Origin of the sequence: Microbacterium memoriense (assembly GCF_025398275.1) — a bacterium.
GTDB classification, from domain to species: domain Bacteria; phylum Actinomycetota; class Actinomycetes; order Actinomycetales; family Microbacteriaceae; genus Microbacterium; species Microbacterium memoriense.
Genome location: NZ_JAODOR010000017.1, coordinates 1 through 54773, shown reverse-complemented (window position 1 = coordinate 54773; position 54773 = coordinate 1). Strand labels below are relative to the sequence as shown.

The following is a 54773-nucleotide window of genomic DNA, read 5'->3' as shown; positions in this document are numbered from 1 at the left end:
CACAGACGGCGACCGGCGCGGCCGAGCTCCCGGCCGGTGCCACCGCGCTCTCCGACGGCGCCGCCCAGATCGGTTCCGGTGCCGGTGACCTTTCGAACGGACTCGCCCAGCTCGCCGACGGCACACGCCAATCGGCGGCCGGCGCGGGATCGCTCACCGACGGCCTCGGTCAGGTGTCCGCTCAGCTCACCTCGACCGCAGACGGCACTCTCGGCGGCACTGCCGCGACCAACGTCCGCTACGCGAACGAGGCCGCGGCGGCGACCGTCGCGCTCGCGACCACCTATCAGACCCTCCTGGCGCAGAACAGCTGCACGGCGCCGACGACTCCGGACCAGATCGCAGTCTGCACGGCGCTCGGCGGGCTCGCGGGCGACGTGCAGAGTGCGGTGACCGCCGCCGGGTACGCAACCGGCTACGCGGGCGGCGTGCAGCAGGGGCTGGGAGCCACGGCGCAGGGAGTCGACCAGCTCGCCTCCGGTGCGTCCGCTCTGGAATCCGGGCTCGGCACGATCGCGGGCGGTATCGATCAGTCGGCCGACGGCGCATCGGCACTCGGGACCGGAGCGAACCAGCTCGCCGATGGCGCCGACCAGTTGGCGACCGGCGCATCGCAACTCGCCGACGGCGTCAGCCAGGTCGCGACGGGCACGTCCACGCTGGCCGACGGCCTGACCGAGGCTGCGACTGCCCTGCCGTCGTACACGGACCAGCAGGCGACCGACCTCGCTTCGGTCGTCGCGGATCCCGTGACCGCCGCCGGTATCGGATCGAACCTCTTCGGAGCTTCTGCGATCCCCCTGCTGGCCATGCTGGCGTTGTGGTTCGGCGGTCTCGCGTCGTTCGTGGCACTGCAGGCCGTGCCGCGGCACGCGCTCAGCTCGCGCCGCCCATCGGTCGTGCTGGCGCTCCGAAGCCTGGTCCCCGCTGCCGCGATCGGCGCGGGCCAGGGCCTTCTCCTCGCCGGCATCGTGCAGGTCGCCGCGTCCTACGACTGGTCGACGTGGTTCCCGTTCGCGGGCCTCGCCATGGTCGCCGGTGTCGCGTTCGCCGCGGTCAACCAGGCGCTCGTGGGCGTGTTCGGCGGTGCCGGTCGCTGGATCTCGGCGCTCATCGGGGTGCTCGCCCTCGCGACCGGGATCGTCTCGACGGTACCGGGTGTGCTGACCTCGGTCGCGGGACTCATGCCGACGACGCCGGCCTATCAGGCGATGCTCGGCGCCCTGACCGATGCCGGCGGTATCGGAGCGGGCCTCGCGGGAATGATCATCTGGGCGGGCCTCGCGTTCGTCGTCACGGTCCTCGCCGTCGTCCGCCGGCGGACGATCAGCACGCGCGTGTTGCTGACGGCATCCCCCGCCCTCGCCTGACGCCCGCCCCTCGGACCTGCGCCAGAGGAGGAGGTGGCGAAGCGCTCAGCTCAGGCCGCTGTAGACGTGCAAGCCCTTGAAGAACATGTTCACGATCGTGAAGTTGAACATGACGGCCGAGAACCCGATGATCGACAGCCATGCCGAGCGGGTGCCGCGCCACCCGCGGGTCGCCCGCGCGTGGATGTATCCCGCGTAGAGCACCCAGATCACGAAGGTCCAGACTTCCTTCGTGTCGAAACCCCAGTAGCGACCCCACGCGTCGTTCGCCCAAATGGCACCCGCGATCAGCGTGAAGGTCCAGAAGATGAAGCCGATGATCGCGAAGCGGTAGGCGAGCGACTCCAGCACGTCCGCCGAGGGCAGGGTGCGCAGGAAGCGCGGGCCGCTGCGCGCCGGGCGGGATGCCGCGGCCTCGGCCTCGACGAGTGCGGCAGCGGCACTTTCACGCCGGGCCTGCATCAGCTGCAGGACCGACAGGGCGAAGGCGAGGGCGAACAGCGCCGTCGCCAACGACGCGACGAAGACGTGGATGACGAGCCAGACGCTCTTCAGCGGATCGGCCAACGGAACGACAACCGTGTAGAACCAGATCGCCGTCGCGCCCAGAAGCACGACCACGAGACCGGTGATGAACGTTCCGAGGAAGCGGAGGTCGTAGCGCAGGAGCACGACGAGGTACACCGCGACGATCAGCATCGTGCCGGTCAGAGCGAACTCGTACATGTTCGACCACGGCACACGGCCCGCGGCGAAACCACGCGTGACGTCGGCCGCGACGTGGAAGAGGAAGCCGAGAACGGTCATCGAGGTGCCGATGCGCGCCCACAGGTAGCGGCGGCGATCGCTCAGCGGCGCTTCGAGGTCGGACTGGGCCTGGACTTCCTGCGCACGCACGTCGTCGATGCTCTGGGCGCCACCGGCGGTGACCAGCACGCGAGCGGGTGCGGCATCCTTCGCCCTCACCGCGAGGTCGGAGCGACGCGCCAGGTCGATCGCGTACGCGATGAAGGCCAGGGTGTAGATGCCGACCGCGGTCCACACCAGGAGCACGGAGATATCGTCGAGCTGCAATCCGGTCTCAGGCATGGCGTCCATTCTACGGGCGGGGCTCCGGGCTGTCGGCGGGGAGCGAGGCGGTGTGCGTGCGCACGAGGTCGGCGACGGCAGCAGCGATCACGGGGTCTTCACCACGGGCGAGCCCCGCGTACTCGAGCGTCAGCGTGCTGTCACCGGGTGTCGCCTTCACCCACATCCGGCGCCGCGGGATGAAGAGCGCCGCGAGGAGTCCGAGGAGGGCCAGGACGGCGAAGGCCAGCACGAACGGGGCGCCGACATCACGGTGCACCGACAGCGAGACGTAGCGCTTGACCTGTTCGGCGGCTCCGTTCGCCGTCGCATCCTCGAACGTGATCGTGCCCATGCCCTCAGGCAGGTCGACGGTCTCGCCGGGCTCCAGCTGGAGCGCTTCGCTTCCGCTGTCACCACCGGCGAGTTGGGTCATGCCGGTCGGGTCGAGCGCGTAGACGTTGCGCGCCGTGCCGTCATCGATGCCGAGATCACCCGAGTACACCCAGAGCGTCAGGAGCGGATTGGCCAGCGACGGATACGCGGACGTGAACGCACCCGAATGCAGAGTGGCGGCTGTCGGGTAGAAGAAGCCGATGAGTCCCAGCTGCTCAGCCATCCCATCCGGGATCTTGATGACACCCTGCGACGTCATGTTGGAGTCCTGCGGGAGGAATTCGACGTCTTCGCGGAAGACGACCTCGCCCTCCTCGTTGCGGACGGTGATCGTCGGCGCGTAGCCGTTGCCCATCAGGTAGACGCGGTCGCCGGTGACATCGAGCGGGTGGTTGACCCGCACGACACCCTCCTGGGGGCTCTGTCCGGGCTCCGTGACCGTCACATTTGCGGCGAAATCACCGGCCTGTCCCTGCCCGGGTTCGCCGACGGGCACGTAGCTGACCTCGAAGCTGTCGAGCGTGATCGCGTACGGCGAGAGGGAATTCGTGTCGACGAAGCGGCCCGGATTGAACGAGGTGTAGCCAAGGCCCAGAGAGTTGACGAAGTTGTCGCCCTCGACGATGACGGTCTGGCCGGTGTAGGTGAGCCCGCCGCCGATCCCGACGGCCAGCAGGACTCCGACGAGCGCGCCGTGGAAGACGAGGTTGCCGGTCTCGCGGGCATAGCCCCGTTCCGCCGATACCGATGCGCCACCGCGGCCGTCGTAGCGCTCCACGCGATACCCCGCCGCACGCAGCTGCGTCTGAGCGAGATCGATGGCCTGCGTCGCGGAGGCTCCGGCATCCGCCGTGGCGGGAAGGTTTCGGACGACCTCGACATGATCGTCGAGCCGTGACAGCCGCGCCGGTGTGCGCGGCGGGCGGGCGCGGAGCGCCTTCCAGTGGTGCTTCGTCCGCGGGACGACGCAGCCGATGAGCGAAATGAACAACAGGATGTAGATCGCCGAGAACCAGGCCGACGAGTACACGTCGAACAACTGCAGCGTGTCGAGGATCGGGTACAGGTCGGGATTGGCGGTCTTGTACTGGGCCACACCGTTCGGGTCTGCCGTGCGCTGCGGAACGATCGAGCCGGGAATCGCGGCGATCGCCAACAACAGCAAGAGGACGAGCGCCGTGCGCATGCTCGTCAGCTGCCGCCAGCCCCACCGCATCCAGCCGACGAAACCGAGCTTCGGCTGGGCGATGCCGTCACCGGATGCCGGCTGGGAATCTGCGTGGTCGGACGGCCGGAGCGGTTCGGAGCCGTCAGAGGGGGAGGTCGACACTGCCGATCACCCCCGTCAGTTGCGACATGACCGAAGTCCAGACTCCGGTCACCATCAGCACGCCGAGCGCGATCAGGAGAAGCCCGCCGATGATGTTCACGATGCGAATATGCCGGCGCAGGAATGCCACGGATCGGGTGGCCCAGCCGAAGCCGATCGCGAGCAGGACGAAGGGGATGCCGAGGCCCAGCGAGTAGGCGATCGCCAGCAAGACGGCCCGCCAGGGGTCGCCCTGCGCGAAGGAGACGGAGAGGATCGCGGTGTAGGTGGGACCGATGCACGGCGCCCAGCCGATGCCCATCGCGATGCCGAGGAGCGGGGCTCCGACGAGACCGAGATTGCTCCGCACCTGGGGCTTGAACGTGCGCTGCGCGAATCCGAAGACACCGAGGAAGACGAGGCCCATGATGATCACCACAACGCCGAGCACCCGCGTGAGCACGTCGCCGTACTGCAGGAAGAAGCGGCCGGCGGTTCCCGCCAGCACCCCCATCGCCACGAAGACGACGGTGAACCCGGCGATGAACAGGGCCACCCCGCCGACGAGGCGCCCGCGACCGGTCACGATCGCCGCAGATTGTCGCGAACTCCGCACCGCATCGCCGGAATCGTGCGGAGTTGGCGACATTCTGCGGGGATCGGCGCCGACGGCACCGCCCAGGAAGCCCAGATATCCGGGGACGAGGGGGAGCACACAGGGCGAGGCGAAGGAGATGAGGCCCGCCAGCATCGCGATCGGGATGGCGATCCAGAGAGCTCCGTCCACGACGATCTGGTTCACGACTGTTCCGCACGCACGTCGTCGACGATCGTCGTGAGGATCGACTCGCTCGCGACCTGGCCGATGAAGCGGGCAGCGACGCGGCCCTGCGCATCCAGCACGAGAGTGATCGGCACGGCTTGCAATGGCGTCCACGAGGCGAATGCCAACTTCAGAGCGGCATCCTCCTTCGCGAGGAGCGAGGGATACGAGATGCCGTACGTCTCCTCGAAGGCGGTCGCCTGCTCGGGTCCGTCGTAGATGTTGACGCCGAGGAATTCCGCTCCGGTCTTCTGGGCGGTCGCTTCGAGTGTCGGCGCTTCAGCGCGGCACGGGCCGCATCCCGCGTACCAGAAGTTGAGGACGAGCACGTCGCCGGCGAAGTCGGCGCTCGTGACGGTCGATCCGTCGACGGCCGTCCCGGTGAACTCCACGGCGTCACCGCGCTGGTCGGCCGCGATCTCCTGCACGCTGCCGTCACCGGAGATGAAGCCCGTGTCGCCACCCTGTTCGTACGAGTCGATCAGCCCGTCGTTCGCGCTCGTGCAGGCGGAAAGCCCGAGCGCGAGGACGAGCAGGAGCGCGGCCGTTGTGCGTCGTCTCATACCGCCCCCACATCGATCGCGCCCGCGACGGCGGCCGGTTCGGCATAGTCGACTTCGCGCCAGCGATCCCCGTCGAGCTCGAAGCTCGTCACCGAGGAGAGCGCGCAGCGGCGATTGCGCGGGTCGTGCCGCAGCGACTCCCCGGCCACAGAAAGGTGGGTGATCCAGATCGGCAACTGGTGCGACACGATGACGACGTCTCCGGATGCCGTGGACGACCACGCGTCGCGCATCGCGGCATCCATCCGATCGACGACCTGCAGGTACGGTTCCCCCCAGCTCGGCACGGACGGGCGCACCAGGTGACGCCAGTTGAGCGGATTGAGGACGGCGCGCTTCATCTGCTTGCCCTCGAAGACGTTCGTCGGCTCGATGACTCGCTCGTCGAGCACGGGAGTGAGCCCGAAAACGTCGTGGAACGCCTCGGCCGATTCTTGCGTGCGCTGCAGCGGCGAGGCGAACAGAGTCGAGACCGAACGTTCCCGCTTTCGCAGGTGATCGGCGGCGGCGCGCGCCATGTGGCGGCCTGCCTCGCTCAACCGGAACTCCGGCAAGCGTCCGTACAGTACGCGTTCGGGGTTGAAGACCTCCCCGTGGCGCACGAGATGGAGGCGGTCGGCGGGCACTCCGCAAGTCTACGGGCGGCCGGTCTGTGGACGGGCTGAGAGCGGCGGTTACGCCAGGTCTGCTGACCGGCTCCGCCCGCGGAGCTGACGCACGCGGACCACCGTGAACCAGGCCAGCGCGCCCGCTGCCGCCGCGATGACGGCGTACTGCAGGATGCCGGCATATTCCTCGACGATGTGCCACTGCTCGCCGAGGAGATAGCCGGCGAGCACGAAGACCCCGTTCCAGATGAGGGAGCCGGCGAGCGTCAGCACACCGAATCGCCACAGCGGCATCCTGGTCACCCCGGCGGGGATGGAGATCAGGCTCCGGAAGATCGGCAGCATCCGACCGAAGAACACGGCCTTGCCGCCGTGACGACCGAACCACGCAACCGTGCGGTCGACGTCATCGACGTGCAGGAGCGGCGTCCGCTCGACGAGCGCCCGCAACCGCGGAAGCCCCAGCCACGCACCGATGCCGTACAGCAGGAAGGCGCCGACGACCGAACCGGCCGTGGTCCAGAACAGTGCTTCGAAGAGCGTGAACGATCCGCGCGCGGCGGCGAGGCCGGCCATCGGCAGGATCACCTCGCTGGGAAGCGGCGGGAACAGGTTCTCCAATGCGATCGCGAGACCGGCGCCGGGAGCGCCGATGATGTCCATGAGGCCGACGACACCGTCGACGAGCGCGGTGAGCCAAGAACCGTCCGGTGTCGTCATGGGTTCGACGCTAGGTGCTCAAGGTTGCCGAAACCTGAATGATCGCCCGCCGACGTAGAGTGGTCTCTCGTGAGTGAACGCGTGTTGGTAGACCAGTTGCAGTCCCGCGAAGACGGCCCCGTCTCGATTTCCGGATGGGTCGAAACCGTCCGTGACCAGAAGAAGGTGCAGTTCGTCATCCTCCGCGATGAGACCGGCGCCGTGCAACTGGTGAACCCCGCGACGCGCCCCGACCCCGACGGGGGTGAGCAGGATGCCGACGCGCTCGCGCTGACGGCACTGATCTCGGAGCTCAGCACCGGCACGTTCCTGACCGCGACGGGCGAGCTCAAGCACGATGAGCGCGTCAAGCTCGGCGGCGTGGAGATCAAGCTCGCGGGCCTCGAGGTTGCCGCGGCCGCCCTGCCCGAGACGCCGATCGCGTCCGACAGTGGCCTGGACAAGCGCATGGACTGGCGCTTCATCGACCTGCGCCAGCGCCGCAACGCGCTGATCTTCCGCGTCTCGACGACGTTCGAGCACGCGATGCGCTCGTACTGGGTCGAGAACGACTACGTCGAGCTCCACACGCCGAAGCTGATGTCGACTCCGGCCGAGGGCAACGCCGAGCTGTTCGCGCTCGAGTACTTCGGCGAGCAGACCGCGTATCTCGCGCAGAGCCCGCAGCATTACAAGCAGATGGCACAGGCGGCCGGTTTCGGCAAGATCTTCGAGATCGGCGACGTATTCCGCGCCGACCCGAGCTTCACGAGCCGTCACGCGACGGAGTTCACCTCGGTGGATGCCGAGATCTCCTGGATCGACTCGTACGACGATGTCGCACGCATGCAGGAGGAACTCCTGGCGACCGCGATCCAGGCTGTGGCCGACAAGCACGGCGCAGAGATCAAGGAGCTGTTCGACATCGACGTCGTCGTGCCGACCGTCCCGTTCCCGCGCATTCCCCTCGCAGAAGCGCGCGAGATCGTCGCCGCACGCGGCTACGCGATCCCGCGCACCGACGGCGACCTGGACCCCGAGGGCGAGCGTCAGATCTCGGCGCACGCCCTGGAGACCTACGGTCACGAGTTCGTGTTCATCACGGACTACCACCCCGAGATCCGGCCGTTCTACCACATGCGCAATGCCGAGACCGGGCTCACCAACAGCTACGACCTCCTGTTCAAGGGCGTCGAGATCACGACCGGCGCACAGCGCGAGCACCGCATCGACGTGCTGGAGGCTCAGGCGACGGAGAAGGGTCTCTCACTCGAGGGCCTCGAGCACTACCTCGACTTCTTCCGCTACGGCGTGCCCCCGCACGGCGGCTTCGGCATGGGCCTCGCGCGCGTGCTGATGCTGATGTTCGGTCAGGACTCGATCCGTGAGGTCACGTTCCTGTTCCGCGGTCCGACGCGACTGGCGCCGTAGCCCGGACCCGTATTCTGGCGCCATGACGCAGTCGGCGTGTTGTATCGCTCCGATGCACTGCACGCCCTGACCCCTGCCGGCGAGGCGGAGTCGCCATGCAAGGACCGCACCGGGGTGTGCGCGGCCGTGCTGCTGGATGCCGTGGGCGTGACGCGCGACGCGATCATCGCGGGTGTGCGGCCGGCGGCGCAGAGCGCGCGATCGGACCTCGACGTCGACGATTAGACACCCTGCGTTCACCGGCGACCGCCCTGCGCGTTACCGGGAATCCCTACGTTCGGCTCATCCCCCGATGATCTGAACGCTGTTGCGTCGCGCCATCGGGTCTCACCCGAGAGGAACACCCATGTCACGCATCACCCCGCGGCGCACACTCGCCGCGTTCGCCCTGACGACGGTCGGCGCCCTGGCGCTCGCCGCATGCGCAGGCCCCGCCGCGTCCGGCAGCGAAGGCGAATCCGTCGACGCCGCGACGGCCACCACCGTCGCCGATTTCGGTTCGTTCGCCGATCTGGAAGCTGCCGCGAAGGCAGAAGGCCAGCTCAACGTCATCGCACTCCCGCGCGACTGGGCGAACTACGGCGAGATCCTCGACGAGTTCGCCAGTCGCTACCCCGAGATCACGATCAACGAGCAGTCCCCCGACATCTCGAGCGCCGAGGAGATCACCGCCGCCAAGACGAACGAGGGCCTCGATACCGCTCCCGACGTGTTCGACCTCGGTCTCACCGTTGCGCTGCAGAGCACGGAGTACTTTGCGCCGTACAAGGTGCAGACGTGGGAGGACATCCCCGACGCCCTCAAGGAGCCCACCGGCCTGTTCGTCGGTGACTACGGCGGGTACATGTCGATCGGCTACGACTCGTCGAAGTACGACGCGCCGACCGAGCTGTCGAGCCTGCTCGATCCGGCGTACAAGGGTGCCGTTGCCATCAACGGCGACCCCACGCAGGCCGGGGCCGCGTTCGCCGCGGTCGGCCTCGCCACCGTCCAGTCCGAGGGGACGCTGGATGACTTCCAGCCGGGCATCGATTTCTTCAGTGAGCTCCAGCAGACCGGCAACCTCCTGAAGGTCGACGTGACCACGGGAACGATCTCGTCCGGCGAGACACCGGTCGTCTTCGACTGGGACTACCTGAACGCGAGCCACGCGGCGACCAACGCCGACTGGAAGGTCGTGGTCCTTCCGGGCACCGGCTACGCCGGGTACTACAACCAGGCGATCAACAAGAACGCCCCGAACCCGGCCGCTGCTCGCCTCTGGCAGGAGTTCCTCTACAGCGACGACGTGCAGAACATGTGGCTGAAGGGCGGCGCACGCCCGGCTCGCATGGACGCCATGGTGGATGCCGGCACGATCGACGCCGACCTCGCCGCGGCACTTCCCGAGGTGCCCGAAGAGACCGTCGTTCCCACCGAAGCACAGAGCACGGCCGCCGGCACGCTGCTCGGCGAGAAGTGGGCTGCAGCGATTCAGTGATCACCACCACTGTGACCCCTGCCGGGCCGGAGCACCGCGCTTCGGCCCGGCAGGGCGCGCCCATCTCACACCGACGACCCTCGTGGGCGTGGCTCGGCCTCACACCCTTCACGGTCTACGTTCTCCTCTTCCTCGCGCTTCCGACTGCGCTGGCGATCGGGACGGGCTTTTTCGACGGCGAGGGCTCGTTCACGCTGTCGAACGTCTCCGCGCTCGGCGATCCGGTCATCGTGCAGACCTTCATGAACACGACGTGGTTGTCGCTGCTGACGTCGGCGGTGGGCGCCGTTCTCGGTGCGCTCGTCTGCTACGCCGCGCTGGGGCTGCCGGAAACAGGTGCGATCCGCAGCATGCTCGATGCCGCGACGGGAGTGCTCGCGCAGTTCGGCGGCGTGATGCTCGCGTTCATGTTCATCGCGACGATCGGGGTCCAGGGTGTCGTCACTGTGGCGCTGCGCGATTCTCTGGGAATCGACATCCAGCCCGGCGCCTGGTTGTACTCGCTGCCCGGGCTGATCCTGCCCTACATCTACTTTCAAGTGCCTCTGATGGTCATCACCTTCCTCCCCGCACTGTCGGCACTGCGTCCGCAGTGGGCCGAGGCGAACCTGACGCTCGGCGGCACACGGGCGAGCTTCTGGCTGCGCATCGGTTTCCCCGTTTTGGCCCCCTCGTTCCTCGCGAGCTTCCTCCTGCTGTTCGCCAACGCCTTCTCGTCGTATGCAACCGCCGCGGCGTTGGCGAGTCAGGGCTCACAGATCGTGCCGCTGCAGATCCGCGCGGCGCTGACGAGCGAGACCGTGCTCGGTCGAGAAAATCTCGCCGGTGCGCTTGCACTCGGAATGATCGTGGTTGTCGGAGTGGTCATGTGGCTGTACTCGCTCATCCGCAACCGCGCGGCGAGGTGGCAGGCATGAAGGGCATCGCACCGTCCCGCGCCACGCGATGGGTGATCGGTCTGAGCGTCGGCATCGTCTTCGCCATCCCGCTCGTCGCGACGCTGCTGTACACGTTCCGCGACGGTGACGGCTACTCGCTCGACAACTGGATCCGAGTCTTCGACCCCGCCAATACGCAAATACTGACGCCGATCTGGACCGGGCTCGGCAATTCTCTGATCCTCGCGGTCGTCACCGTCGCGATCGTGCTGCTGCTTCTCCTCCCGACGATGATCCTCGTCGAGCTGCGCTTCCCGCGGCTCGCGAGCATGTTCGAGTTCGTCGTGCTGCTGCCGATCTCGATCCCCGCGATCGTCCTGGTCGTCGGTCTCGCTCCGATCTATCTGCAGATCGGACGCGCGCTCGGCACCGGCGCGTGGACCCTCGCCTTCGCGTACGGGATCACGGTGCTCCCCTTCGCGTACCGGTCGATCAAGGCCTCGATCGACGCGGTCGATCTGAAGACCCTCGCCGAGGCCGCTCGATCGCTCGGCGCAGGTTGGCCGGCCGTTCTCGCCCACGCACTCATCCCGAACCTCCGCCAAGGACTGCTCGCCGCCTCCCTCATCTCGGTGGCCGTCGTGCTGGGCGAGTTCACGATCGCGTCGCTCCTCAACCGACAGGTGCTGCAGACGGCCCTCGTGGTCTCGAACAAGATCGATCCATATGCCTCGGCGATGTTCACCCTGCTGTCGCTTCTGTTCGTCTTCCTCCTTCTTCTCCTCCTCGGTCGCGCGGCTCGCTCGCGCGCCGGAAAGGCCCGGGCATGACCACTGCCGACCATCTCACGCGAGCGTTCCCGAGCACCGCGGACAATGCCCTCCTCTCCGACCCGGCCGTCGGAACGCGGGTCGAGTTCCGCGGCATCGTGAAGGACTACGGATCGACACGCGTGCTCCACGGCGTCGACCTGAACATCGCACCCGGCGAGTTCGTCTCGCTTCTGGGGCCGTCGGGCTGCGGCAAGACGACGGCCCTGCGGGTTCTCGCGGGACTCGAACAGGCGACCGAAGGGGCGGTCCTTCTTGGCGACAGAGACGTGTCGAACCTGCCGACCAACCGACGCGACATCGGCATGGTGTTCCAGTCCTACTCGTTGTTCCCGCATCTTCGTGTCGTCGACAACGCGGCGTTCGGGCTCCGCCGCCGCGGGGTCGGCCGCGCCGACGCATCTCGTCGCGCTGCGGATGCACTCGACCTCGTCGGCCTCGGCCACCTCGGCGATCGGTTCCCGCATCAACTCTCCGGTGGCCAACAGCAGCGCGTGGCTCTCGCGCGGGCGCTCGTCACTGAGCCACGCGTACTGCTACTGGACGAACCGCTCTCCGCCCTCGACGCAAAGGTCCGCGTGCAGTTACGGGACGAGATCCGCCGGATCCAGCTTCGCCTCGGGATCACGACCGTGTTCGTGACCCACGACCAAGAAGAAGCGCTGGCCGTCTCCGACCGCATCGCCGTCATGGATGCCGGACGCATCGAGCAGATCGGCACTCCCGAAGATCTCTACCTGCGGCCCGCGACGGCGCAGGTTGCGGCGTTCGTCGGTCTCTCCAGCGTGGTCCCCGGTGTTGCCGAGGGTGGGGCGGTGACGGTGTGGGGCGTCCGTCTTCCGGTGCACGGCGCCGCTCTCGACGGCCCCGTGGATGTCTTCGTCCGCCCCGAGAACGTCCGACTCGTGCCGGCGTCCCTGCCGGGTGTCGCAGCCGTCGTCGAGGAGAGCACCTTCCTCGGCAGCTACCGACGCACGCTCGTCCGCACCGACGACCGCACGCTCGTGCGCATCCAGCACTCCGCCACCGAACGAGTGGACTACGGCGAGCGAGTGCGGATCGCCGTGGCCGCTGAGCCGGTCACCGTACGAGCCCGGTAACGGGCCTGCGCTCAGATCTCGACGTCGACCGCGGAGCGACTGCCGGTCACGCTGCGGATGAAGCCCACGACCGCCTGGTGGGCCGGGTGGGTCTGATAGGCCTCGAGCCCGGCCGCGTCGTCGAAGTCGGCGACGAGAGCGACATCGGCGTTGCCGGCGATGTCCAGCGCGTTCACTCCAACCGACAGCGATCGGATCGACTCGACGACTCCGTCCAGCGCCTGGAGCCGCTCAGCGACCTCGGCGGCATGCGCGGCCCGCGTCGGGGCATCGGTGGCCGCCATTGCCCACGTGACGATGTGTCGGATCATGTCTGCTCCTTGTCGTGCGCGGTGTCGAGGGCCGTCCGCAGCCGTTCAGCGGACAGGCGCCAGTGCGCGTGCAATCGGTCATCGATCAAGACGACCGGGATCTTCTCCCACCACTGGTCGTAGAGCGCCTTGTCATCGAGGATCGAGAACTCCTCGATGTCGACGGCACCCTCCGGCAGTTCCGCGGTGACCTGCTCGATGATCTCCCGTGCGACATCGCACAGATGGCAATCAGGCTTGGAGATGATCGTGAGGGTGGTCACAGCATCCATCCTGCCAGCCCGCAGACACGAAACGCCCGTCCGTGAGGACAGGCGTTCGGTGTGCGTGCCGCGATTACTTCTTGTTGCGGCGCTGGTGGCGAGTCTTGCGAAGCAGTTTGCGGTGCTTCTTCTTCGCCATACGCTTGCGGCGCTTCTTGATGACAGAACCCACGGAAAACCTCACTATGTCAGGGGTCTGGACGCGGATCGTTCGCGTCCGGGATCGGGCAATCCGAGAATTGCCCTCGGGACAGTCTAGCCGACGTCGGCGATAGGACGTTGCAGAGCTGCGGTGACGGCCGTTTCGGGCACCCGATAGCTGCGTCCGAAGCGCACCGCAGGGAGCTCGCCGGCGTGGACGAGGCGGTACACGGTCATCTTCGACACGCGCATCAACTCCGCCACTTCGGCGACCGTCAAGAAACGCACGTCAGACAGCTCCGACATCGACGACCCCCAGTGTGTAGAAAAATGCTGGTCACAGCCTAGGGTGCCAGTGCTACGCGTGTAAACCTATGAGACGGATGTGGTTTCCGTGCTCACCGGCCGGGAAGCTTCTTCAGGGCGCTGTCCCACGCGTGCTTGGCCGACGCTGCCGCACGCCCGACGAGCTCCGCCGCGTGCGCCGCGGAGTCCGGAAGCGACGATGCACCGTCGTCGAGGAGGAGCGATCCGTCGTCGAAGAACGGAACGAGCCAGTCGTCGACCTCGTCGAGCGGGGCGGCGGACAGGCTGTAGAACCGGTGCTGACCTTCTTCGCGCACCGACACGAGTTCTGCTTCGCGCAAGACCTTGAGGTGCTTGGAGACGGTGGGCTGGCTGACACCGAGCTCGGCGACGATGTGCGACACGCTCGTCCCCCGCACACCGCTGCTCCCTCGCTCGCGCAGAAGCTGCAGAATATCCCGACGGGTTCCGTCGGCGATCACGTCGAAGATGTCCGCCATGACATTAGGTTAGTCCGCGCGGCGCCCGGAGTACCATGACAACGATCTTGATCGAAAGGGGCGTGAGATGACGGGCGACACCGTCGGTGTGCGCACCCGTCACGCCATGGCTCAGACGCTGCGCCGATTCGGCCGCGCAGCACGCGAACTCGCCACCGCATCACCGTCACGGTTCGCGATCCTGGTCTTCTCCACCCTGATCCTGATCTTCACCGCTTTGCTGTCCCTGCCGATGGCTGCGGCGGACGGGCGTCCACTTCCTTTCGCCGATGCGCTCTTCACCGCCGTCTCCACGATCTGCGTCACGGGCCTCAGCACAGTGGCCATGGCCACGACCTGGTCACCGTTCGGCAATGCCGTGATCTATCTCGGCGTGAATGTCGGCGCCATGGGCGTGCTGACTCTCGCCTCGATCCTCGGTCTCGTCATCTCCAAGCGACTCGGCTTGCGCGCGAAGCTCATCGCCGCCGGTGACAGCAACCCGATGCGCGCTCACGGTGGGCCGGTCAACGAGGGCCAGACGGTGCGGCTCGGAGAAGTCGGCCAGCTGCTGGCGACCGTCGCGCTGTCCACGCTCGTGATCGAGGCCGTCCTCGCGGTGCTCCTCTACCCCGCCATGCTGGCCAGCGGGGTCCACCCGCTCACCGCACTGTGGGAGTCGCTGTACTACTCGGCGATGTCGTTCACGAACACCGGCTTCACCCCCAACGTCGGCGGGGTGGCGGCGTTCGCCGACAACTACTTCTTTCTGACCGTTCTGATGGCCGGCGTCTTCCTCGGGTCGATCGGCTTCCCGGTGATCTACACCCTGTGGAAGCACCACTTCCACGTGCGGCGTTGGTCGCTCCACGCCAAGTTGACCCTCATCACCACCACGACCCTTTTCATCGCGGGCGCCGCGGTGTTCTTGCTCCTCGAGTACAACAACCCGAAGACCCTCGGCTCCATGGAGGCCTGGGACACCACGTTCCAGGCGTTCTTCCTCTCGGCGATGACCCGCTCCGGCGGATTCGCCGTCGTCGACGTCGGTGAACTGCACGGCTCCTCGCTCGTTGTGGGTTCGATGCTCATGTTCGTCGGTGGCGGGTCCGCGTCGACGGCGGGTGGCATCAAGGTGACGACACTCGCTGTGCTCGCCCTCGCGGTCTTCTCCGAGGCGAGAGGTCGACAGAGCGTCGAGGCGTTCGGACGCCGGATTCCCAGCGATGTCCAGCGCGTGGCTCTGTCGGTCGTCGCATGGGGATCGACGATCGTCGCGATCTCGACCATCACGATCGCGCAGATCACCCAAGCCGACATCGCCGAAGTGCTGTTCGACGTCATCTCCGGTTTCGGCACGGTCGGCCTCTCGACGGGACTCACGGCAGAGCTCCCCGATCCGGCCGTCTACGTCCTGGCCGCCACCATCTTCATGGGTCGCGTTGGTACAGTGACTCTCGCCGCGGCCGTGGCCGCGACGTCCCGTTCGCAGCACTATTCGCTGCCCGTGGAAAGGCCCATCGTTGGTTGAGCAGCTGCGAAGCGATGCCCCCGTTCTCGTGATCGGCCTCGGTCGGTTCGGTGCCGCCTGTGCGGGCGAACTGGACCGGCTCGAGCGGGAGGTGCTCGCGATCGACGAGAGTCTCGACCTCGTGCAGAAGTGGTCGGAGCGCGTCACGCACACGGTCCAGGCCGATGCGAAGAACATCGACGCGCTCAAGCAGATCGGCGCGCAGGATTTCCAGGTTGCCGTCGTCGCCGTCGGCTCCTCGATCGAAGCATCCGTGCTGATCACGGCGAACCTCGTCGACCTGAAGGTTCCGCAGATCTGGGCGAAGGCGGTCTCGCAGAGCCACGGCAAGATCCTCGCGCGCGTCGGCGCCAACCACGTCATCTACCCCGAGCGTGAGGCCGGCGAGCGCGTCGCCCACCTCGTGAGCGGTCGGATGCTGGACTTCATCCGCTTCGATGACGACTTCGTCCTCGCGAAGATGTATCCCCCGAAGTTCATCCGCGGCGTCGGGCTCAACGAATCCGGCGTGCGCTCGAAGTACCACGTGACCATCGTGGGCGTGAAGAGCCCGGGCAAGCCGTTCCGGTACGCCGAGGCCGACACCGTCGTGACCAACCACGACCTCATCATCGTCTCGGGCACCAACAGCGACATCGAGCGTTTCGCCGGCCTCGACCGCTGAGGAGGCTCAGGCGCCGGCGGCCATTTCCTTCGCGCGGGCGAGAGCGGCATCCGTCGCCTCGGCGAAGACGCCGTCGAGATGCGCGCCCTGCAGCACGGCGATCGCTCGCTCGGTCGTTCCCTTGGGGCTCGTCACCCGGCGACGGAGCTCGGCGGGGTCTTCACCCGTCGCCGCCAGCAGCGCGGCAGCGCCGATGAAGGTCTGTTCCGCCATGAGGCGCGCGTCGGCGTCGGAGAAGCCCTTGCCGCGCGCCGCTTCGGTGAGATCTTCGATCAGGAGGAAGACATACGCCGGGCCGGAGCCGGAGATCGTCGACAGCGCGTCGATCTGCGCTTCCGGAAGCTCGATCACCGCGCCGCAGGTCTCGAACAAGCGTCGAACGAGGGCCGCCTCCGCGGACGACGCGCTGGGCCCCGCCGACACTCCGGTCACTGCCTTGCCCACGACCGCCGGAGTGTTGGGCATGGACCGCAGCACGGCGATGCCCTCCCCCACGATCTCCTCGAATGTGTCGATCGTCACACCGGCAGCGAGACTCACGAGCACGGTGCCCGGGCGGAGCACCGGCGCGATCTCGCGCAGGAGTTCGGGCACGAGGACCGGCTTCACGCCAACGAGGATGACATCGGCCGATGCCGCGGCCGTGACATTCGCGGTCGGGTCTGCTTCGAGCGACAGGCTCGTGACACCGGTGAGCTCGGAAAGAGCAGCGGCCTTCGCTGACGTGCGGTTGGTGACGGTCACCTGCGACGCCTGACCGGAGCGCACCAACCCCTGGAGGATCGCACCACCCATCGAGCCGGCGCCGAGGATCGCGATCGAGGGAAGGGTGTCATTCGCCATTCTCCCAGTCTGTCATCGGCCGTCCTGACAGGGGTCGGCATCCCTCTTGTCGAGGCCATATTCACCTTCAAACGGGAGGACTATAGTCGGGTCATGACCCTCTTCGACGGCATCAGTTCACGCCTCATCGATACGGACCGATTGAGCGTCAACATCCTCGAGCGCGTCGGCGACGACCCCGAGAATTCTGCCGAGAACACGATCGTTTTCATCCATGGCAACGTGTCTTCCAGCTTGTTCTGGCAGGAACTCATGCAGGATCTGCCGAGCGATCTGCGCGTCATCGCGATCGACCTGCGCGGCTTCGGCGGGACGGAAAGCCTGCCGGTCGACGCGACACGGGGGGTCCGCGATTTCAGCGATGATGTCCACGCGACGCTGGAGGCGCTGGGAATCGAGACCGCGCACCTGGTCGGCTGGTCGATGGGCGGCGGAGTCGTCATGCAGTACGCCCTCGATCATCCGGTGCTCTCGCTCACTCTGCAGGCACCCGTCTCGCCCTATGGCTTCGGCGGCACGCGTCGCGACGGCTCCCGGCTGACCGAGGATGACGCCGGATGCGGCGGAGGTGGCGCCAATCCCGACTTCGTGCAGCGGCTCATCGATCGCGACATGACCGATGAGTCCCCCACCTCACCGCGCAGCGTCTTCCGCTCGGGCTATGTCGCGCCGGGCTACGCGAGCGACCATGAAGATGTGTGGGTCGAGTCGATGAACACCACCTCCACCGCGACCGGAAACTATCCCGGTGACGGCGTCGCGAGCGAGAATTGGCCGGGATTCGCAGCCGGCGCGATCGGCGTCCTGAACACGATGGCCCCGCGCTATTTCAACACGTCCGGGCTGATCGACCTGGCCGAGAAGCCGCCGATCCTGTGGGTGCACGGCACCGCCGACGCGATCGTGTCGGATGCTTCGTACTTCGATCTGAACCATCTGGGCGCTGTCGGAATCGTCCCCGGGTGGCCCGGCGCCGATGTCGCGCCCGCCCAGGAGATGGTCGCACAGACCCGCGACGTGCTCGACGCCTACCGCGCGGCCGGCGGCGCCGTCACCGAGGTCAGCCTCGACGGGGTCGGCCACGCGCCGCACCTCGAGCGTCCCGCCGAGGTGCGGCGCGCGCTCCTGGAAGTCATCGGCTACATCGGGCACCCGGCATCCCCGGCGCCACCGACCGAAGCGATCATCCTGAGTTCTTGGGACTGAGTTCCTTCACGCACGTCCGTGCGTGGCGGGCGATGCGCCACCTTCGCTGAAGCTCGGCCGACGGCCGAGGATCTTGCCGATGCCGAGCACGATCCCCACGATCACGAGGCCGAGGGTCAACCCGGCGATCGCCGAGACGATCGTGTCGCCGATCCAGACGATCACGGGCCCCAGCGGTTCGAGCAGGTGCTCCACGCTGTGGACCAGGTCGCCGACGACGTGCACGCCCACCTCATCCAGGTTGGCGAGCACGAGGTGCCCACCGACCCACAGCATCGCGACGGTACCGATGACGCTGATCACGCGGAAGACGACCGGCATCGACCGGACGATGCGCGTGCCGGTGTGGCGCACGCGGACGTCGCGGCTCTTGGCCATCTTGAGGCCGATGTCGTCGATCTTGACGAGCAGGGCGACGGCGCCGTAGACGATCACGGTCATCATCAGGGCGATCACGGCGAGGACCGCGAGGGTCGTCCAGATACCCATGCCGGCGTCGAGACTCGCGAGGGAGATCAGCATGATCTCGGTCGAGAGGATCAGGTCCGTGCGCACGGCACCGAGCACGAGCTTCTTCTCGTCACGGGCACCGTCGTCGGCGTGCCCGTGCGCGAAGCCGAACCACTCGAGCACCTTCTCGGCACCCTCGAAGCAGAGGTAGGCGCCACCGATGATGAGAAGGAACGGGAGGACCCATGGGGCGAACGCCGTCAGCAGCAGCGCGATCGGGATGATGATGAGGAACTTGTTCGCGAGCGATCCGAGAGCGATTTTTCCGACGACGGGAAGCTCGCGCGCCGGCGTGATCCCCTGAACGTATTGGGGGGTGACGGCGGCATCGTCGATGACGACTCCGGCCGTCTTGGCGGATGCCTTGAGCGCTGCGGTGAGGATATCGTCGACGACAGCGAGCAGACCGACCGACATAGGACCCCCTGGGTATCGTGCGGAACGAGTGCGCCCCGGCTTGACAGGTTAGCGGCGCGCGTCGAAGAACGAACGCAGCACGGCGGATGCTTCCTCGGCCCGGACGCCCGCGACCACCTCGGCGCGGACCGGCAGTCGCCGGTCGCGGAGGACGTCGTAGAGCGATCCAGCGGCCCCGGCCTTCTCGTCCCACGCACCGAAGACCACCCGCGTCACGTGTGATTGCAGGATCGCGCCCGCGCACATGACGCACGGCTCGAGGGTCACCACGAGCGTGCACCCCGCGAGGTTCCACGATCCGGATGCGGCCGCCGCCGCACGAAGGGCGACGACCTCGGCGTGCGCCGTCGGGTCCCCGGTGACCTCGCGCAGATTCCGGCCCATGCCGATGACCCCCCCGGTCGCGTCGAGCACGACAGCTCCCACGGGGATGTCGCCCGCTTCCGCCGCCTCCGCCGCGAGAACCAGCGCCTGCTCCATCGCGGCGCTGAGGTGCGGGTCGGTGGGCAGGCTCACGCGCTCAGCGTACGCGGACCGCGTAGGCTGAGCGACATGCGCGTGCACGTGGCTGACCACCCCCTCATCACCCATAAGCTCACCGTGTTGCGCGACAAGCGCACACCGTCTCCGGTGTTCCGGCAGCTCACGGAAGAGCTGGTGACGCTCCTGGCCTACGAGGCGACCCGCAACGTGCGGGTCGAGGACATCGAGATCCAGACCCCGGTCACCACGACGATCGGTGTGCGCATCAGCGAGCCTCGTCCGCTCGTCGTCCCGATCCTTCGCGCCGGACTCGGCATGCTGGACGGAATGGTGAAGCTGCTCCCGACCGCCGAGGTAGGTTTCCTCGGCATGGCTCGCGATGAAGAGACCTTCGAGCCGGTCACCTATGCCGAGCGCTTGCCGGCCGATCTCAGCGATCGGCAGTGCTTCGTCCTGGACCCCATGCTCGCCACCGGCGGGTCGCTCGGCGCCGCGATCGACTTCCTCTTCGCCCGCGGCGCGCAAGACGTCACCGCGATCTGCATCCTCGGCGCCCCGGAGGGCGTCGCGAAGATCCAGGAGCAGGTCGGCGACCGCGATGTCACCCTCGTGCTGGGATCGCTGGATGAGCGCCTGAACGAAAAGGGATACATCGTTCCCGGCCTCGGCGACGCGGGCGATCGCCTCTACGGCACCGCCGAGTAAAGACTCAGGGGCCGTCGAGGGGCGAGGGCGCCCGACGCCCGGTCTCCTGCTCCCAGAACTCGAGTTGCTGGGTGAGGGCTTTCGCCAGCTCGAACACCTGCTGCGGAGGGATCCGGATCCGTTGAACGACCCGTCCGGGGACGACCGTCACGGTCGTGCCCTCGGCATCCACGTCTTCTCGCGGCGGCCGCACCAGCGAGACGAAATCCATCACGAACACGTCCGGCGTATGCCACACATTCGCGAAATCGGCATAGCTGCCGGGGATGGCTTCGGGGGGCAGATCGATTTCGAACTGCCGCGGTGCCTCGTCGACCATGATGTCTCCCCTCGTCGTGGAGGCGAGTCTAGGCCCGAAGGAGCTCTCGGAGAGCGCGCTCGCGGATGCCGGGGACAGCGGTATCGGGCAGGAACGGGCATCCGTCAGCGTCTCATTGCGGCGACGGCACCCGCCCGACGAGCCGGGCGAATGCGCTGAGCCGAGCGACACCCTCGGCGGTCCGCGGGAGGTCGTCGAGGAGCCCCGTGCCGTAGACGACGTAGGCCGTGTGCTCGGCGCGCGAGACGGCGACATTGAGTCGGTTCTGCAGCAGGAGGAAGTCGAGCCCTCGCGGAGCATCCCGCCCGGAAGAGGCCGCCAGGGACACGATCGCCACTGCCGCCTCCTGACCTTGGAATTTGTCGACGGTCCCGACGGGTACCTCGTCGAAGCCGGCGGCGGCGAGCGCCTCTTCGACCAGCACCTGCTGGGCGTTGTAGGGCGTCACGACGATCAGGTCGTTCTCGGTGAGCGCTCTGGGCGCCACGCCGGCGGCCGAAATCCACGAACGCCCGATGAGGTCGCGCACCAGGTCGACGACGACCGCCGCCTCTTCCGGCGACTGGGTGGCGTTGCCGGTATGACCGAGCGCCACCGGGATGACACCGGCATCCACGCCCTCCAGACGCCGTCCCGCCGTCGAGGGGTGCGCGGCGAGCTTTCCCTCGTAGCTGAGCTGGGAGACGGGTTCGGCGACCTCCGGCCGCATCCGCCGGGTCTGTGCCAGGAAGTAGCCGCGATCTTCCGGGATGACAGCGGCACCGTCCATGATCCAGCCGAGTGCCGAGGTGTCGACCGGCTCGGGATGCGTTCCCTGGCTCACTTGCGGCAACTGCTGGGGGTCGCCCAACAGAAGTAGTCGTCGCGCCGAGACCGATACCGCGATCGTCGACGCGAGCGAGAACTGCCCGGCCTCGTCGATCACGAGGAGGTCGAGGCTTCCGCGCGGGACCCGCCCGGCATGGCTGAGGTCCCACGCCGTCCCGCCGATCACGAACCCCTCCGGATGCGCCTCGGCGAAGGCCGCGTAGCCGTTTTTGGCGATCGGCGTGAAGGCGGCAGAGTCGGATGCCGGCCCCTTCGGCGCTTTGCCGACCTGCTCACGGGGAACGCCGGCGACGACGATGCGCTCCAGCATGTTCTCGACGACGGCGTGCGACTGGGCGACGATCCCGACTCTGAACCCCCGCTCGCGCACCAGCTGGGCGACGACGTGCGATCCGACGTAGGTCTTCCCCGTCCCCGGAGGACCCTGCACCGCAAGGTAGCTGTGGTCGAGATCGATGACCGTGCGCGCGATGTCGGCGACGTCGTCACCGGTCCCGCGGTGCAGCGCACCCGTGCCGGTGCGGGGTGCGCGCCGCAGAAGCAGATCGGTGGCGGCATCGGCGGGGAAAGATGGCGACGCGGAGATCACGGCATCCGCCCACTGGTCGATCGCCGTCTGCTGGCTGCCCGCATGGGGGGGCGACGGCGGCGTGAGCGCGATCGGCAGCTCCACCCAGGTGAACCCTTGGATCGAGTTCTCTTCGACGATGACGCCGTCATCGAGCACGTCGACGATCTTGAGGGTTCGGGCTCCGTGGATCCAGCGCGGGCTGGGCTCGAGCGGGAACGGCGTCGGCAGGTCGTAGAGCGCGTACGCCTCCGATCCGACGGTGAGTTTGGTGCCCGGCGCGAGATCGCCGCGCAGTTCCACGACGCGGCGCGCGACACGAGCGCCCTCCGGCAGGTGCCAATCGGTGAGGACGCGGCACCGATCGTGATCGAGCACGACGACATCGCGGGTGTCTTCCCAGATCGACACCGGCTCACGCAGGCGGAGGAAGTGCGTCGCCCAGAACGTCTTGGACTCGCGCGGGTAATAGTCGATCGCGGCCGACCCCAACCGAAGCGCGGCGGCTTCGTGGTCGTCACCGGCCACTGCCGCCAGCCTCCCGAGCGTCTCGGCGCGCGGGGACGGTTCATAGGGGCGCTCGGCAGGATCGGTGTCCGCGGAAGGCACGAGATGCGCTTCGCGCGCACGGTCGACGAGCCAGTCGCGCAGACGCCGCGTCGAGACGCAGTCGTAGCGGTTGTAGTCGGCGAGGTCGTCGAGGATGGCCTGTGAACCCGCGGCATCGCCCGCGTCGAGAAGGTCGCGGGACAGGACGTAGCGGACGATCGAGTCATCACCCTTCTGCACGTCGCTGGTACGCACGTCCGGACCCATGTAGAGCGGCTCGAGCTTCTTGATCGAATACGACCGCGAGCCGACCCGCAGGGCGCGGCGCACCACCGGGTAGAGATCGACGAAGACACCCTCGCGCAGCAGTTGGTCGACATCGCCTTCGCGAACGCCGTAGCGGGCGGCCATCGCGAGCAGGTGCGTCGGCTCGTACGGGGCGTAGTGATAGATGTGCATCGCCGGGTGCGCGCGCCGACGCAGCGCCACAAAATCGAGGAAGTCCTGGAGCGCCTGCTTCTCGTCGGCGAACGAGTGCGCCCACAGCGGCGTGTATTGCTCATCGGTGTCGACCCAGCCGAAGAGATAGTCGATGCCCCACTGGGGTGCGGAGCCTGCGCTCGGCGTCTCGGTGTAGAGCGGATCACCCTCGAAATCGAAAAAGAGGTCACCGCGATCCGGGCGCGGGAGCGCACCGATCGCGCGCGGGAAGACGACCTCGTAGGTGGGCACCGATGGGCCGCCGGGGCCGGAGCCCGTCGGGGCGTCGACACCTCCCGCCGGGCTGGTGAGTTGGAGGGCGGCCTGGGTCCGCAGTCCCGCGAAGGTGTCTCCCGACATGCGGTCGGGAACCTGCCGCGCCGCGGCGAGGTCGTCGATCGTATGGATGCCAGCGGCGCGAAGTCGCTCGCGTTGCACAGGCCGCATGCCCGCGACGAGCAGCAGGTCGCGTTGGGCGACGACCTCGAGGTCGCACGTGGCGCACCGGCCGCACGCGACGACACGCAGACTCCCCCGGTCGTCCCCCCACGCCAGGGGCGCGCCGCCTGCCCCGGCGGCGAGGTCTCGGTCGGCGATGAGGGCGCGCAGACGGTTGCGACGCAGGCCGAACACGGGCAAGAGATCACGGACGGCATGCGTCGACGTGCTGCCGTCACCCAGCAGGAGTTCCACCCGATCCGCGCGGGGGATCTGCAGCCGGTCGAGCTGATCGACATAAGCGGCCAGCTGCATGAGTGCGGTCACGCGCGCGTGCCGGGCGAGCTTCGTGTCTTGGACGACCCAGGGGCGCCCCTCGCCGACGGAGTCGCGCACGAGGAAGTCGGCGAACCCGACGAACTCCTCCGTCGAGAAGGCGGCCTGATAGACGACCTCGACGTGGGGATCGGCGAGCGCTGCCTCGGTGGCCAAGACCGCCGCGCCGAGGGCGTCGACGTCGGAGGAGTGAACGGCGGCGATTTCGACGACGCGACCCGGAAACTGCGCCCGATAGTGCTCGAGCACGCGCACCTCGTGCTGTGTTCCGAGCTTTCCCGCGCGTTCGAGAGTGAGGTCCTGCGGGTCGACGACAGCCGGCACGCGGCCGAGTTTCGCGTCGATCTTCCGAAGCCAGGCGAATTCACACTCCGCTGCGCTCTTCAGGTCGCTCGCGCTCCAGACGATCCGACCTTCGTCTTCGATGTATCGCATGTCACCCTTCCGCGATCGACCCTAGCCGGGGCCCACGACACGCGCCGCGGATCGCCTTCTTGCGCCGGAAGCAGGGCGAACGACGACATCCGGCCCCGACACGAGCGTCTGCGGACGATCCAGCCTGCTTTCGCCACGCTCGACGCTGTCCCTACTGACAGACTGGTGCCGTGAGCGAGAGTCTGCCGTTCGAGAACCCGTACCGTCACGGCTTTGCGCGCGTCGCCGCGTGCACGATCCCGGTCGCGATCGCCGACCCGGCCAGAAACGCCGCCGCGGTGCTCGACGCCGCCCGCGCGGCGCACGCCGACGGCGCGGCGGTCGCGGTGTTCCCCGAGCTCTGCCTGACGGGATACGCGATCGACGACCTTGTCCTCCAGGACCCCGTCTTGGACGCGACGGAAGCCGCCCTGCTCGAGATCGCCGCAGCATCCGTCGACCTCATGCCGGTCCTCGTCGTCGGCGCACCTCTGCGCGTGCGCAATCGGCTCTACAACTGTGCGGTCGTCATCCACCGCGGCGAGGTCATGGGCGTGGTTCCGAAAACCTACCTCCCGACATATCGCGAGTTCTACGAACGTCGCTGGTACGCGTCGGGCCCGGAGTTCGGCGGTCCGGTCCGGCTGGGCGTCGAGGGTGAGGACGGCAGCGTCGAGGCCATGTTCGGCACGAATCTCCTGTTCCGTGCCATCGACGTGCCCGGGCTCGTGCTCGCGGTCGAGATCTGCGAGGACCTGTGGGTGCCGGTTCCGCCGTCGTCGCGCGCGGCGCTGGCCGGCGCGACGGTCATCGTCAATCTGTCGGGCAGTCCGATCACGATCGCGCGCGCCGAGGACCGGCGCTCGCTCGTGCAGTCACAATCGCTTCGCTGTCTCGCGGCATATGCCTACGCCGCCGCGGGCCGGGGCGAATCGACCAACGACGTCTCGTGGGACGGCCAGACGATGATCTACGAGGCGGGCAATCTCCTCGCCGAAACCGAGCGGTTCCCCGACGGCCCACGCACGGCGCTGGCGGACATCGACCTCGACCGACTCCGGCAGGATCGGCTGCGACAGGGGACGTTCGACGACAACCGACTCGCCGAGCTCGACCCGACAGACACCCCGCGCGATGACTTCATCGAGTTCGACTTCACTCTGCAGCCGACGGCGTCCCTCACGGACCTGCGTCGTCCACTCGATCGCTTCCCTTTCGTGCCGGACGACGCCGCACGCCTCGACCAGGATTGCTATGAGGCCTTCAACATCCAGGTCTCCGGCCTCGAGCAGCGGATGCGGGCGATCGGGCAGCCGAAGCCCGTCATCGGGGTGAGCGGGGGACTCGACTCCACTCACGCCCTGCTCGTCGTGGCGCGGGCGATGGATCGGATGGGGCGCCCGCGCAGCGACATCCTCGCGTACACGATGCCCGGATTCGCCACGAGCGACCACACCAAGTCGAACGCGATCGCACTCGCCGAGGCGATCGGAGCGACGATCGAAACGATCGACATCCGCCCGATGGCTGGTGAGCTCCTCAAGGGGATCAAGCATCCGTTCGCCGACGGCGAGCCGGTCTACGACGTGACTTTCGAGAACGTCCAAGCCGGCGCACGCACCGACTTCCTGTTCCGACTGGCCAATCAGAACGGCGGGTTCGTCGTCGGTACATCCGACCTCTCCGAGCTCGCACTCGGCTGGGCGACGTACGGCGTCGGCGACCAGATGAGCCACTACGCGGTCAACGCCGGTGTGCCGAAGACGCTCATCCAGCACCTCATCCGGTGGGTGATCGCGCACTCCGACGACGACACCCTCGCTCCGGAAGCCAAAGTCGTCCTCCAGTCGGTTCTCGACACCGAGATCAGCCCCGAGCTCGTCCCGGCGGGCCAGGACGGCAAGGTGCAGTCGACCGAGGACACGATCGGTCCGTACGCGCTGCATGATTTCGCTCTGTTCCACGTGCTGCGTTACGGTATCCGGCCGTCGAAGATCGTCTTCCTCGCCGAGCAGGCGTGGTCGGATCCGGATGCCGGAGCGTGGCCGCCCGGGTTCCCTGCCGCAGACCGCTACGCCTACGATCGCGAGGAGATCGTGCGGTGGCTGCGGGTGTTCCTGCAGCGGTTCTTCGGGTTCGCACAATTCAAACGCACGGCGATCCCCAACGGTCCGAAGGTGCTGCCGGCCGGGTCTCTGTCACCCCGTGGTGACTGGCGTGCGCCGAGCGACGGCAACCCCGCCGCGTGGCTCGCCGAGTTGGATGCCGCGCTCACAGAGCGCGGCGACTGACTGACGAGCGAGCGTTACACCGTCGGCAGCGTGCCCGATGCGATCGTGATGACCCACCCTTCGCGCGACGCATCGGTGAGGGCGTACTTCATCTTGCGGTCGGGCAGCCAGCCCTTGCGCCGACCGGTGTCGAGCTGGACATGATCGGGCGCGACGCGCACGCCGCGGCCATCCGCTTCGAGGACCGCCTGGACGCACACCCAGTGGTGCAGCAGATCGGGGATGTTGCCCTCGTCGAGCAGATGGGAGTGCTTCTGCATCTGACGGATGTCGGCCGGTTCCGGGTGCATGTCGCGGATGTCGACGCCGAGGGGAAGCCCAGGGTCGCAGATCGCGACGACCGTCGCGGCGCGGTAGCTGGCGGTGACGATCGCGATCGGCAGCTCCTGACCGTCACGCGAAGCGATCAACCGCGTGTGATAACCGAACCCGCGCGGCGCTTCCCGCTCGATCTTGACATCTGTGGTTTCACAGCCGAGCTTGGCGGCGATCAACTCCTTGGCGATGATGCGGCGGCGGTGGTGCACGGTGGTTCCCGGGTCCCACCCCAGGCGCGCGTCGACTCCCGCGGGAGTGTCCAAGAGAATCGTCTGCAGTGCCATATCGCTCCTTCGGATGCGTCGATCTCCCCCATCCTGGCCCACTTCGACCACGAGTGGGACCCGACGTCCCGGGGAAAACCGTCCGCGGGCCAGACTCCCCTGAGACAATGAGGAAGTGAAACTTCTCGTGGCCGCGCTCGCGTCCGAACTCGTCGCCTTTCCCGCTGAGCTGGACGGCTACGACCGCCTGGTGACGGGTCCCGGGAAGCTGCAGGCGGCCTACGCGCTGACACGGCGACTGGATGCCGCCGACTACGACGAGATCCTCGTCGTCGGCACGGCGGGGTCGGTGGTTCCCGGTACCCGCGGGGTGTTCGACGTGACGGCCGCGATCCAGCACGATGTCACCGACATCGACGGCATCGCCGGTCAGCATGTCTCGCTTCCGTCTCGTGTGGTGACCGGCCGCGCCGGCGGGGTGACCATCGCCACCGGTGATCACTTCGTCGACGATGGCGACGCCGTCGCGCACATCCGCGCGCTCGACGCTCTGCTCGTGGACATGGAGACGTACGCGTACATCTGGGTGGCGCAGCAGTTCGGGGTGCCGATCCGGGTGCTCAAAGCCGTGTCGGACGACGCGCAGGGTGATGCGATCACCGACTGGCGCGATGCCGTGGCGGCCTGCAGCGCGGAGCTCTACACGGAAGTACAGCGCCTGTCGGCGACTCGCTGATCGGGCCGCCGCAACCAGCCCCGGGTATCCTCGAAGTCAGCGCCGACCCGCCCGTCGGGGGCGCGACGTACCGTGCGCACGCACAGAACAGAGGATCCGATGTCGACCACTCCGCCGAACACGCCTCCCGAAAACACCCCCGCCGATGACCAGGCCACGGCGGCCTACCCGCCGCCCGCGTATGCCTCGGGCCCGACCGCTCCCGACACCCGCACGAAGCGCATCGCGTGGACCGCGTTGGCGCTCGCCATCGCCGGAGTGGTGGCGGCACTCGTCGGCTTCGTCCCGATTCTGTGGGTCGGCTTCGGCTTCGCACTGCTCGCGGCCCTGCTCTTGCTGGCCGCGTTCGTCTTCTCGCTGATCGGACTCATCGGCAAGCGCAACGGCGGCAAGGGAATCAGCGTCACGGCGCTGATTCTGTCTGTCGTCGGCAGCGTGATCGGATCGTTCGCGCTGATCTTCTCGCTCGTCGTGTTCGGACTTGCCGCATCGGGCACCTCTTCCTCCGAATCCGCTCCCGAGGTCTCGGCCGCTCCGAGCGCCGCCCCGAGCGACGACGGAGCGATCGTGCAGCCGAGCGACGAGGCCACCCCCGCTGCACCGGATGCCGATGCCGAGGCGGCATTTCTCGCGGACGTGCGCCCCAAAGTGAACGAGCTCATGGCGTCGGTGGACGCCACGATCACGCCCGACATCGTGCAGAGTGTCTTCCCCGATGACCAGCTCGTGCTCATGGGTCAGACGCTGCTGATCGCGGGCGAAGGCGGGATCGACGCGATCGTCGACGCGACCGTCGCGCAATCGGGCGACGTCGTCCCAGCGGATGTTCTGCGCCAGCTCTACGAGTCGGTGCTGGAGTCGGCGCAGACCTACCTGCAGTGACGCAACGCACCGGGTCTCCGCACGAGGCCCGGTGTCAGCGTGAAATCGTCGCGTCTTGCCGGATCGTGCTCGGCCCCTGGCCGGCTGCCTCAACCGTGACCTGAGCGGGCAGCTGTTCCTTCATAGCATCGACGTGGCTGATGACCCCGACCGTGCGCCCTCCGGCGCGCAGCTCGTCCAGAGTGCGCATCGCCAACTCGAGCGTCTCGGGGTCGAGCGACCCGAAGCCCTCGTCGACGAACAGGGTGTCGAGCCGGATGCCACCCGCGCGCGACGTGACGACCTCGGCGAGGCCCAGGGCGAGCGCGAGGGACGCGAGGAACGTCTCACCCCCGGACAGGGACTGCGGCGAGCGTAGGCGTCCGGTGTAGGCGTCGAGGACCTCGATCGCGAGCCCCGACGCTCGACCACGGGCTGCGCGCGCATCGGAGTGGTGGAGCGTGTAGCGCCCTGCGGACATTTCCGTGAGTCGCAGATTGGCCGCGGCGACGATCTCTTCGAGTTCGGCGGCCAGGACGAAGGTCTCGAGCTCCATCTTCATGGTGTTCGGCGCCCGCCCGGCAACCGTGTCGGCGAGGCGGGTGATGATCGCCGCTTCGTCGGCGAGCGTCGCGTTGGCGCCGGCCGCCGCGTCGACATCGGCGAGCAGATCCCGCAGCCGCACCATGGCGTTGTGCGCATCGCGCTCGGCACCGATCGCGGCGGCGCGTGCCGCGTCGGCGTCGGATGCCGCTTGTCGCGTCGCGGCCAGATCCATGGGGGGCGTGTCGAGGACGTCGAGCTCCAGGCTCAGCAGCCGCGATCGGACGGTGGCCAGCTCTCCCGCGTGCGCGGCGACCTCTCCGTCCAGGCGGATGCGCTCGTGCTCATCGAGAAGCGCACGCATCACCTCGGCGTCATCGGCGAAGTCCGACGCGGCGATGCGGGTGTCACGATCGGCGAGCGCATCGGTGAGGGTGCGCACGCGCTCGGACAGCGCGTCGCGCGCGGCGACGGCGGATCGCGCCGTGTCGCGTCGTGCGACGGCGTCGGCGACACGCTCGGCGACAGTCGCGAACTCGCCCCGTGCCGCGGCGATCTCGGTGCTCAGGTCGGTGACCGTGCGGACGTTCGCCGCGTGTTCCAGCGCGATCCGGTCTCGGTGTGCGACCTGGTCCGCGCGATCGTTCTGCACGGCCACCCATCGTCGGTCGACGGCTGCCCGCTCGGTTGCCAATTCCGCGGCACGGGCCGCCGCCGCATCGGCGTCACGCATCTCCTCGGCGCACGCGCGGGCCTCGTCTTCGAGTTCCGCGAGTGGACGCCCCCCGGAGCGGACCGCAGCTTCCGCGTGCGCCTCGCGCGCAGACCGCGCTCGATCACCCGCCGCGAGGGCGCACTGGGCCGTGCGATCGCGCTCCGCTTCGGCGGCCGCAAGATCGTCGGCTGTGACGGGTTCGCCCGCGGGGGCAGCCGGACGCGGGTGCGCGGTCGAGCCGCAGACCGCGCACGGCTCACCGTCGACGAGTGCGGCGCCGAGTTCGCCGGCGTATCCCGCGAGACGTCGCTGCAGGAGAACCGTGACCGCTTCCGCAGCGGCCGAGGCGACCGCACTGTCGCGTGCGTAGTCTTCTTCCGCCACGCGCAGGCTCTCCGCAAGACCGGACGCCACCATCGTCGCTTCGATCATCATGGCGAGCGTGGAACGTCGCGCGCGGAGCTCGTCGCCGCGCTGCGCCCGGGGGGACAATGCCGCAATGTCGGCGTCGATGCGCGCGCGCAGGGCAGGGAGTTCCACCAGCTCACCGTCGAGCGCGACGACGGCGTCGGCGATCTGCCGGAGGTCCTCCGCCTGGGCGGACAGAGTGCGCTCTGCCTCGTCGAGCGTGCGTTCCCGCAGCGCGGCCGTCGACCAGAGGGCGAGGTCTCCGGTGAGCTGCTCGATCGCCTCGTCGAGGTCGCCCGCACCGCCGTCCGCCCGCCACGCCGCCTGCGCACGGGCACATGCCTCGACCGCCTCGGCGTGCGCGATCACCGCTCGCTCGGCGGCTTCCACGGTTGCGCGGAGCGTCTCCGCGTGCTGCCCGCGGAGGAGACGCCTGCGGTCGGCATCGATCCGCGGCAGGTCGCTTTCCAGCCGGGTCAGTGCCGCCCGCGCGGCCTCGAGCTCGACGACGGCGGCATCGTGCGCCGTCGCCCCCGCGAGCGCGGCGGCAGCGTCGCGCGCGGCAGCGTCGGCGGTCGCGCGCGTGGTTCGGGCGACGTCGTGTCGGTATTCGGCGCGTCGGAGAGCCAGCGCGGCAGCGTCGCGTCGTCCTGCGACATCGCCCGGTCGGTCGTCGGCGCCGGCCACGTCGTGCGTATCGATCAGCCGCTCCGCGAGGGCGAGAATCGTCGTCACCTGCGCGTCGGCGGCATCGTGCGCCTTCTGCGCGTCGCGACGTCTCTGCTCCAGATCGCTCGTGTACTTCTCGAAGCGGCGCGTGCCGAACAGCGTCCGCAGCAGCGTCTGCCGCTCGTCATTTCCCGCAAGCAAGAACCGGGAGAACTTGTTCTGCGCGAGCAGGATGACCTGCTGAAACTGCTGCGCGTTCAGCCCGATCTCTTCGTCGAGCAGGATGCCGACCTCGCGCGGCTTGGCCGCCCGACCGACCCACACCCCGTCGACGTGCTCTTCGAGTTCCGCACGCGTCGGCTCGGTCGTGAGCCCTCCACCGCGCTTCGCGGGTCGATCGTATTCGGGAGCCCGGGTGACTCGCCACCGCCGATCGCCGACGGTGAACTCGAGTCGCACCTGGGTCGGATCGCCGAGGAAGCAGTGATCGCTGCGCAGACGACGCTCGCCGGTCTCGTAGCGGGGCACGGAGCCGTAGAGCGCGAAGCTGACGCCATCGAGGATGCTCGACTTGCCGGCACCCGTGCGTCCGGTGATGAGGAACACGCCGTCCGCGTCGAACGCACCGAAGTCGACGGTCTGCGTCTCACGGAAGGGCCCGAACCCGGTGAGGTCGAGCCTGTGGAGCTTCACCGCTCGGCCGCCCTCATGTCAGCACCTCGACGCGCACGCGCTCATCGAGGACGTTCCGCAGGATCTCGGCCTCGCGTTCGCTCGCTCCCTCGCCCTCACGGACGTGCTGGAGGAACATGTCGACGAGCTCGGCATCGCTGCGCGCCGCGCGGACGCGCTGGACATAGGTGCGACCATCGTCGACGCGCGCATCGGCGGGAGCATGGGAGACCATGGCGCAGTGCGGAAAACGCTCCTGAAGCCGACGCAGCGGATCACGCTCGGGGAGCGTGTCGGTATAGACAGCGCAGACCCAGGCATCCTCCGCCGCGAGATGCGCGGCGTCGGTCAGCAGGTTCTCGAGGGGACCTCGCAGCGTGACGAGCCGCCGAGGCACCGGAAGCGCGAGCCACTCGACGCGGGAGAGTCCCTCGGCGTTCAGCTCCACGAGCCACGAGCCACGAGGCTTGTCACCCTCGCCGAAGGAGTAATGCACCGGAGCCCCCGCGTAGCGGACGTTCTCCGCGAGCGTCTGGCGCCCGTGGATGTGACCGAGGGCGGCGTAATCGACCCCGTCGAACGCACTGATCGGCACGACGTCGAGACCGCCCTGCTGAATGTCGCGCTCGAGCTGCGGTGTCGCCTCGACCCCGGCCGCGAAACAGTGCGCGATCGCGACCGAGCGTCCGCCCCGACGAGCGAGGTCGTCACGGACGAGGTCCATGGCGTGCGCGAGGACGTCGCGCTGGGCACGCACACCGGGCCACACGTGACGCAGGAGGGCCGGCTCGAGGAAAGGGATGCCGTAGAAGTGCACCGGACCGTACGCATCGTCGACCGTGACCGGCGCCGCGATCGCCGCCGGATCGGTGAGCACCCGGATGCCGCCACGCAGCAGCGCGGCCTGGAACCCGAGTCGGGCTGCGGAATCGTGGTTGCCACTCGTGACGATGACCTGAGCACCGGCGTCGGCGAGCGCGAGAAGAGTGTCCGAGAGGAGCGTGTAGCACGCCGCCGCGGGTGTCGCGGAGTCGAACACGTCACCGGCGACGATCACCACGTCGACCCGCTCTTCGCGCACCTGCGCAGTGAGCGCCTCGAGCACACCCCGCAGCGCATCGAGCGTGGAATGACCGTGGAAAGTCCGCCCGATGTGCCAGTCAGAGGTGTGCAGGATCCGCATGTCCTCCACGCTACGAGGAGCCTCCGACATCGGGTCGCAAGCCGGCGGCGGGTGGCGGCATCCGCCCTCGATGCGGATCAGATCTCGGGCGTGAGGTCGGCCTCGGCGTCCCCGGAGCGTGCGCGCCGCCGGGCGCCGAGGTCGACGACGCCGAGCAAGAAGGCGAGGCCCAGGAAGACTCCGACCGCGACCATCCCGTACGCGTACGCCTGGTGGTAGACGTCGAGCGAATGGGTCTCGGAGTCGTCGCGATAGATCGCGGCGTAGAACAGCGAAAGGGCGACCGCTGTTCCGACGGCCGTGCCGATGCGTTGACCCAACTGCCCGACGGATCCGGCGAGCCCGCCTTCGCGCGTCGGGATGTCGGCGAGGGTCAACGTCTGGTTGGGGGCGACGACCAGCCCGGCGCCGAGACCGGCGACCGCCATGACCGCCGCCATCGCGTACGCGACGATCTCGACGGGAAGCAGGTACGCGACGACCGTCAATGCGGCCGTCGAGAACAGCACGATCCCCAGCCCCCACACCACGAGCGGTCGGCCGAGGCGACTGACCAGGTTTCCGCCGACCCACGCCGACGCGGCGCTGAGGACGGCGAATCCGATCGACACCATGCCCGCGTAGACGGGCTCGAGACCGACACCCAGCTGCAGGAACAGTGTCGTGAGCAGGAACATCGCCGGGATCGCCGTGAAGTACGCCGACACGATCAGGGTGCCGTTGCGGTACGACGAGATCCCGAACAGCGAGAGCGGGATGAGCGGGCTCTTCCCGGCATCCGAATATTGGCGCTCCCACCACACGAATGCCGCGGCGAAGACGGCGAAGAGCGTCAGCGTCCACCATCGGCGCGGGTCGTCGTCGGGCGAGCCCGTCGTGAACAGGAAGGGGAACATCAGCGCGATCACCGTGAGCCCGAAAAGAAGGACACCGACCGGGTCGAGCTGGACTTTTCCCGGCGCGCGCTTCCGGGTCCGCGGGAGCAGAGCGAGGACGCCGACGAGCACCAGGAGGCAGAGCGGCACGTTCATCCAGAAGATGTACCGCCACCCGTCGGTGGGACCGCCGACGGCGATCATCAGGCCGCCGAGGGTCGGCCCGAATGCCGTCGCGATGCCGATCGTCGCGCCGAAAAGTCCGAACGCACGGCCGCGCTCAGCGCCGACGAACAGTTGCTGGATGGTGCCGATGACCTGCGGCATTTGGATGCCGGCGGCCACACCCTGGATGAGTCGGGCGATGAGCAGGACCTCGACGGTCGGCGCGAGAGCGCACACGATGCTGGTGAGCGTGAACAGGCTCAGTCCGATGACGAAGAGGGTTTTGCGGGAGCGCTGGTCCCCCAGCCGGCCGAACGGAACGAGGGCCAGCCCGAAGCACAGGACGTATCCCGAGACGACGAGTTGCAGTTCGGTCGACTGGGCGCCCAGAGCCTTCTCGATCGAGGGCAACGCGACGTTGACCTTCGAGAGATCGAGGATCGTCAGCGCCGCGACCGACACGCACACCCAGAACGCGCGCCAGCGCTGACCGCCGCTGAGCGGGATGCTGGCGGTCTCCGGCGCCGTCACGAGGCGATGCGGGGAGAGTAGCGGCCCGACTTTTCGGCCCGGGCGCGGGCCTTCGCCGCTTCCTCTTCACGGTTCTTCGGCGGCACGGCGGCGACCATGTCCGCCAGAAGGTGCCCCGTGATATGCGCGATCTCGGCGACAGCGTGGTCGAACGCTTCTTGATTGGCGCGCGACGGTTTGGTCGTGCCGGAGATCTTGCGGACGTACTGCAACGCGGCGGCGTGCACCTCATCCTGCGTCGCAGCGGGCTCGAAGTTGTGGAGCGTGTGGATGTTCCGGCACATGCCCTTCACCGTACGCTCAGCGTCGGACTCGAACCAGGGCCTACCCTCGGGTCCATGCCGATAGACCCCTCCGACGCACGCGATGCCGTTGCGGATCTCGCCGAGGCCGCCGACCGGGCGATCGATGAGATCACCGGCCTTCCCACCGACGACGGCGACATCGAGGAGTTCACTTACGCGGGCGCGACCCTGATCGCCGAACGGCGCGGCGACGAGACATCGCGGAGGACCTTCGTTCTCGTTCACGGGATCGGGATGGGGCGCAAGGTCTTCGGCGACCTGGCGCGGAGGCTCCAGGACCACGGCGTCGTGATCGCGATCGATCAGCCCGGGTACGGTATGGCCCCCGAGCCGCCACGCACGCTCACGATGGAGCGGACGGCCGACCTCGTCGCGGCATATGTCCGCCATCTGAATCGCGGGCCGGTGGTCCTCCTCGGGCACTCCATGGGCACTCAGGTCGCGACCGAAGTCGCGGTCCGACATCCGGACACCGTCGCCCATCTGGTCTTGGTGGCGCCGACGGTCGATCGGCGCCACCGGCATGCCCTGAGTCAACTCGCGCGCCTGGCGATGGATCTCATGCGTGAGAGCCCGAAGGTCCTGCTCCTCGGTGCACGCGAGTACTTCCGAGCCGGCCCGAATCTGCGCCGCAAGATGCACGCGATGCTCGTGCATCGTCCGGAGCTGTCCTATCCGCAGATCACGACGGCCGCCCTCGTCGTGCGCGGCGAGCGCGACCGCGTGTCGCCCGCGGAGTGGTGCGCGGAGGTCGCGGCGGCCATTCCGGGCGCGTACGAGGCGGAAGTGCTCGGACACGGCCACGAAACCCTCATCCGGGATGCGGAGCCGGCGGCGCGGGAGATCCTCGACTTCGTCAGCGCGCCGCCTGGTCGTCCGTAAGCAGGTCGGGGTCCGCGTCGACTCCGGAGGCGGCGCTGACCGGATCGATCTCCTCGCGATCGCTGATCTCGATGTCCGGCGCTTCCTCCTGCACCTGCTGTGCAGCATCGGCGCTGCTCTGCTGGGTCTGCCCGTCGGCAGTCTCGGCGCTCGTCCAGCCCCCGGCCGGTTCGGCGTCGACGATGTGATCATCGCTCATGGTGCACTCCTCACGTGTTGTGGTGGTGCAGCCACTGTGGCCCCGGCATCCGACATCTCCGAGGGCCTTGACGCGGTGCGCGACGCCGGGTAACGGATCAGGCGGTGCGGCGCGTGGCGAGGAGTCCGGCGTGGGCGGGGTGCGCATCGAACCACTCGGCGACGTACCAGCACACCGGGCTGACCGTACGGTCGGCGCGCTCCTCGATCTCGGCGACGGCACGGGCGACGACCTCCCCGGCGTATCCGTGTCCGCGGAACGTCGGGATCGTGTACGCCCGCGTGAGCGCGATCGTCTGACCGTCATCGCGGTAGTCGAGGACGCTGACGAGTGCGCCGTCTTTGTGGAGTGTGTACCGCGATGCATCGATCTCGTTCGCGAAAGAGAAGCCACTCATGCCGTCCACGGTACGCCTGCACGCCGACACCCCGGTTCACCTGGAATGAGACTGAGCACTTTGTCACATATCGTCATGCGCATTGAGCGGCAACCGTGCGGTTTGACACATTCCGTCGTCTTTGGTCATAATGACCACATGACTGACATCGCACGCACTCTGTCCGCCCGGGAGGCGAACGGAACGACCGGCACCATGATGCCGGGCGCTGTCATGTGTTGCCGAATGTGTCGCTGACACGGTAATCCCCGTCGGATCGGCCGTCGCTCCCCGCTCTCAGCGCAGGCGAGCACATCGATCCCCGAGTCACCGAAGCTCCCCGCCCACCACGCGGATGCCGGTCGCCTCGCACATCGGTCGCCTCTGAGGCCGAAACCGGAACACACACACGAACCCGCGTCGGGCACCTTGCCCCGGGTTCCACCCCGAAGGAATTCGCCATGTCGAACACCGCTCTCCTCTCCCCGCTCGCCACTGCCCGCCACCTTCACGCCGTCGAGGACATCGTCCCGGCCGCGCGTCCGACCGCTCCGGCTGTGCCGGTCGGGACCGCACCGCGCGGGTTTGCTCTCTATGTCGGAATCGACGAGAACAAGGCGACCGCCGACGGAGTCTCGCTCTCGACACTCGTCGAGGCTCTGCGCCGCACGCTCGCCGAACTCGCTCCGCACGCCGAGACCTACGCGACGGTCGCTCTCGCTCCCGCAACCGCGGGTGGGCGCGACGTCGATGTCGTGCGCCTCGCCCTGCACGAGCCGAGCGCCGTCGCGCGGACGAAGGCCGACGTGCCCGACGAGGACCACGTGCCCGGGGGCGTCACGATCGACATCTCCCGCCGCCGTGTGCACATCGACGGCGCGAGCGCTGCGCTGACGTTCAAGGAGTTCGAGCTGCTGCAGTACCTCGTTCTGCGCGAGGGCCGGACGATCGAGCGCACCGAGCTGGTGTCGTCCCTGTGGAGCCATGCCGATGGCGATGAGGCTCCCGGCGAGCGCACGATCGACGTGCACGTGCGCCGCTTGCGCTCGAAGCTCGGCCGCTACGAGGACATCGTCCGCACGGTCCGCGGCATCGGCTATCGCTTCGACCGGCATGCCGATGTCGTCATCCGCTTCGGACACGGCACGCCCTCGCCCGACCGCTTCTGACTCCGGCCTTCGGCCCCACCGAATGTCGGGGGGCGCGGCGTAGGGTGGCCGCATGACGACACGGGAGCGGATGCCGGCGCTCCGCGCGCCTGGCTCGAACCAGGAGCGCCCGCTCGAAACCGAGTATCGCCCGCGCACGCCGATCGATGCCGCCCGTGCGGTCCGCTATCAGCAGCGCGGCGCGCACGATCCCGCGCAGCTGCAGAGCGGCGGCGTCATCTGGCGCGCGACGCGAACTCCCGAGGGGATCGCCACGCTCGCCATCCGCGTCGAGCGTGGACGTGTCCGGGGAGCTGCCTGGGGGCCCGGCGCCGACTGGGCACTCGGCCAATTGCCCGCGCTCTGCGGCGATCTCGATGACCCGAGCGGGTTCGAAGCACACCGGCATCCGCTCATCGCCGACGCCCACCACCGCTACCCCGGGCTCCGGATCGGACGCACCGACCTGGTCTTCGACGCCCTCGTGAGCGCGATCTTCGAGCAGAAGGTCACCGGGCTGCAGGCGTTCGGCGCCTGGCGCATGATCCTCGCGTGGTGTGGCGAGCGCGCGCCCGGCCCGACACCAGGGCCGATGTTCGCGCCACCCGCGGACTGGCACGCGGTGCCGAGCTGGACGTGGCATCGCGCAGGGCTCGAGCCCCCGCAGTCGCGCACGATCGTGGCGGTCGCCGCGCGCCGCGCCTCGATCGAGAAAGCGATGGCCCCCGCCCTCACCGGCGACGCGAGAGAAGTGATCCTGACGAGCCTGCGCGGCATCGGCGCCTGGACGAGCGCCGAAACCCGCATCCGTGCGTTCGGCGATCCGGATGCCGTGAGCGTCGGCGACTACCACCTCGCCCACCAGGTGGGTTTCGCCCTCACGGGCCAGCGCGTCGACGACGACGGGATGCAGGAACTCCTTGCCCCGTGGGCCGGTCATCGTCAGCGCGTCATCCGCCTACTCGGACTCGCCGGTCCCCGCGAACCGCGCCGCGGCGCACGGCTGAGCCCGGAAGATCATCGGGATCGCTGACGCTCATCTTGTGGATGTCCGACCCCGGCGAGACACTGAGCGCATCAGTCCCACTCGGAAGGAATCGACCATGGCGCTCACGCTCAATCCGTACATCAACCTCCGCGGCGATGCGCGCGCGGCGCTGGAGTTCTACCAGTCCGTTCTCGGCGGCGAGCTGGACATCAGCGAGTTCGCGAGCTTTCCCGACATGGCTGGTCCCGACGAAGGACATCTCGTCATGCACGGCCAGCTGACGACCGCCGATGGTCTCGTGCTGATGATCGCCGACGTTCCGAGCGCCATGCCCTACGCGCCGCCGACAGGCATCAGCGTGTCGATCAGCGGCGATGAGGCCGACCGCCTGAAGGGGATCTGGGATGCCCTCAGCACGGACGGCACCGTGACCGCACCGTATGAGACTCCGCCGTGGGGCGGCACCTTCGGCATGGTCCAGGATCGCTTCGGTATCGACTGGATGGTGATGTTCAACGCGGCCGAATGAGGGGCCTTAGGCTGGCGGGATGGCGCATAACGGTTGGCCCAGGGGTCGTATCGGATGGATCGTGGGGACCGTCGTCCTGCTCGGTGCCGGTGTGCTGGTGGGATTGATCCTCGAGAACGTCTGGCTCGGCCTCACGATCGCCGTGATCGTCTCGATCGGTTGGCTGATGGCCTACGAATCCTGGCGCGGACGCACCCCGAACGACGATGACCCGTGGGACGACGGCGCGCAGATCTGACGCGCACCGCCGCCGGATCCCCTACGCCGGTGCGTCTTCGTCCTCTTCAGGGTTGAAGTTCGACGCCTCATCCGTGTGCCCCGCCGCGACGCCGTCCGCGTCGGGCGGGATGGTGCCGTCCTGTCCGAGACCGCCCGGCTTCTCGGTCGCTTCGGTGTCGTCGCTGTCGATCGCGTTGTCGTCGTGCGTCATGATGCCCTCCTCCGCGCGACCGTCGTGGTCGCCTGTGGCGAACCTACGGTGCGCCCCGCGGGCGGTCGAGGGGATTGACCTTCGCGACGTCACGACGTAGGGCGGTCACATCTCTTCGTGCGTGTCCGGGTCGCCGTCCCAGAGCCGTCCCCGCTCCAGGCCGGAGAGTGCGGTGAGGTCGGCATCCGTCAGCGTGAAGCCGAAGACATCGGCGTTCTCGATCTGACGCGCGGGATCGGCCGACTTCGGGATCGGTGTCGATCCGAGCTGGGTGTGCCAGCGCAACACCGCCTGCGTCGGCGTGACTGCGTGCGCGGCGGCGATGTCGGTGACGACCTGCTCGGTCAGCAGTTCGCTGCGACGAGCGAGCGGGCTCCAGCTCTCCGTCCGGATGCCGTGCGCCTCGTGGAACGCGCGAAGCGCGGTCTGTGGGAAGTAGGGGTGCAACTCGACCTGGTTCACGGCCGGGGTGACCCCGGTTTCATCGATGAGACGGCTCAGCATGGCCGGCGTGAAGTTGGAGACACCCACCGACCCGACGACGCCATCTGCCTGTAGCGCGATCATGGCGCGGAACGTTTCCACGTAGCGGTTCACGCTCGGGTTCGGCCAGTGGATCAGGTAGAGATCGATCCGGTCGAGCCCCAGACGCTGCAACGACCCGTGTGCGCTGCGGATGGTCTCGTCGTAGCCGTGGTCGCGGCCCGGCACCTTCGTCGTGATGATCAGTTCATCGCGAATCCCACTGCGACGGGCAGCTTCGCCGACCTCGGCTTCGTTCTCGTAGTTGACCGCACTGTCCAGCAGTCGATAGCCGCTGTCCACCGCGGCAGCGATGGCGGCGGTGCCGTCCGCGCCCCGCAGATTGTAGGTACCGAAACCGAGTTCGGGGAAGTGCGTGCCGTCGCTCAGTGCGACCGTGGGAATCGTGACCATGGCTCCACGCTACGCCCCTCAGTCGAGGCCGAGGAGTTCTTCGATCGCCGTGACGACACCGGCATCCGCGTTCGACGGGGCGCGGTAGCGAGCAACGGCGACGACGTCCGGATGCGCGTCGGCCATCGCGTACGACCAGTCCGCCGCCTGCAACAGCTGGAGGTCGTTGAGGTAGTCGCCGAATGCGGCGGTCTGGGCGGCGGTCACTCCGAGAGCGTCCTGAAGGCGACGAAGGGCAACCCCCTTGTCGACCGTGGTGTTCATGATGTCGACCCAGTGCGCGCCCGAAACCACCACTTGGTGCGAGCTGCGGAAGTCCGCGAACGCCGGAGCGGCGTGCGCTTCTCCCCCGTCGAAGTCGAAGATCGCGAGCTTGAGCACCTGATCGTCCACCGCGAGCAGGTCGCTCGTCTGCTCGAGCTTCGCGTAGTACTTCTCGACCTCTGCGAGAAAGTCCGGGTTGGAGTCCTCGATGTAGGCCGAGCGCTTGCCGCACACGACCAAACCCGCGCGAAGCGTGCCCGCCGACACGAGGTCTCTGACCCGGGTGATGACGGCGTCGACGACGACGGGGTCCACGGCATCCGAACTCACCTCGACCTCACCGCGAACGACATACGCCCCGTTCTCGGCGATGTAGTCGAGCTCTGCGTCGACTTTCGCGAACATGGCCTGGAGAGTCGCCAGTTGCCGTCCGCTTGCCGGTGCGAAGGCGATCCCCCGCTCGTGCAGGCGCTCGAGCAAGGGCCACAGCGCATCCGGAATCGACCCGTCCGGCCGGAGCAGCGTGCCGTCCATGTCGACGGCGATCAGGCGGATGTCGGGAGCAGTCACCTCTTCATCCTCGCGCACCGGTGGCATCCGCCCGCACCGATGGTGTTCGGGTTATCCCGAACCGATCCTTCCGGCTGACTCTGGCGCGGCGATGCGCCGCCGCCTCTAGCGTGGAGCCATGACCACCGTCCCCCTCGCTTCCACCCCACCCGCCGTGCGCCGCCGCGCGGGCGTGGCCCCCTTGTTCGGAGCGATCGCCCAACTCGCCGCCGTCGGCCTCGTCGGGTCGCTCGTGTTCGCGGCGCTGGCGTCCCTGCTGAGCATCGGCATCAGCCTGCTGCTCGTCCTCGGGCTCGGCCTCCTCTTCCTCATCGGATTCGTCTATCTGCTCTGGGCGACCGCGTGGGCAGAGACCGAGCGAGTAGAGGGCTTGTACGGCTACGGGGTCCCCTCTTTGCGCCTGCGCCGCAGTGGCCAGCCCGGATTCGGCGGTTGGATGCGGACCCTGTGGCAACAATTCACCGACGGCCCGATGTGGCGCGCTGTCGCCAGCGCCGCCATCGCCACCGTGCTCGGACTCATCGTCCTGCCGACGATCACCGGGATGATCGCGTCGATCGGCTTGCTGTCGGCTCCGCTCTCGTCCGAGGGCACCACGCGTATCGCCGGCACCGGGATCGACATCGCCTCCGGGTGGGCCGTCGCGCTCGGGGTCCTCGGGGTCGTCGTCGCACTCGCCGTTCTCCTCGGCATCGCGCTGCTGCACGGTGTGCTGACTCGCGCGATCCTCGTTCCCTCACGGGAAGCGCAGCTCGCCGTGCAGGTGCAGACCGCCGGCGCACAGCGCGCCGGTGCCGTCCGCGCCAGTGAGGTCGAGCGCACCCGCATCGAACGCGACCTGCACGACGGGGTCCAGCCGCGCCTGGTGGCCCTCGGCATGACCCTCGGCCTCGCGCAGCAGAAGATCGACACCGACCCCGACGCCGCCAAGGCGCTGATCGACGAAGCTCACACCTCGACGAAGGCCGCGATCACGGAGCTGCGGCAGTTGGCCCGCGGCATCCACGCGTCCGTCCTCGATGACCGAGGGCTCGATGCCGCGCTCAGCGCGCTGGCCGCCCGCTCCCCCATCCCGGTGGTGCTCGACGTCCGCATCGACGGCCGGTGCAGCGCGACGGCGGAGGCGGCCGTGTACTTCGCCGTCGCAGAGTCGCTGACGAACGCGGCCAAACACTCACGCGGATCCGCGGCACGCGTGACCGTGCGCCGCCGCGAGGACGGCACCATCTGGGCGCGTGTCGAAGACAACGGCATCGGTGGCGCCCGGGTTTTTCCTGGGGGCGGCCTCGACGGAATCACGAACCGCGTCCTGGCTGCCGGTGGCACCGCCCGACTTGAGAGCCCGGCCGGCGGCCCGACCGCTCTGGAGGTGAGCGTCCCGTGCGCATCCTGATCTGCGAAGATTCCGCCCTCTTGCGCGAAGGTCTCGTCCGCGTGCTCGCCGACGCCGGTCACGACGTCGTCGCCGCGCTCCCCGACGCGTCGGACCTCGCGGCGACGGTCGCCGCGACGACACCGGATCTGTGCCTGCTCGATGTGCGGCTCCCGCCGACGTTCACGGACGAGGGGATCCGAGCAGCACTCGCCCTCCGCGCCGCGAATCCGGCGTTGCCCGTGCTTGTGCTCAGCCAGTACGTCGAAGAACGGTATGCGAGTGAGCTGATCACCGGGCAGGCCGCCGCATTCGGCTACCTGCTGAAGGATCGGGTCGCGGATGTCCGTGACTTCCTCGCTTCCATCGAGCGGATCGCGGCGGGCGCCACGGTCCTGGATCCCGAGGTCGTCGCGCAACTGCTCACCCGGCGCTCCCGCGACGCGCGCATGAGCCGCCTCACCGAGCGTGAGCGATCCGTGCTGGCCCTGATCGCCGAGGGGAAGAGCAACCAAGCGATCGCCCAGGCCCTCTTCGTCAGCGAAGCCAGCGTGGAAAAGCACATCACCTCTCTCTTCCAAAAGCTCGACCTCGAACAGGACGAGCACGGCAACCGACGCGTCCTCGCCGCGCTGGTCCACCTCGAACACGGCGGCACCGGCACCGGCGCCGCCCCCCAGAACGGAGCATCCCGATGACCCTCACGGCACCCCCGCAGCCCCCCGCCGGCCCTCCGGTCTCTCCGCCGGCACCACGTCGGGCGTCCGCTCGGGTCGTGGCGATCCTCGCGATCGCCTTGGGCGCCGTTCTGATCATCGGGACGCTGCTCACCGGCATCTTCTCGGCCGTGCGCGCGGCAACCCTCCGCACCGAGACGTTCACGGCGGATGCCGCCGGCATCTCCGAGCTCGAGATCGACATCAACGCGGCCAACCTGACGATCGAATACGGCGACGAGGCGACCCTCACGGTCGACGGTGCCGCCGGCGACTGGCGCTTCGAGCGCGACGAAGATGCCCTCCGCGTGACCAACCAACGGTCGTGGTGGGTCGGGTGGCGTTGGGGATCCAGCGACGAGGCGGTCCTCACCCTGCCGCGTTCCCTGGAGCGCGTCGTGCTCGATGCCGACCTCACCGTGAACGGCGGCGCGCTGATCGCCGACGGACGCTTCGGTGACCTCGACATGGAACTCTCGGCCGGTTCGCTCGACGTCTCCGGCACCGCACAAGAGGTGACCGTCGATGGATCCGCCGGACGCATCACGCTCGACCTCGCCGATGTCGATTCGGCCGACCTCACCCTCAGCGCGGGGGCACTCACGGGCGCCTTCACCGGCTCCACCCCGCAGAGCGTGACGGCGGATGTCAGCGCCGGACGCATCGAGCTCACCCTGCCGGACGACACGTACGCCGTGGACTCGGATGTGTCGGCCGGTCAGTTCCGACACACACTCACGGTGGACCCGGCATCCGCTCATCGGGTCAGCGTGCAGGTCTCCGCCGGCGCCGTGATCCTCAGCGCGGACTGAGACGCCACGCGGGCTCCATCGGCGCTAGCGTTGACTTCGTGACCACCCCCATCGATGCCACCGCCACGCCCGCCTGGGCAGACCTCACCACTCGCGCTGACGGCTTCGAGCCGGACCTGCGCGCCTGGTTCGCCGAAGACCCGAACCGCGTAGCGCGGCTGACCTTTGACCTCGCCGACCTCCGGGTCGACCTGTCGAAGAACCTGGTGGATGCCGGCATCCTCGACGCACTCCTCGCACTCGCCGCGCAGGTCGACCTCACGGCGCACCGGGACGCGATGTTCCGGGGCGATCACATCAACACGTCGGAAGACCGCGCCGTGCTGCACACCGCACTCCGCCGGCCGGCAGGTGCGCAGCCGGCGCTCGTCGTCGACGGGCAGGACATCGACACCGACGTCCAGACCGTGCTCACGGCCATGTCGGCGTTCGCCGGCCGGGTACGTAGCGGCGAGTGGGTCGGGATCACCGGCAAGAAGGTCACGCATGTCGTGAACATCGGGATCGGCGGCTCCGACCTCGGCCCCGCGATGATCTCCGCTGCTCTCGAACCGTATGCGACGGCCGGCATCCAGGCCCGGTTCGTGTCGAACATCGACCCCTTCGACCTCGCGCACAAGACGAAGGATCTCGATCCCGAGACGACCCTTTTCGTCGTCGCGTCCAAGACCTTCACGACGCTCGAGACGCTGACCAATGCCCGACTTGCGCGCACCTGGCTATGGGCGGGGCTCGAGGCATCCGGGGCGATCGACGGCTCCGACGACGCCCGCACAGACGCCGTCGCCCACCATTTCGTCGCTGTCTCGACCGCGCTCGACAAGGTCGCCGCGTTCGGCATCGACCCGACGAACGCCTTCGGCTTCTGGGACTGGGTCGGAGGGCGCTACTCGGTCGACTCCGCGATCGGCCTCGCGCTCATGATCGAGCTCGGCCCCGACGCCTTCCGCGATCTTCTCGCGGGCTTCCACGCCGTCGACGAGCACTTTGCGAACGAGCCGCTCGAGAGCAACGTGCCGGTCCTCATGGGTCTGCTCAACGTCTGGTACACGAACTTCCTCGGCGCGCAGTCGCACGCCGTGCTGCCCTACGCCCAGCAGCTCAGCCGCTTCGCGGCGTACCTGCAGCAGCTGACGATGGAATCCAACGGCAAGAGCGTCCGCTGGGACGGATCGCCGGTGACGAGCGACACGGGCGAGATCTTCTGGGGAGAGCCCGGCACGAACGGTCAGCACGCGTTCTATCAACTCATCCACCAGGGCACCCGGCTCATCCCCGCCGACTTCATCGGGTTCGTCAACCCCGCCTACCCGCTCGCGGACGACGGGCGGGATGTCCACGGACTGTTCCTCGCGAACTTCCTCGCGCAGACCAAGGCACTCGCGTTCGGCAAGACCGCCGCCGAGGTCGAGGCGGAAGGCACGACGGGCGCACTCGTCGCGGCGCGGACGTTCCCCGGCAATCGACCGACGACGTCGATCTTCGCGCCGTCGCTCACGCCGAAGGTTCTCGGCGAGCTCATCGCGCTCTACGAGCAGATCACCTTCACGCAAGGTGTCATCTGGGGCATCAACTCATTCGACCAGTGGGGCGTCGAGCTCGGCAAGCAGCTCGCTCTGCAGATCGCTCCCGCGGTCGAGGGCGACGAGGCCGCGACAGCTGCGCAGGATGCCTCGACGCAGGCCCTGTTGGCCTACTATCGCGACCACCGCGCCTGAGCCTCAGCGCTGGCCTGCAACCCACACGCGAATCAGGTCAGCCGAGTGTGGAATCGCTCGCCCGCCGCGCTGAAGATGCTGAGCACCTCGGCGGGGCCTGCGGCGGTCGCGCTGATCGAGTGGGGCAGCCGCGTATCGAACTCGGCCGCCTCGCCGGGTTCGATCACGTGCTCGGTACCGTCGAGGGCCAGCCGCACCTGCCCGCTGAGGACGTATAGCCACTCGTAGCCGTCGTGCACGCGCGGTTCGGGAGCGGTCTTCCGCGCCGAGTAGACGATCTTGATCGCCTGGACGGGCGAGTGCTCGAGCGTCAGCGGCGCGATGATCATGCATCTCGCTCGTGCTGGACTTCATCTTCAACCACACGAGCAATCAGCACGAGTGGGCGCAGAAGGCGCTCGCCGGCGACCCGGAGTTCGAGGATTTCTACCTGGTCTTCCCCGATCGCGCGATGCCGGATGCGTACGAGCGGACGACGCGCGAGATCTTCCCCGACGACCACCTCGGTTCGTTCGTCCCACTGGATGACGGCCGCTGGGTGTGGGCCACGTTCTACCGGTACCAGTGGGATCTGAACTACGCGAACCCCGCCGTGTTCCGGGCGATGGCCGGCGAAATGCTGTTCCTGGCGAACCAGGGCGTCGAAGTCCTGCGAATGGATGCCGTCGCCTTCATCTGGAAGCAGCTCGGGACATCGTGCGAGTCGCTGCCTGAAGCGCACCTGCTGCTGCAGGCGTTCAATGCCGTGCTCGCGATGGCAGCACCGGGGATGGTGTTCAAGTCCGAGGCGATCGTGCACCCCGACGAGGTCATCTCCTACGTCTCCCCCGAGGAGTGCCGCCTCTCCTACAACCCGCTGCAGATGGCGCTCACGTGGGAAGCCTTCGCGACGCGCGATGCCCGCCTCGTGCAGCAGGCGCTCGAGCGTCGCCACGCTCTCCCCGCGGGGACCGCATGGGTCAACTATGTGCGCAGCCACGACGACATCGGGTGGACGTTCGCCGATGAGGATGCCGCCGAGTTCGGCATCGACGGGTACAGCCACCGTCAGTTCCTCAATCGCTTCTATACGGGCGCGCACGAGGGGACCTTCTCCCGCGGTGTGCCGTTCCAGGAGAACCCCGCAACAGGTGACGCACGCGTGACGGGGACCACGGCATCCCTCGCCGGGATCGAGGCGGGTGATGAGGCCGGGGAAGATCGCGTCGTGCTCGCGCACGCGATCGCCTTCTCGACCGGCGGCGTGCCCCTCCTGTACCTCGGCGATGAGGTCGCGCAGCTCAACGACTACTCCTACGCGGATGATCCGGACCGGCGCGGCGACTCACGCTGGGTGCACCGCGGCAACCGTCCGCGCGATCAGTACGCGCGCCGGAATGACCTCGCCACGCCCGCGGGTCGCGTGTTCCACCGACTGACGAAGCTCATCTCGGTGCGCCAGTCGACGCCCGAATTCGCGGGCAACGCGTTGACCGGCTTCCGCACGCCGCACCACAGCGTCGTCGGCTACCAGCGGATCGCCGGTGACACGGTCGTGCTGGTGCTCGCGAACGTGTCGGATGCCGAGGTCCAGATCGACCCGCTGACACTCTCCGGCTTCGCGCGTGCGGCCCGTGATCTCGTGCTCGGTGCGGACGTCGATCTCGACGAGGGCATCGTCCTGCGTCCGCACGGATTCGTCTGGTTGCGGGTCGCGCCCATCTAACTCGTCGCTCGGAGGCGTCCCGTGTAGACGGTGTTCGACGAGACGCCGCCGGTGACCGGGTTGTCGAAATCGACGACGTGCGCCGAGGCGCCGTCGAAGACCTGCGCCAGGTCGGCGAGGAAGGCGTCGTCAGGCGGATCATCCGACCAGAGAGCGAACACACCGCCGTCGTGGAGGTGCCGGGCAAGGGAGCGGAGCCCCGGCACCGTGTAGAGGTCGGCGTGGCTGGGATCGAGTTGATGGCGCGGCGAATGGTCGACATCGAGCAGAATCGCGTCGTACCGCGGCCCTTCGGGAGCGCGGCGCACCACGGCGAAGAAGTCGTCGTGCACGAGAGTCGTGCGCGCGTCGCCGACCAGTTCGGTCGACACCGGCAGCAGCTCGCGTTCGTGCCACCCGATCACGGCCGGCAGTGCATCGATCACGGTCAGCGCACCCACGCGGTCATCGCGCAGGGCGGCGACGGCGGTGTAGCCGAGACCGAGGCCGCCCACGAGAACCGCGAGGCGATCACCCGAGGCTTCGGCCAAGCCGAGCGTCGCGAGCGCTTCCTCCGCCACCGTGAACAGGCTCGACATCAGGTATTCGTCGCCGAGCTTGACCTCGTAGATCAGCGCGGCGACCGCCGGTTCGAACCGCCGCCGGAGGGTGAGGTCCCCCATCGGCGTCGGCTGCCAGTCGAGCTCGTCGAACCGGACGATCACCGCGGCGCGCCTAGACCGTCGCGTCGGCGTCGCGGGTGGGCAGCACCCAGCCCGGACGGACGAAGTGGCAGGTGTAGCCGTGCGGAATCCGGATCAGGTAGTCCTGGTGCTCGGGTTCGGCCTCCCAGAACGGACCGGCCGGTTCGATCGTCGTCACGGCCTTGTTCGGCCACAGACCCGACGCATCCACGTCGGCGATCGTGTCGCGGGCGACCTCCTCCTGCTCGGGCGTCAGCGGGAAGATCGCCGACCGGTAGCTCGTCCCGACGTCGTTGCCCTGGCGATTGAGGGTCGACGGGTCGTGGATCTGGAAGAAGAACGCCAGGAGATCGCGGTAGGTCGTCTTCGTCGGGTCGAAGACGATCTCGACCGCCTCCGCGTGGCCCGGGTGGTTGCGGTAGGTCGCGTGATCGTTCTGCCCACCGGTGTAGCCGACACGGGTGTCGATCACTCCCGGTTGGCGGCGGATCAGATCTTCGACACCCCAGAAACAGCCGCCGGCGAGCACGGCGGTTTCGGTGCCGGGAGTGCGGGTGATGATTCCGGTGTCGCTCATGATGCGTTCTCCTGGGTAGTGGTGGCGTCCTCGAAGAGTCTGCGGTACTCACCGTAGCCCTGCTGGTCGAGCTCGGCGGCCGGGACGAATCTCAGCGCCGCGGAGTTCATGCAGTAGCGGAGGCCGCCGGCATCCCGCGGACCGTCGTCGAAGACGTGGCCGAGATGACTGTCGGCTCCCGCGGAGCGCACCTCCGTGCGCTTCATCCACAGCATCCCGTCGACTTTCTCGGTCACTGCGGACGCGTCGATGGGCCGCGTGAAGCTCGGCCATCCGGTTCCGCTGTCGAACTTGTCGATCGACGAGAACAGGGGTTGGCCGGAAACGACATCGACATAGATGCCGTCGCCATGCGTGTCCCAGTACGCGTTGCGGAACGGCGGCTCGGTGCCGTCATCCTGCGTGACCCGGTACTGGGCGGGCGTGAGGCGACTGAGAGCATCGGCCGTCGCGCGGTAGTCCTGTGACATGGGGTTCCTCTCTGTGCCACGGCTGGCTGCCGCGTCATCAGAGGAGAACGGATGCCGGGCCACTTTTGGTCCCGCGAGGCTGGGAGCGGGCCGTGAGTTTCAGCCCTCGCGGACGAGGGTCCGCGCCTGCTCATCGGTCAGCAGGATGCCGGACTGCTCCGCCCGCTGGCGCAGCCGCTCGACGATCGCATCCGCGTCGGCGCCCGGCAGGTCGGCGCGCGTCTGCGCGAGGATGCCCGCGAGCTTCTCGTCATCGGTGGCGTTGTTCTGCGACATGGCGGGCAGATCCTGCTCGGCGTCCCCCGCCATCTCGCGCTGCGCCTCACCGACGCTCACCGTCTCGCGCCCACCGTCCTGGCCGTGATGGTCCGCGCCTTCGTGCTGATCTGCAACGCTCATGTCGATCTCCTCACCGAGTCTGTGCAGTCAGCGTCGCGCAGTCGGCCCGGTGGAGCCATGGCCTTGACGCGGGCCCTTGTGCCGGTCACACTCCCGGGGTTGCCCAGGGTTCCCGCGCGACCTGCGCGATCTGACCGGTTTCGAGGGACTCCGCGATGGCCAGCCCGATGGCGTGATCCTGGCATCCGTCGGCAAGCGGGTAAGGGCCGGGGCCCTCGCCCCGTGCCCAGGCGCCGGCGGTGACCAGCATCTCGGCGATCGCGATCTCTTTATCCGAGAACCGATGACCGGGGAACGGAGTGCGCCACAGCACATCGCCGCCGAGCGCGAGGTGATCGGTCGCGTAGCCGTCCAGGTCGAGGTCGTATCCTCGCTGTCGTCGCTCGATGCGCGCGTCGACCATGGTGCGGGGCTCCGGCATCCACACGACGTCGTCGTCCACGATCTCGCCCCGACTGCCGCGGACGACGATGCGACGGTGCCGCAACTGGTTGTGCCACTGGTTCGAGGTGAAGTCGTACAGGCCGCTCGTTTCGCCGAAATCGATCGTCGCGAGGACTGTCGTCGCGGTCTTCTCGCCATCGTCATCGGTCCAGTCGTCTCGCCCCATGGGGTCGACGAGCGGGCTGTCGAACTGACGGGCGTGCACCCTCACAGGGCCGCGAGGCGCCGACAGCAGACTCCGCATGAGCGCGATCGCGTGATAGTCGTGCGTCGACGAGACCTGCACGGAGGTTGGACGGCCGATGAGGCCGCGCTCGATGACGGCGCGCCGGGCCGCATGACCCGGATACCGCGGATACTGCTCGGCCACGTGCACGAGGTCCGTCTCGCCGACGTCTGCCCACAGCTCTCGCAGATCGTCGAGGTGCTCGGCGGGCGGGGTCTCGACGAGTGTCGGCACTCCGGCCTCGACCAGCTCGCGGATCGCGGCCGGCGCAACCTCCCGGGGGACGCTGACGATCACGAAGTCGGGCCGGTCCGCGGCGAGCAGATCGGAAATGCTCGCGAACGCGCGAACGCCGTGCGCCTCGGCGCGCCCCGAACGGGAGACGACCCCTGTAGCGCGGAGCGATTCGGGCAGATTCTGCGCGGCGCGATGGAAGAAGCCCGATCGCCAGCCGGTGCCGACGACGGCGAAGGTGGCGGGGGTGGTCACGACTGCCCGATCCAGAACTCTCCCGACGGTGTGAGCTCTTCGAGTCGGCTCCAGAAGTCCTCCGGGAGCTCTGTCTGCGCGGCGCGCACCAGTCCGTCGAGGCGGGAAAGCTTGCTGATCCCGACGATCGTGGAGTGCACGCGCTGATCCCTCAGCGAGAACTGCAGCGCCGCCGTCGGCAGGTCGGTGCCGAAGTCCTCGCACAGCACCGTCATCGCTTCGATCGCGTGCAGGGTCTCCGGCGCGGCCTCACGGTAGGCGTACTTCGTGTTGCCGCTGCGCGGTGCCGCGAGGATGCCGCCGCCGTACACCGCCGCGTTGACCACACCCATGCCGTTCTCGATCGCACGGTTCAGGATGCCGTCGGCGCTGCGGTCCACGAGCGTCCAGCGATTGTGGACGAGGAGCACCTCGAAGACGCCGAGGTCGAGATAGCGCTCCATGACACCGAGCGGCCCTCCCGCCAGCCCGATGTGGCCGATCTCCCCCTCTTCCTTGAGGCGCACGAGCGTGTCGACGGCGCCACCCGGGGCCGTCATCACGTCAAACGGGAAACCCTCGGGGTCATGCAGGTGCACGAGGGGCAAGGTATCGACGCCGAGGCGCTCGCGGCTCTCGCGCACCGAGGCGCGCACGCGATCACCTGAGTAATCCCGACCGGACGGATCGACCTTCGTCGTCAGGAGGAAGTCGGCTGGGAGTCCGCCGCGCTGCGCGATTGCGGCGCCGATGCGACGTTCACTCTCGCCGTCGGAGTAGCCGTTCGAGGTATCGAGGGAGCGGATCGGGCTCTCCAACACCGCAGAGACCAGTTCGATCGCATCCTCCGCGGCGACTTCGTACCCGAAGGCCGCCGGCATGCTACCGAGCGGGCTCCCGCCAACCGTGACGGCCGTGATCTGAAGCCCCGTCTCGCCGAGGGGTCGCAGCCAGTCCTGTGGTGCATGCGTCATCGAATCGCCTTCCGTGGGGATCGGTCGGCATCTGCGCGCGACCTTCTTCCATCGTGCCGTATGCGGCGCAGTCAGTTCTCACCCGGCTGCGCATGACACTCTTGAAGAGTCCTGGATCCCCATCGGAGAACGCCATGCCCCTCGCCTCTCGTCTGCTCACCGTCGGCGTTGCCGCGTTCATGTCTGTCGCCGCACTCACCGCGTGCTCCGGAAGCGCAAGCGGGGAGCAGAGCACCCAGGACGCGTGCGGTGTCCTGGCGGAAGGCCTCGGGAACGTGCAGGAACAGGTGACCGCAGCCGACACCGCGCTGACGGACGGAGACATGACCACGGCGCAGTCGAACCTCGCCTCGGCCTCGGCCGGGCTCTACTCCGTCTCCCCGCAGATCACCAACGAGCAGATCGCGCCGATTCTCGACGACCTGATCACCGGCTTGAACGACGTCCACGCCGCCGCCGAGCCCGATGCCGCGCCCGACGCGCTGGATGCCGCATCCAGCGGACTGCGCGACGCCGTCCAGCGCTTCAACGAGGCCTGCGGGGGCTGAACCGAGGGTCGATGCGCCGACATCCTCGGTTTCCCCATCTCAGGGTGCGGGCTTGTGCCAGATCAGTTCGTACCGCCAGAGCGCGTGCTGCTGCCATTGGACTCCGGGGAGCGTCTCTGCAGCGATGGTGCGGGCTTCGTCGTACGTGTGGGGCGGCGGCCAGACGGTGGGGGCGGAGTGTTCCCAAACCGTCCGAGTGCGCGAGTACCACTGGTGCTGCAGAACTCCTGCGAGGTGTCCTCGTGCTCATGGGCTGGCGCGGCCAAGACGTCGACGTCGGTATCTATCGCGACAACGTCCGGGAGTATGCGGCGAAGATCCACGGCCAGCATCCCGTCACCCGTGCCGACATCGAGGGCGGACGTGGCGCCGGTCGCGATCGCGTTCAGCACGGTGGGATGGAAATGGAGGTTGTGGTTCCACGCTCGACCATCACCCGCGATCATTAGCCCATTCTGCACATCGATGTGTCCTACCGCGGGTCCTCGGCTGCTCGGCTTCCTATTGCTTTGGGCGTCGATCGCGTTCAACTGGCCGGCCGCGCAGTGGATCGTGCTGATCGGGTACGCGCTGTTCGCGATCCTCATCATCATCGGGCTCGTCCTCCGGAGGCGGCAGCCGCGCGATGCTGCTTCAGAGCTATCGGCATCTGACGCGTACTCGGATATCCAGCTCGGGCGAAACCCGATCACGCACTACCTGCGTGATGAGCCCAGCGCCTCCCAGATCGGCGATCCTCCCGGAGATCGCTAGTCACCTGAGCGCGCGCAAACCGGTCGGCTTGCGGACGGTTATGCCCTGGTGCCGGTCGGCGCGGGCTGAAGGCTCTCGCGCTGTGCGGATAGGGCAGTCAGTGGCCAGGCGATGAGTGCGGCGAGGATGCCCGCGGCCGCACCGATTCCGCCCCACACCGGGACTCCGGGCCAGTTGCTGAGTGTGAAGCCGAAGATAAGCCAGAACCCTAAGGCGCCGAGAGCCGCACAGGCCGCACCGAGCCACGCGCGACTGTTGACAGACCGGTGAGGTCTGCGCGTCCACAGAAACAGCCCCAGGTAGTACACCGCACTCGAAACGAGCGCGGTGATCAGTCCGAAGAAGCCGCCGACGAAGGGCATGAGCACGATTGCCGACTCTTCACCTCGGTCGGGGGGAATGAGGAGTCCGAATACGACTAGTAGGAACACTGCTCCCGCGATGGCGCCGATCGCCAGCATCCATCCGATGACGCGACCGTACGTTCGCCACAGCATGCTGTCACTAGCGCAGCGGCACGCGCAAGCGTCGCCCGGCGCCCGCGGGCGGGTCCGGCAGCGTGCAGAAAGGCGAGGCTAGGCCCGGAGTGCGAGCGTATCGGCGCGAACTGCGTCACGCCGATACATGGCCGCGTGCTCAGCGAAGTCTGGGTTGTTCGTCTCACGTAGTCGGCCGTCGGTGTACGCAGCCAAATCCAGCAGACGCGCCGTGACCGTAAGCAGCAGCTCGGTGCGCGACAACGGCATTCCGTAGGCCCGGATCAGGCGATCCAACCGACACAGGCGCTCATCGTCGGAGATGTCTACACCCGCGTCCTCGGCCAGCGGTGCGAGTCGGTATCCGAGGTACGCCAGGTCCCAGACTCGCGGGCCGGGTGAGGCCGTGTCGAAGTCGAAAAGGCCAGCAACGCGGCCGCTAATGAACGTCATGTTGTAGGGCGCGACGTCATTGTGACAGATGACCTCGGCGGGCTCGCGAGATGGCAGATTCCACACGAGATCCTCGCCGACGAGGGGAGCGCTCGCATCGTGCACTCGGCGCATCAATCTGCCAGCGCCCTCCAGAATCTCCGACGTCCAGAGCCAGTCAGGAAGCGGGTAGTTCCCGACCTCGCCGGGAAGATACGAGAGGACTTCGCGGCCCTGTTCATCGAAGCCAAACGGCTCAGGTACCTCGCGCACGCCTGCAGTCCGCAGTGCACGCAGAAGCGTGTGAACGGCCGGAGTCCAGGGCCCGGAGACGCGACGCACCGTCTCGCCAACCCGCACGACAGTGTTGGAGTTTCCCCCGCTGAGAACCTGGTCGTTCATAGCCCCAACACTAAGCGGGCCCAGCAACACCCTCCGGGGATCCACGCAGGATGCACGCCCGGGTGACGGTCCTCCACCGGGCGGCTGACACTCTGGTGCCGTTCGAGGAGGCCGGTTAGTGTCGCGTCATGGGCCGCACCGTTCTCCGAACCACGGTGATCGCGGTTGTCGTGCTCGGCTTCCTATTGCTTTGGGCTTCGATCGCGTTCGACTGGCCGGCCGCGCAGTGGATCGTGCTGATCGGGTACGTGTTGCTCGCGATCGCAATCACCGTTGGGCTGATCCGCCGAAGACGGCAGCCGCGCGCCGCCGATTCCGAGCTCTCGGCATCCGACGCATACTCGGATATCCAACTCGGGCGAAGCCCGATCACGCACTATCCTCGTGATGAAGCCAGCACGTCCCAGATCGGCGATGCTCCCGAAGGTCGCTAG

General features: G+C 68.1%; 62 protein-coding genes and 1 pseudogene (1 of these 63 running past the window's edge). 28 read left to right on the top strand and 35 right to left on the bottom strand.

The genetic code is table 11. The features are described from left to right. Positions 1–1370, top strand: partial view of a YhgE/Pip family protein gene (locus tag N4R40_RS12885; RefSeq protein ID WP_261607782.1) — the 3' portion only. 607 nt of this gene lie to the left of the window's left edge; only the last 1370 of its 1977 coding nucleotides appear in the window; its start codon lies beyond the left edge, outside the window; the stop codon is at positions 1368–1370. Between the two features lie 45 nt (positions 1371–1415). Here N4R40_RS12885 and ccsB read toward each other — a convergent pair whose 3' ends face one another. Genes ccsB through N4R40_RS12855 form a run of 6 tightly spaced genes read right to left on the bottom strand, consistent with a single transcriptional unit; the run spans position 1416 to position 6857 of the window. Then, complete coding sequence (gene ccsB / locus N4R40_RS12880; RefSeq protein WP_261607781.1) at positions 1416–2459, bottom strand: c-type cytochrome biogenesis protein CcsB; 1044 nt, start codon at positions 2457–2459, stop codon at positions 1416–1418. Positions 2460–2469: 10 nt separating this feature from the next. Further along, positions 2470–4164, bottom strand: a complete 1695-nt coding sequence (gene resB / locus N4R40_RS12875; RefSeq protein ID WP_261607780.1) for a cytochrome c biogenesis protein ResB — start codon at positions 4162–4164, stop codon at positions 2470–2472. Continuing rightward, the gene (locus N4R40_RS12870) at positions 4145–4894 is read right to left on the bottom strand and encodes a cytochrome c biogenesis CcdA family protein (RefSeq protein WP_407665928.1); all 750 of its coding nucleotides are present in this window, start codon (positions 4892–4894) and stop codon (positions 4145–4147) included. The genes resB and N4R40_RS12870 overlap by 20 nt, the downstream gene beginning before the upstream one ends. 47 nt (positions 4895–4941) lie before the next feature. Beyond that, the gene (locus N4R40_RS12865) at positions 4942–5529 is read right to left on the bottom strand and encodes a TlpA family protein disulfide reductase (protein ID WP_261607778.1); all 588 of its coding nucleotides are present in this window, start codon (positions 5527–5529) and stop codon (positions 4942–4944) included. Next, entirely contained in the window at positions 5526–6155 is a 630-nt protein-coding gene (locus tag N4R40_RS12860) for a histidine phosphatase family protein (protein ID WP_261607777.1), read from the bottom strand. Before N4R40_RS12860 ends, N4R40_RS12865 begins: the two co-directional genes overlap by 4 nt. Before the next feature lie 48 nt (positions 6156–6203). Beyond that, complete coding sequence (locus N4R40_RS12855; protein WP_261607776.1) at positions 6204–6857, bottom strand: DedA family protein; 654 nt, start codon at positions 6855–6857, stop codon at positions 6204–6206. 69 nt (positions 6858–6926) lie between these two features. On the opposite strand from N4R40_RS12855, the gene aspS reads away from it, so the two are divergent. From aspS to N4R40_RS12825, 6 genes are all read left to right on the top strand, one after another. Continuing rightward, the gene (gene aspS, locus N4R40_RS12850) at positions 6927–8267 is read left to right on the top strand and encodes an aspartate--tRNA(Asn) ligase (protein ID WP_261607775.1); all 1341 of its coding nucleotides are present in this window, start codon (positions 6927–6929) and stop codon (positions 8265–8267) included. Positions 8268–8303: 36 nt separating this feature from the next. Next, positions 8304–8492, top strand: a complete 189-nt coding sequence (locus N4R40_RS12845) for a tyrosine-protein phosphatase (protein ID WP_261607774.1) — start codon at positions 8304–8306, stop codon at positions 8490–8492. Between the two features lie 121 nt (positions 8493–8613). After that, a complete protein-coding gene (locus N4R40_RS12840; protein WP_261607773.1) occupies positions 8614–9747 on the top strand; it encodes an ABC transporter substrate-binding protein in 1134 nt (377 codons plus the stop codon). Beyond that, positions 9744–10664, top strand: coding sequence for an ABC transporter permease (locus N4R40_RS12835; RefSeq protein ID WP_407665925.1), 921 nt, complete (start codon positions 9744–9746; stop codon positions 10662–10664). The genes N4R40_RS12840 and N4R40_RS12835 overlap by 4 nt, the downstream gene beginning before the upstream one ends. After that, entirely contained in the window at positions 10661–11455 is a 795-nt protein-coding gene (locus N4R40_RS12830; RefSeq protein WP_261607772.1) for an ABC transporter permease, read from the top strand. Before N4R40_RS12835 ends, N4R40_RS12830 begins: the two co-directional genes overlap by 4 nt. Continuing rightward, the gene (locus N4R40_RS12825; protein ID WP_261607771.1) at positions 11452–12555 is read left to right on the top strand and encodes an ABC transporter ATP-binding protein; all 1104 of its coding nucleotides are present in this window, start codon (positions 11452–11454) and stop codon (positions 12553–12555) included. Before N4R40_RS12830 ends, N4R40_RS12825 begins: the two co-directional genes overlap by 4 nt. Positions 12556–12566: 11 nt before the next feature. Here the strand turns inward: N4R40_RS12825 and N4R40_RS12820 are convergent, their stop codons facing one another. The 5 genes from N4R40_RS12820 to N4R40_RS12800 all read right to left on the bottom strand — a co-directional run bounded on the left by N4R40_RS12820 (position 12567) and on the right by N4R40_RS12800 (position 14076). Beyond that, positions 12567–12866 carry a Dabb family protein gene (locus N4R40_RS12820; protein WP_261607770.1) on the bottom strand — a complete coding sequence of 100 codons (300 nt, stop codon included), beginning with the start codon at positions 12864–12866 and terminating at the stop codon, positions 12567–12569. After that, positions 12863–13129, bottom strand: coding sequence for a glutaredoxin family protein (locus N4R40_RS12815; RefSeq protein ID WP_261607769.1), 267 nt, complete (start codon positions 13127–13129; stop codon positions 12863–12865). Before N4R40_RS12815 ends, N4R40_RS12820 begins: the two co-directional genes overlap by 4 nt. Before the next feature lie 73 nt (positions 13130–13202). Next, entirely contained in the window at positions 13203–13301 is a 99-nt protein-coding gene (locus N4R40_RS12810) for a 30S ribosomal protein bS22 (protein WP_003792170.1), read from the bottom strand. Between the two features lie 83 nt (positions 13302–13384). Further along, positions 13385–13576, bottom strand: coding sequence for a helix-turn-helix domain-containing protein (locus N4R40_RS12805; RefSeq protein WP_261607768.1), 192 nt, complete (start codon positions 13574–13576; stop codon positions 13385–13387). Between the two features lie 92 nt (positions 13577–13668). Further along, positions 13669–14076, bottom strand: coding sequence for an ArsR/SmtB family transcription factor (locus N4R40_RS12800; protein WP_261607767.1), 408 nt, complete (start codon positions 14074–14076; stop codon positions 13669–13671). A 67-nt stretch (positions 14077–14143) separates the two neighbouring features. On the opposite strand from N4R40_RS12800, the gene N4R40_RS12795 reads away from it, so the two are divergent. Next, entirely contained in the window at positions 14144–15586 is a 1443-nt protein-coding gene (locus tag N4R40_RS12795) for a TrkH family potassium uptake protein (RefSeq protein WP_407665923.1), read from the top strand. Continuing rightward, positions 15579–16250 carry a potassium channel family protein gene (locus tag N4R40_RS12790; protein WP_261607766.1) on the top strand — a complete coding sequence of 224 codons (672 nt, stop codon included), beginning with the start codon at positions 15579–15581 and terminating at the stop codon, positions 16248–16250. The genes N4R40_RS12795 and N4R40_RS12790 overlap by 8 nt, the downstream gene beginning before the upstream one ends. 6 nt (positions 16251–16256) lie before the next feature. Here the strand turns inward: N4R40_RS12790 and proC are convergent, their stop codons facing one another. After that, the gene (gene proC, locus N4R40_RS12785) at positions 16257–17093 is read right to left on the bottom strand and encodes a pyrroline-5-carboxylate reductase (RefSeq protein ID WP_261607765.1); all 837 of its coding nucleotides are present in this window, start codon (positions 17091–17093) and stop codon (positions 16257–16259) included. A 93-nt stretch (positions 17094–17186) separates the two neighbouring features. On the opposite strand from proC, the gene N4R40_RS12780 reads away from it, so the two are divergent. Further along, positions 17187–18299, top strand: a complete 1113-nt coding sequence (locus tag N4R40_RS12780) for an alpha/beta hydrolase (protein WP_261607764.1) — start codon at positions 17187–17189, stop codon at positions 18297–18299. A 6-nt stretch (positions 18300–18305) separates the two neighbouring features. On the opposite strand, the gene N4R40_RS12775 is transcribed toward N4R40_RS12780, so the two are convergent. Together N4R40_RS12775 and N4R40_RS12770 are read right to left on the bottom strand one after the other, a co-directional pair. Continuing rightward, positions 18306–19226: a DUF808 domain-containing protein gene (locus tag N4R40_RS12775; RefSeq protein ID WP_261607763.1), complete on the bottom strand. Its 921-nt coding sequence runs from the start codon at positions 19224–19226 to the stop codon at positions 18306–18308. A 48-nt stretch (positions 19227–19274) separates the two neighbouring features. Next, positions 19275–19706, bottom strand: coding sequence for a nucleoside deaminase (locus N4R40_RS12770; protein ID WP_261607806.1), 432 nt, complete (start codon positions 19704–19706; stop codon positions 19275–19277). A 72-nt stretch (positions 19707–19778) separates the two neighbouring features. Between N4R40_RS12770 and upp the strand changes: the two genes are divergently transcribed. Beyond that, entirely contained in the window at positions 19779–20414 is a 636-nt protein-coding gene (gene upp, locus N4R40_RS12765) for a uracil phosphoribosyltransferase (protein ID WP_261607762.1), read from the top strand. A gap of 4 nt (positions 20415–20418) precedes the next feature. Here upp and N4R40_RS12760 read toward each other — a convergent pair whose 3' ends face one another. Both N4R40_RS12760 and N4R40_RS12755 read right to left on the bottom strand, forming a co-directional pair. Beyond that, positions 20419–20733, bottom strand: a complete 315-nt coding sequence (locus N4R40_RS12760) for a DUF3467 domain-containing protein (RefSeq protein WP_261607761.1) — start codon at positions 20731–20733, stop codon at positions 20419–20421. Between the two features lie 112 nt (positions 20734–20845). Then, a complete protein-coding gene (locus tag N4R40_RS12755; RefSeq protein WP_261607760.1) occupies positions 20846–24367 on the bottom strand; it encodes a TM0106 family RecB-like putative nuclease in 3522 nt (1173 codons plus the stop codon). Between the two features lie 170 nt (positions 24368–24537). Here N4R40_RS12755 and N4R40_RS12750 point away from each other — a divergent pair, with 170 nt between their 5' ends. Next, a complete protein-coding gene (locus N4R40_RS12750) occupies positions 24538–26637 on the top strand; it encodes an NAD(+) synthase (protein ID WP_261607759.1) in 2100 nt (699 codons plus the stop codon). Positions 26638–26651: 14 nt separating this feature from the next. On the opposite strand, the gene N4R40_RS12745 is transcribed toward N4R40_RS12750, so the two are convergent. Further along, positions 26652–27239, bottom strand: a complete 588-nt coding sequence (locus N4R40_RS12745) for a hypothetical protein (protein WP_261607758.1) — start codon at positions 27237–27239, stop codon at positions 26652–26654. 115 nt (positions 27240–27354) lie between these two features. Between N4R40_RS12745 and N4R40_RS12740 the strand changes: the two genes are divergently transcribed. Beyond that, on the top strand, positions 27355–27915 hold the full coding sequence (locus N4R40_RS12740) for a nucleosidase (protein WP_261607757.1): 561 nt from the start codon (positions 27355–27357) through the stop codon (positions 27913–27915). 99 nt (positions 27916–28014) lie between these two features. Continuing rightward, positions 28015–28797 carry a hypothetical protein gene (locus N4R40_RS12735; protein WP_261607756.1) on the top strand — a complete coding sequence of 261 codons (783 nt, stop codon included), beginning with the start codon at positions 28015–28017 and terminating at the stop codon, positions 28795–28797. Positions 28798–28831: 34 nt separating this feature from the next. On the opposite strand, the gene N4R40_RS12730 is transcribed toward N4R40_RS12735, so the two are convergent. The 4 genes from N4R40_RS12730 to N4R40_RS12715 all read right to left on the bottom strand — a co-directional run bounded on the left by N4R40_RS12730 (position 28832) and on the right by N4R40_RS12715 (position 34821). Next, the gene (locus N4R40_RS12730; RefSeq protein ID WP_261607755.1) at positions 28832–31804 is read right to left on the bottom strand and encodes an AAA family ATPase; all 2973 of its coding nucleotides are present in this window, start codon (positions 31802–31804) and stop codon (positions 28832–28834) included. Between the two features lie 13 nt (positions 31805–31817). After that, positions 31818–32966, bottom strand: coding sequence for an exonuclease SbcCD subunit D (locus N4R40_RS12725; protein WP_261607754.1), 1149 nt, complete (start codon positions 32964–32966; stop codon positions 31818–31820). A 77-nt stretch (positions 32967–33043) separates the two neighbouring features. Further along, complete coding sequence (locus tag N4R40_RS12720) at positions 33044–34537, bottom strand: MFS transporter (RefSeq protein WP_261607753.1); 1494 nt, start codon at positions 34535–34537, stop codon at positions 33044–33046. Next, positions 34534–34821, bottom strand: coding sequence for a DUF2277 domain-containing protein (locus N4R40_RS12715; RefSeq protein ID WP_261607752.1), 288 nt, complete (start codon positions 34819–34821; stop codon positions 34534–34536). The genes N4R40_RS12720 and N4R40_RS12715 overlap by 4 nt, the downstream gene beginning before the upstream one ends. A gap of 54 nt (positions 34822–34875) precedes the next feature. Between N4R40_RS12715 and N4R40_RS12710 the strand changes: the two genes are divergently transcribed. Then, entirely contained in the window at positions 34876–35724 is an 849-nt protein-coding gene (locus tag N4R40_RS12710) for an alpha/beta fold hydrolase (protein WP_261607751.1), read from the top strand. Here N4R40_RS12710 and N4R40_RS12705 read toward each other — a convergent pair. Together N4R40_RS12705 and N4R40_RS12700 are read right to left on the bottom strand one after the other, a co-directional pair. Next, a complete protein-coding gene (locus N4R40_RS12705) occupies positions 35699–35923 on the bottom strand; it encodes a hypothetical protein (RefSeq protein WP_261607750.1) in 225 nt (74 codons plus the stop codon). The two genes, N4R40_RS12710 and N4R40_RS12705, sit on opposite strands and share 26 nt — an antisense overlap. A gap of 97 nt (positions 35924–36020) precedes the next feature. Beyond that, complete coding sequence (locus N4R40_RS12700) at positions 36021–36320, bottom strand: GNAT family N-acetyltransferase (RefSeq protein ID WP_261607749.1); 300 nt, start codon at positions 36318–36320, stop codon at positions 36021–36023. Between the two features lie 440 nt (positions 36321–36760). Here N4R40_RS12700 and N4R40_RS12695 point away from each other — a divergent pair, with 440 nt between their 5' ends. The 4 genes from N4R40_RS12695 to N4R40_RS12680 all read left to right on the top strand — a co-directional run bounded on the left by N4R40_RS12695 (position 36761) and on the right by N4R40_RS12680 (position 39202). Then, complete coding sequence (locus N4R40_RS12695; RefSeq protein ID WP_261607748.1) at positions 36761–37468, top strand: winged helix-turn-helix domain-containing protein; 708 nt, start codon at positions 36761–36763, stop codon at positions 37466–37468. Between the two features lie 52 nt (positions 37469–37520). Next, on the top strand, positions 37521–38480 hold the full coding sequence (locus N4R40_RS12690) for a DNA-3-methyladenine glycosylase family protein (protein ID WP_261607747.1): 960 nt from the start codon (positions 37521–37523) through the stop codon (positions 38478–38480). Between the two features lie 70 nt (positions 38481–38550). Next, the gene (locus N4R40_RS12685) at positions 38551–38964 is read left to right on the top strand and encodes a VOC family protein (RefSeq protein ID WP_261607746.1); all 414 of its coding nucleotides are present in this window, start codon (positions 38551–38553) and stop codon (positions 38962–38964) included. Positions 38965–38983: 19 nt separating this feature from the next. Further along, a complete protein-coding gene (locus N4R40_RS12680) occupies positions 38984–39202 on the top strand; it encodes a hypothetical protein (RefSeq protein ID WP_261607745.1) in 219 nt (72 codons plus the stop codon). A 21-nt stretch (positions 39203–39223) separates the two neighbouring features. Here the strand turns inward: N4R40_RS12680 and N4R40_RS12675 are convergent, their stop codons facing one another. The 3 genes from N4R40_RS12675 to N4R40_RS12665 all read right to left on the bottom strand — a co-directional run bounded on the left by N4R40_RS12675 (position 39224) and on the right by N4R40_RS12665 (position 41164). Then, on the bottom strand, positions 39224–39394 hold the full coding sequence (locus tag N4R40_RS12675; RefSeq protein ID WP_261607744.1) for a hypothetical protein: 171 nt from the start codon (positions 39392–39394) through the stop codon (positions 39224–39226). A gap of 105 nt (positions 39395–39499) precedes the next feature. Further along, on the bottom strand, positions 39500–40330 hold the full coding sequence (locus N4R40_RS12670) for an aldo/keto reductase (protein WP_261607743.1): 831 nt from the start codon (positions 40328–40330) through the stop codon (positions 39500–39502). A gap of 18 nt (positions 40331–40348) precedes the next feature. Next, positions 40349–41164: a Cof-type HAD-IIB family hydrolase gene (locus N4R40_RS12665; RefSeq protein WP_261607742.1), complete on the bottom strand. Its 816-nt coding sequence runs from the start codon at positions 41162–41164 to the stop codon at positions 40349–40351. 118 nt (positions 41165–41282) lie between these two features. Here N4R40_RS12665 and N4R40_RS12660 point away from each other — a divergent pair, with 118 nt between their 5' ends. From N4R40_RS12660 to pgi, 4 genes are all read left to right on the top strand, one after another. Continuing rightward, positions 41283–42557, top strand: a complete 1275-nt coding sequence (locus N4R40_RS12660; RefSeq protein WP_261607741.1) for a sensor histidine kinase — start codon at positions 41283–41285, stop codon at positions 42555–42557. Continuing rightward, positions 42545–43234 carry a response regulator gene (locus tag N4R40_RS12655; RefSeq protein ID WP_261607740.1) on the top strand — a complete coding sequence of 230 codons (690 nt, stop codon included), beginning with the start codon at positions 42545–42547 and terminating at the stop codon, positions 43232–43234. Before N4R40_RS12660 ends, N4R40_RS12655 begins: the two co-directional genes overlap by 13 nt. Positions 43235–43311: 77 nt before the next feature. Next, positions 43312–44064, top strand: a complete 753-nt coding sequence (locus tag N4R40_RS12650) for a DUF4097 domain-containing protein (protein WP_261607739.1) — start codon at positions 43312–43314, stop codon at positions 44062–44064. Positions 44065–44102: 38 nt separating this feature from the next. Beyond that, on the top strand, positions 44103–45782 hold the full coding sequence (gene pgi, locus N4R40_RS12645; RefSeq protein ID WP_261607738.1) for a glucose-6-phosphate isomerase: 1680 nt from the start codon (positions 44103–44105) through the stop codon (positions 45780–45782). A gap of 32 nt (positions 45783–45814) precedes the next feature. Here the strand turns inward: pgi and N4R40_RS12640 are convergent, their stop codons facing one another. After that, the gene (locus tag N4R40_RS12640) at positions 45815–46111 is read right to left on the bottom strand and encodes a cupin domain-containing protein (RefSeq protein WP_407665922.1); all 297 of its coding nucleotides are present in this window, start codon (positions 46109–46111) and stop codon (positions 45815–45817) included. 2 nt (positions 46112–46113) lie between these two features. On the opposite strand from N4R40_RS12640, the pseudogene N4R40_RS12635 reads away from it, so the two are divergent. Further along, positions 46114–47487, top strand: a pseudogene (locus N4R40_RS12635) (alpha-amylase family glycosyl hydrolase); the annotation flags it as partial. Here N4R40_RS12635 and N4R40_RS12630 read toward each other — a convergent pair. The 6 genes from N4R40_RS12630 to N4R40_RS12605 form a co-directional block, all read right to left on the bottom strand. Next, positions 47484–48191 carry a spermidine synthase gene (locus N4R40_RS12630; protein ID WP_261607737.1) on the bottom strand — a complete coding sequence of 236 codons (708 nt, stop codon included), beginning with the start codon at positions 48189–48191 and terminating at the stop codon, positions 47484–47486. The pseudogene N4R40_RS12635 and the gene N4R40_RS12630 sit on opposite strands and share 4 nt — an antisense overlap. Positions 48192–48201: 10 nt before the next feature. After that, entirely contained in the window at positions 48202–48747 is a 546-nt protein-coding gene (msrA, locus tag N4R40_RS12625; RefSeq protein WP_261607736.1) for a peptide-methionine (S)-S-oxide reductase MsrA, read from the bottom strand. Beyond that, positions 48744–49217, bottom strand: coding sequence for a peptide-methionine (R)-S-oxide reductase MsrB (msrB, locus tag N4R40_RS12620; protein WP_261607735.1), 474 nt, complete (start codon positions 49215–49217; stop codon positions 48744–48746). Before msrB ends, msrA begins: the two co-directional genes overlap by 4 nt. 99 nt (positions 49218–49316) lie before the next feature. After that, on the bottom strand, positions 49317–49616 hold the full coding sequence (locus tag N4R40_RS12615) for a hypothetical protein (RefSeq protein ID WP_261607734.1): 300 nt from the start codon (positions 49614–49616) through the stop codon (positions 49317–49319). Positions 49617–49701: 85 nt separating this feature from the next. Beyond that, positions 49702–50775: a Gfo/Idh/MocA family protein gene (locus tag N4R40_RS12610; RefSeq protein ID WP_261607733.1), complete on the bottom strand. Its 1074-nt coding sequence runs from the start codon at positions 50773–50775 to the stop codon at positions 49702–49704. Beyond that, complete coding sequence (locus tag N4R40_RS12605) at positions 50772–51728, bottom strand: aldo/keto reductase (protein WP_261607732.1); 957 nt, start codon at positions 51726–51728, stop codon at positions 50772–50774. The genes N4R40_RS12610 and N4R40_RS12605 overlap by 4 nt, the downstream gene beginning before the upstream one ends. Before the next feature lie 134 nt (positions 51729–51862). On the opposite strand from N4R40_RS12605, the gene N4R40_RS12600 reads away from it, so the two are divergent. The 3 genes from N4R40_RS12600 (at position 51863) to N4R40_RS12590 (ending at position 53029) form a co-directional block, all read left to right on the top strand. Then, positions 51863–52276 (top strand): hypothetical protein, encoded by a 414-nt coding sequence (locus tag N4R40_RS12600; RefSeq protein ID WP_261607731.1) that lies wholly within the window; start codon positions 51863–51865, stop codon positions 52274–52276. Positions 52277–52524: 248 nt separating this feature from the next. Continuing rightward, positions 52525–52725: a hypothetical protein gene (locus N4R40_RS12595; protein ID WP_261607730.1), complete on the top strand. Its 201-nt coding sequence runs from the start codon at positions 52525–52527 to the stop codon at positions 52723–52725. Positions 52726–52741: 16 nt separating this feature from the next. Continuing rightward, positions 52742–53029: a hypothetical protein gene (locus N4R40_RS12590; protein ID WP_261607729.1), complete on the top strand. Its 288-nt coding sequence runs from the start codon at positions 52742–52744 to the stop codon at positions 53027–53029. Positions 53030–53067: 38 nt separating this feature from the next. Here N4R40_RS12590 and N4R40_RS12585 read toward each other — a convergent pair whose 3' ends face one another. Together N4R40_RS12585 and N4R40_RS12580 are read right to left on the bottom strand one after the other, a co-directional pair. Continuing rightward, complete coding sequence (locus N4R40_RS12585) at positions 53068–53526, bottom strand: hypothetical protein (protein ID WP_141381607.1); 459 nt, start codon at positions 53524–53526, stop codon at positions 53068–53070. 78 nt (positions 53527–53604) lie between these two features. Further along, a complete protein-coding gene (locus tag N4R40_RS12580) occupies positions 53605–54339 on the bottom strand; it encodes a phosphotransferase enzyme family protein (RefSeq protein WP_261607728.1) in 735 nt (244 codons plus the stop codon). A gap of 128 nt (positions 54340–54467) precedes the next feature. Between N4R40_RS12580 and N4R40_RS12575 the strand changes: the two genes are divergently transcribed. Further along, entirely contained in the window at positions 54468–54773 is a 306-nt protein-coding gene (locus N4R40_RS12575) for a hypothetical protein (protein WP_261607727.1), read from the top strand.

Excerpts from the sequence above, each read along its gene's own strand:
- ccsB (WP_261607781.1), bottom strand. The coding sequence starts at position 2,459 with ATGCCTGAGACCGGATTGCAGCTCGACGATATCTCCGTGCTCCTGGTG.
- N4R40_RS12870 (WP_407665928.1), bottom strand. The coding sequence starts at position 4,894 with ATGCTGGCGGGCCTCATCTCCTTCGCCTCGCCCTGTGTGCTCCCCCTC.
- N4R40_RS12865 (WP_261607778.1), bottom strand. The coding sequence starts at position 5,529 with ATGAGACGACGCACAACGGCCGCGCTCCTGCTCGTCCTCGCGCTCGGG.
- N4R40_RS12855 (WP_261607776.1), bottom strand. The coding sequence starts at position 6,857 with ATGACGACACCGGACGGTTCTTGGCTCACCGCGCTCGTCGACGGTGTC.
- N4R40_RS12840 (WP_261607773.1), top strand. The coding sequence starts at position 8,614 with ATGTCACGCATCACCCCGCGGCGCACACTCGCCGCGTTCGCCCTGACG.
- N4R40_RS12830 (WP_261607772.1), top strand. The coding sequence starts at position 10,661 with ATGAAGGGCATCGCACCGTCCCGCGCCACGCGATGGGTGATCGGTCTG.
- N4R40_RS12825 (WP_261607771.1), top strand. The coding sequence starts at position 11,452 with ATGACCACTGCCGACCATCTCACGCGAGCGTTCCCGAGCACCGCGGAC.
- N4R40_RS12820 (WP_261607770.1), bottom strand. The coding sequence starts at position 12,866 with ATGATCCGACACATCGTCACGTGGGCAATGGCGGCCACCGATGCCCCG.
- N4R40_RS12805 (WP_261607768.1), bottom strand. The coding sequence starts at position 13,576 with ATGTCGGAGCTGTCTGACGTGCGTTTCTTGACGGTCGCCGAAGTGGCG.
- N4R40_RS12800 (WP_261607767.1), bottom strand. The coding sequence starts at position 14,076 with ATGGCGGACATCTTCGACGTGATCGCCGACGGAACCCGTCGGGATATT.
- N4R40_RS12795 (WP_407665923.1), top strand. The coding sequence starts at position 14,144 with ATGACGGGCGACACCGTCGGTGTGCGCACCCGTCACGCCATGGCTCAG.
- proC (WP_261607765.1), bottom strand. The coding sequence starts at position 17,093 with ATGGCGAATGACACCCTTCCCTCGATCGCGATCCTCGGCGCCGGCTCG.
- N4R40_RS12780 (WP_261607764.1), top strand. The coding sequence starts at position 17,187 with ATGACCCTCTTCGACGGCATCAGTTCACGCCTCATCGATACGGACCGA.
- N4R40_RS12775 (WP_261607763.1), bottom strand. The coding sequence starts at position 19,226 with ATGTCGGTCGGTCTGCTCGCTGTCGTCGACGATATCCTCACCGCAGCG.
- N4R40_RS12770 (WP_261607806.1), bottom strand. The coding sequence starts at position 19,706 with ATGGAGCAGGCGCTGGTTCTCGCGGCGGAGGCGGCGGAAGCGGGCGAC.
- upp (WP_261607762.1), top strand. The coding sequence starts at position 19,779 with ATGCGCGTGCACGTGGCTGACCACCCCCTCATCACCCATAAGCTCACC.
- N4R40_RS12760 (WP_261607761.1), bottom strand. The coding sequence starts at position 20,733 with ATGGTCGACGAGGCACCGCGGCAGTTCGAAATCGATCTGCCCCCCGAA.
- N4R40_RS12755 (WP_261607760.1), bottom strand. The coding sequence starts at position 24,367 with ATGCGATACATCGAAGACGAAGGTCGGATCGTCTGGAGCGCGAGCGAC.
- N4R40_RS12745 (WP_261607758.1), bottom strand. The coding sequence starts at position 27,239 with ATGGCACTGCAGACGATTCTCTTGGACACTCCCGCGGGAGTCGACGCG.
- N4R40_RS12735 (WP_261607756.1), top strand. The coding sequence starts at position 28,015 with ATGTCGACCACTCCGCCGAACACGCCTCCCGAAAACACCCCCGCCGAT.
- N4R40_RS12725 (WP_261607754.1), bottom strand. The coding sequence starts at position 32,966 with ATGCGGATCCTGCACACCTCTGACTGGCACATCGGGCGGACTTTCCAC.
- N4R40_RS12715 (WP_261607752.1), bottom strand. The coding sequence starts at position 34,821 with ATGTGCCGGAACATCCACACGCTCCACAACTTCGAGCCCGCTGCGACG.
- N4R40_RS12710 (WP_261607751.1), top strand. The coding sequence starts at position 34,876 with ATGCCGATAGACCCCTCCGACGCACGCGATGCCGTTGCGGATCTCGCC.
- N4R40_RS12705 (WP_261607750.1), bottom strand. The coding sequence starts at position 35,923 with ATGAGCGATGATCACATCGTCGACGCCGAACCGGCCGGGGGCTGGACG.
- N4R40_RS12700 (WP_261607749.1), bottom strand. The coding sequence starts at position 36,320 with ATGAGTGGCTTCTCTTTCGCGAACGAGATCGATGCATCGCGGTACACA.
- N4R40_RS12695 (WP_261607748.1), top strand. The coding sequence starts at position 36,761 with ATGTCGAACACCGCTCTCCTCTCCCCGCTCGCCACTGCCCGCCACCTT.
- N4R40_RS12690 (WP_261607747.1), top strand. The coding sequence starts at position 37,521 with ATGACGACACGGGAGCGGATGCCGGCGCTCCGCGCGCCTGGCTCGAAC.
- N4R40_RS12685 (WP_261607746.1), top strand. The coding sequence starts at position 38,551 with ATGGCGCTCACGCTCAATCCGTACATCAACCTCCGCGGCGATGCGCGC.
- N4R40_RS12680 (WP_261607745.1), top strand. The coding sequence starts at position 38,984 with ATGGCGCATAACGGTTGGCCCAGGGGTCGTATCGGATGGATCGTGGGG.
- N4R40_RS12675 (WP_261607744.1), bottom strand. The coding sequence starts at position 39,394 with ATGACGCACGACGACAACGCGATCGACAGCGACGACACCGAAGCGACC.
- N4R40_RS12670 (WP_261607743.1), bottom strand. The coding sequence starts at position 40,330 with ATGGTCACGATTCCCACGGTCGCACTGAGCGACGGCACGCACTTCCCC.
- N4R40_RS12660 (WP_261607741.1), top strand. The coding sequence starts at position 41,283 with ATGACCACCGTCCCCCTCGCTTCCACCCCACCCGCCGTGCGCCGCCGC.
- N4R40_RS12640 (WP_407665922.1), bottom strand. The coding sequence starts at position 46,111 with ATGATCATCGCGCCGCTGACGCTCGAGCACTCGCCCGTCCAGGCGATC.
- msrA (WP_261607736.1), bottom strand. The coding sequence starts at position 48,747 with ATGAGCGACACCGGAATCATCACCCGCACTCCCGGCACCGAAACCGCC.
- msrB (WP_261607735.1), bottom strand. The coding sequence starts at position 49,217 with ATGTCACAGGACTACCGCGCGACGGCCGATGCTCTCAGTCGCCTCACG.
- N4R40_RS12615 (WP_261607734.1), bottom strand. The coding sequence starts at position 49,616 with ATGAGCGTTGCAGATCAGCACGAAGGCGCGGACCATCACGGCCAGGAC.
- N4R40_RS12605 (WP_261607732.1), bottom strand. The coding sequence starts at position 51,728 with ATGACGCATGCACCACAGGACTGGCTGCGACCCCTCGGCGAGACGGGG.
- N4R40_RS12600 (WP_261607731.1), top strand. The coding sequence starts at position 51,863 with ATGCCCCTCGCCTCTCGTCTGCTCACCGTCGGCGTTGCCGCGTTCATG.
- N4R40_RS12595 (WP_261607730.1), top strand. The coding sequence starts at position 52,525 with ATGGGCTGGCGCGGCCAAGACGTCGACGTCGGTATCTATCGCGACAAC.
- N4R40_RS12590 (WP_261607729.1), top strand. The coding sequence starts at position 52,742 with ATGTGTCCTACCGCGGGTCCTCGGCTGCTCGGCTTCCTATTGCTTTGG.
- N4R40_RS12585 (WP_141381607.1), bottom strand. The coding sequence starts at position 53,526 with ATGCTGTGGCGAACGTACGGTCGCGTCATCGGATGGATGCTGGCGATC.
- N4R40_RS12580 (WP_261607728.1), bottom strand. The coding sequence starts at position 54,339 with ATGAACGACCAGGTTCTCAGCGGGGGAAACTCCAACACTGTCGTGCGG.
- N4R40_RS12575 (WP_261607727.1), top strand. The coding sequence starts at position 54,468 with ATGGGCCGCACCGTTCTCCGAACCACGGTGATCGCGGTTGTCGTGCTC.